Origin of the sequence: Actinomadura atramentaria DSM 43919, from assembly GCF_000381885.1 — a bacterium.
Lineage (GTDB): Bacteria > Actinomycetota > Actinomycetes > Streptosporangiales > Streptosporangiaceae > Spirillospora > Spirillospora atramentaria.
In genome coordinates, this window is the sequence record NZ_KB907208.1 from 228,758 (window position 1) to 285,861 (window position 57,104).

Consider the following 57,104-nt stretch of genomic DNA (forward strand, 5'->3'; position numbering starts at 1 on the left):
CGCTGTGGTTCTGCTTGGACGCGCCCGTCGTCACGCCCGCCGCGCTGGGCGTCGTCCCGGCGTCACGGGCGGCGCGGGCGGCGTGGCGGCGCTGGGTCTCGTCGCCTTCCATCTTCTTGCGGACCATGAGTCCCCCTCTGGCTCGGGTCGCCGCCGCCCTACCCGGGCGGCCGCCCGCCCATGCGGCGGGCCGGGCGGGCGGCGGCGCGCCGGGCTCAGCGGGTCCGCGCGACCTCGGCGGCGACGGCACGGTAGGCGGGGACGTCCTCGGCGGTGTCGAGGTTGAGGAAGGTGCTCTTGACGACGACCACGTTGTACTTGCGGGACACGTAGATGTCCTGGCCGCCGAGCCCGTCGGCGTAGAACGCGTCGTCGCCGTCGAGCCACCAGCTCAGCCCGTACGTCGGCGTGTTCCCGGCCGGGGTCGCCGACAGCGTCACCCAGTCGTGCGGGACGACCTGGACGCCGCCGACCGAACCGCCGTCCAGCATCAGCTTCCCGAACCGCGCGAAGTCGCGGTCGCGCGCGTAGTAGCAGCAGTAGCCGAGCGCGTTGCCGTGCGAGTCGTTGCCGACGAAGGCCGTGGACGCCATTCCGCCGGGGTTCCACAGCTTCTGCTGGACGTACTTGTAGTACGGCATGCCCGTCGCGCGCGCGAGGATCAGCGCGAGGACGGCGGTGTTCATGCTGGTGTAGTTGAACGTCGTGCCCTGCTCGACGGCCTTGGTCCGGCCGGACGCCCAGTCGCGCGTCGTGGTGAGGCCGAGGCTGACCAGGACGTGCATCGGGATGTCGTCGATGGCCTCCGTCCAGGCGATGCCGGACGCCATCCGCAGCAGGTTCCGCACGGTGATGTCCCCGTACGCGGACTTGGCCAGCTCGGGAATGTACTGGCCGACGGTGTCGTCGATCGAGTGGATCTTGCCCTCGCCGATCGCGATGCCGATCGCGACGGACGTGAACGACTTGGCCATCGACCAGGACTGGAACAGCGAGTCCTGCGAGTAGCCGGGCGCGTACCACTCCTTGACGATCTTGTCGCCGTCCAGGACGACGAAGCCCTGCGTCGTGCGGTTGAGGAAGTCGTCCAGCGTCCGCGTCTGCCCGTTGTAGGTGTAGCTGACGTTCAGCGGGCGGGGCGCGGCGGTGAGCGCGACCGGGTGCGGGGACGGGTCGAGCCGGTCGAAATTCGGCAGCGGGAGCGTGTCCAGGACCGACACGGGCCCCGGGTCGGCGGTCGGCGCGGGCGCGGCGACGGCGGCGGACCCGCCGAGCGGGGCCGCGAACAGGACGGCGGCGGCGAGCGCGGCGGACAGGGGGCGGCGAAGCATGGGCGGCTCCTGGGGGGCGGGGCGCCGGGATAGGGCGGAAGGACGCTAACCCCGGCGTGACCTGCCTCACAAGACCCGCGAGTGACAAACGGGGGCCCGCGAACATGCGGCCAACGCCGGTTCCAAACCGCCTTGGCCCCAGCGCGAGTGCGTCAGGTCGCGAAGCGATGCCGTGTTCGCCGAGTCCCGGTCAGGCCCGAGCCGTCAGGCGAGGGCCGTGGGCCGGGACTTCGACGACACCCCCTAGATGACGTCCGGGGCGCGTCGGGAGCCGTGCGGAGCGGCGGTGAGGTCGCGCAGCGCCGTCCACGCCTCGGCGAGGAGCCCGACGCCGCGCGTGATCTGCGGGACGGGCGCGGTGAACGGGACGCGCAGGAACCGTTCGCACGACCCGTCGATGGTGAACCGCGCGCCCGCGTTGATCGCGAGACCGCGCGCCTGGGCGGCGGCGGCGAGGACCGATCCGGCGGGGGCGTCGAGGCCGACCCACAGGCCGACGCCGCCGTCCGCGTCGGGGACGTCCCAGTCGGGGAAGCGGGCGCGGAGCGCGGCGGTGAGCACGTCGCGGCGTTCGCGCAGTTCGGCGGTGCGGACGGCGAGCAGCGCGGGCAGCTCGTCGAGCGCGGCGGCGGCGATGCGCTGTTCGAGGGCGGGCGTGCCGAGGTCGGTGGCGGCGCGGGCGGCGACGACGCGGGCGAGGAGGCCGGGGTCGGCGCGAATCCAGCCGATGCGCAGGCCGCCCCAGACGCTCTTGCCGAGGGAGCCGACCGTCACGACGCCGGGGCGCGTGGCGAACGGGCCGTCGCCGGGCGGCCGTCCGAGGTCGAGGTCGGCGGTGGTCTCGTCCACGACGAGCGTCGTCCCGGCGCGGCGCGCGGCGGCGTGGACGCGGTCGCGGTCGGCCGGGGGCATCGACGCGCCCGTGGGGTTGTGGAAGTCGGGGATCAGGTACGCGGCGGTCGGCGCGGTGCGCGCCAGGACGTCGCGGAGCCGCCCGACGTCCCAGCCGTCGCGGGTGACGGGCGTGCCGACGAGCCGCGCGCCCGCCGCGCCGAACGCCTCGTAGCCGTACGGGTAGGTGGGGATCTCGACCAGGACGCGGTCGCCGCGCCGCACCAGCGTCCGCGCGCACAGGCCGAGCGCGTGCTGCGCGCCGAGCGTGACGACGATCTGCTCGGGCGTCGTCGGCAGGCCGCGCGCGGTGTAGCGGTCGGCGATGCGGGCGCGCAGGCCGGGGTCGCCGACGAGGTCGAAGCCGGGCGCGGCGAGCGCGGCGGGCAGGTCGTCGAGGGCGCGCCGGACGATCGCGTCGAGGCCGGGGACGGCGGGCGGCATCGCGCGCGCGAAGTCCACGACGGACGAGGCGGCGGCCTCGGCGGCGGGCAGCGCCGCCGCGCTCCCGGACCCGCGCACGCTCACCAGGTGCCCGGACTCGCGCAGCGCCCGGTACGCGGCGGCGACCGTCGTGCGGCTGCGGCCGAGCGCGGCGGCGAGTTCGCGTTCGGCGGGGAGCCGGGTCCGCGCGGGGACGCGGCCGTCCGCGATGAGCAGCCGGACGCGTTCGGCGAGCGCGACGTAGACGGCGCGCCCGTCCTCCCATTCCCCGAGCAGGGCCCGCAGCGCGGCGGCCCCGATCCGCGGCTCGCTCACGGACGTTCCCAGGCGGGTTCGTCCGTGCCCCACGGCCGGGCGGGGACGTACTCGGCGGGCGCGCCGGGGAAGTCGAGTGCGGGCGGCGCGCAGGTCACGCGCCCGGCCGGGCCGTCCTGCGTGACGGTGGGCAGCGGTTCCGCGTCGGGCGCCGGGCCGGTGCGGGGCGCGGCGAGCAGTTCGGCGGCGACGCGGGCCAGCGCGACGGACGCCCGGTACGTCCCGCCCTCCGCCGCGCGGCGGCGCAGGAGGGTGAGCACGGCCGCGGCGAGCAGGTACCCGGCGGAGTGGTCGAGGGCCTGGGCGGGGAGCGCGCCGGGCTCGGCGTCGTCGCCTTCGATGAGCGCGATGCCGGTGGCCGCCTGCACGACGCTGTCGAAGCCGCGCCGGCCCGCCCACGGGCCGACGCCGTCCCACGCGCTGATCCTCCCGACGATCAGGCCGGGATACCGGACGGCGAGGTCGTCGTCGGCGAGGCCGAACCGGTCGAGCGAGCCGGGGCGGTAGCCGGTGAGGACGACGTCGGCGCGGGCCAGGAGCCCGTGCAGCTCGGCGCGGCCTGCTCCGGACGCCAGGTCGAGCGTCGCGGAGCGCTTGCCCTGGCCGGTGTCGAGGTGCTGCCAGGGGAGTTCGGGCGGGTGCGGCGGGTCGATGCGCAGGACGTCCGCCCCCGCGAACGCGAGAACGCGCCCCGCCACGGGCCCCGCGATGACGCGGGTGAGGTCGAGCACCCGAACCCCCGCGAGCGGAAGCGTTCGCGCCGGCGGGCCGCCGGGCGGGCACGGCGCGCTCGCCAGCGGCGGCGCGCTCGCGAGCGGTGGCGCATCCGTGAGCGGCGGCGTGTCCGTGAGCGGCGGCGCGCTCGTCACCGGCGGAGCGTCCGCCTGGATTGGTCCCCCGGGTAGGGGGCGCGGGGGTGCGTCGCCGATGCGGCGGACGTCCACGAGCGGGCGGTCCGCGAGGGCGGCGGCCTGCGGATGGGCGCGCCACTCCGCCTCGTCGCGGACGGCCAGGACGATCGCGCCCGCGACGGCGGCGCGTTCCTCCAGCTCCCGCGCGGAGCAGCGGCCCAGCGCGGCGCGGACCTCGCCCGGCCGCACGCCCGCCGCCAGCCCGAGCAGCGACCGCAGCCGCCGCGCGTGGTGCGGGTAGTTGGCGTGCGTGCGGACCCAGCCGTCGGCGGTGCGCCAGAACCCCGACAGCGGCGACCACGCCTCGGCGGCGCGGCCGTCGAGCCGGAACAGCCGGTCCCCGTGGAACGACGCCGCGACGCGCACGGGCGACGGCGCGACCACCCCGCCGCCCCCCAACTCGGCCACGGCCAGCGAAGCCAACGCGACGCTGTCATACGCCAGCTCGCCCACCGGCAACCGCGACGGCAACGGCACGGGCCGGGACGGCGGAGCGATCCGCGCGAGCACCGCCGGATCACCCCCGACCGCCTCCCAAGCCCGCCGAGCAAACCACCCGACCCCACCCACCGAGCCCGCCGAGCCGACCGCAACCGCCGCAACCGGCGCGCCTGCCGCGTCCGCCGTGCCCGCCGCAACCGGCGCGCTCGCCGCGTCTGCCGGGCGCGGCGCATTCGGCGCATCCGAAGTGTCGTGTGGTTCCCGCGTGTCGCGAGGTCGGGAGATCACGGCGCAACCCCCAGGTCGAACGTCCACCCGCGCGTGTCCGGAGTGCGGCCGAACTGGATGGCCGTCAGTTCCTCGCGCAGGCGGCGGGTCACCGGGCCGGGGCCGGGTGTGCGCAGGTCGAGCCCGTCGCGGCCGCGCAGGCGTTCGACGGGCGCGACGACCGCCGCCGTCCCGGTCGCGAAGACCTCGCGCAGCCGCCCGGAGGCCGCCCCGGACGCCCATTCCCGCAAGCTGAAAGGCCGTTCCTCCACGGCGTGCCCGGCGGAGCGCGCGAGCGCCAGGATGCTGTCCCGCGTCACCCCCGCGAGGATCGTCCCGTCGAGCGGCGGCGTGACGAGCGTGCCGTCGTCGAGGACGAAGAACAGGTTCATCGTGCCCGCTTCCTCCACGAACGTCCCGGTTCCGGCGTCGAGGAAGAGTACCTGCGCGCACCCGTTCTCCCGCGCCTCCCGCTGCCCCGCCAGCGACGACGCGTAGTTCCCGCCGCACTTGGCGGCCCCCGTCCCGCCGCGTCCGGTGCGCGAGTGCCCGTCCGCGAGCCACAGCGACACGGCCTCGCCCGCGCCCAGATAGCCGCCGGTCGGGCACGCGATCACCGCGTACGTCACGCGCGCGGCCGAGCGCAGCCCGAGGAACGGCTCGGCGGCGAACATGAACGGCCGCACGTACAGCGCGCGCTCCGGCCCGTCCGGCACCCAGCGGGCGTCCGCGCGGACGAGGTCCCGCACCGACGCGACGAACAGCTCGGACGGCAGCGCGGGCAGATCCAACCGGGCGGCGGACGCGGCGAACCGCCGCGCGTTCGCGTCGATCCGGAACGCGCGCACCGACCCGTCCGTGTGCCGGTAGACCTTCAGCCCCTCGAAGATCTCCTGCGCGTAGTGCAGAACGGCGGCGGCCGGGTCGAGCGCGAGCGGCTGGTACGCGACGACGCGCGCGTTGTGCCAGCCCGCATCGGCCGTCCAGTCCGCCAGTGCCATGTGGTCGGTGAACCGCGTCCCGAACGCGGCGGAATCGCGCGCGGCCGCGAGCTCGGCGGGCGAAGCGGCGCGCGAACTCGGCTCGAAGCGGAACGCGGGCGCGGCCTCGGGAAGCGTCGCGTTGAGCGCCATGTGGCCTCCTCGGTTCGGTGACGTGGACCCATTCCACGCCCACCGGGGGCCGGTTGTCGGCGGCCAATGCGCGGCAAGTGGACTGCACTGTCCGAGGCGGCGGCTACGTTCCCGGGCCATGAACGACAAGGAGACGTACGCGCCGCTCAGCCTCTTCGAGTACGACCACCGCCCGGGCTCGTACTGCCTGATGCTGACGGACGCGCAGATGGGCGGCGCGTCCGGTGTCTTCGCCGAGCACGGCCTGGAGGAGAGCGGCTACGGCTGGGCGGGCGTGGCCCGCGCCGTCCTGGCGCGCGATCCCGGGCTGGAGAACCGCCTCGGCCTCGATCCAGAGGCGGGCATGTTCGTCGCCTACGGGGACGATCTGGACGCGCTCCGCACGCTGGCCGCGAGCCTGCACGAAGCCATCCACGACCACGCGAAACTGAGCGAACTCATCAAAGCGGGCGATCCCGAATGGTTCGACTGACCGCCCGCGGTCGCGGGAGCCGGAACTCCCGCGACCGCGTGAAGTCAGGTCACCAGCGGTACCAGCGTCCGCGCCGCCCGCCCGCGCCGGTGCCGCGCGCGACGAAGCCGAGCAGCCACAGCACGAGCGCGATCACCGCGAGAATCCAGAGCAGCTTGAACGCGAAACCCGCGCCGGCCAGGACGATCACCAGGAGCAGAGCGAGAATCATCAACCAGGGCATGTCGTCCCTCCTTTCGCAGCCGGTCTCCCCAACCCCCTGATCTTCATGCAGAAAACCTTCTGACCTGCACGTTCGTCGCTCCACCGGGGGTCGGGGCCCGGAAACGGAACCCGTCTGGGACGGTGGTCGCATGGCGGAGCCGGCGGTGTTCGAGGCGCAGCGCGACCGGCTCTGGCGCATCGCCTACCGGATGACGGGTTCGGTGATGGACGCCGACGACGCCGTCCAGGAGACCTGGCTGCGCTGGCTGGCCGTCCCCGACGGCGCCGCCGACGACCCGCGCGCCTACCTGACGGCGGTCGTGAGCCGCGTCTGCCACGACCAGTTCCGCGCGGCGAAGGCCCGCCGCGAGACGTATCCGGGCCCGTGGCTGCCCGAACCGGTCGTCACCGAGCCCGGCCCGGAGGAGCGCGCCGAGCTGGACGACTCGGTCGGCCTGGCGCTGCTGGCCGCGCTGGAGCGGCTGACGCCCGCCGAACGGCTCGCGCTGGTGCTGCACGACGTGTTCGCGGTCCCGTACGAGCGCGTCGCGGACGTCCTGGAGCGTTCCCCGGACGCCGCCCGGCAGGCCGCCGCCCGCGCGCGCCGCCGCGTCCGGGTGGCGGCGCCGCGCCGCTCGCCGGACCGCGCCGCGCACCGCGCCGCCGTGGACGCGTTCCTGGCGGCCGTGGCGGACGGTGATCTGGACGCGCTCGTCCGCGTCCTGCACCCGGACGTCGTGTGGCGCTCGGACGGCGGCGGCCGGGTCGGCGCGGCGCGCGTCCCCGTCGCGGGCGCGGCGGCCGTCGCGCGGCTGGCGGCCGGTATCGCGCGCCGGTTCCGGCCGGGCGCGATGTCGCTGGAGATCCGCGACGTGAACGGCGTCCCCGGCCTGGTCGTCACGGAGGACGGCCGAACGGTGCTGGTCTTGGCGTTCGCTGTGGCCGACGACGGCCGGGTCGTCGCGCTCGACGCCGTCGTGAACCCCGAGAAGCTGGCGCACGTCCGCGTGTGACGCGGATCATGCTCACAGCCGCCCGCCGCGTCCCGTCTCCAGTACATGACGAACAACGAGCACCGAATCATCGTGGTGGGCGCGGGCTACGCCGGGCTCACGGCCGCCCTGCGCCTGGCCCCCGGCAACGCCGTGACGCTGATCGCGCCCGGCCGTGTCTTCACCGAGCGCGTCCGGCTGCACGAGCTGGCGGCGGGTTCGCGCGCGTCGGCGGCGCATCCGCTCGCGCGGTTCCTGGCGGGGACGGGCGTCCGGCACGTCGCGGCGCGCGCCGTCGCGCTGGACCCCGAGGCCCGCGAGGTCACCACCGACACCGGTGAGACGTTCGGCTACGACCGTCTCGTCTACGCGGCCGGGAGCCGCACCGCCGCCCCAGACGACCCCCGAGTCCGCACCGTCGAGCAGGCGTCGGACGTCCGGACGCGCCCCGGCACGGTCGCCGTCGTCGGCGGCGGCCTGACCGGCGTCGAACTCGCCGCCGAACTCGCCGAAACAAGGCCGGGCGTCACCCTGATCACCGAAGGCGAACTCGCCCCGGATCTGTCTTCGCAGGCCCGCGCCTACCTCCGCGCCGCGCTGACCCGGCTCGGCGTCGCCGTCACCGAGGGCCGCCGCGTCGCCCCCGCCGACGTGGACGCCGACACGCTCGTCTGGGCCGCCGCGATGACCCCCAACACCGAACCCGCCGTCGCCGCCGGACTCGCCGCCGACGCCAACGGCCGCCTGCGCGTGGACGCCGCGCTCCGCTCGGTCTCCCACCCGGACGTCGTCGTCGCGGGCGACGCGGCCGCGGGCCTCCGCATGGCCTGCGCGACGGCGATCCCGACCGGCTCGCGCGCGGCCTCCACCGTCCGCGCGGAACTGCGCGGGGACGCGCCGGACCCGCTCCGCTTCCGCTACTACGCCAAGTGCGTGAGCCTCGGCCGCTCGGACGGCCTCCTCCAGTTCCTCGACGCCGACGACGCCCCCCGCGACCGCGTATGGACCGGCCGCCGCGCCGCGTGGACGAAGGAGCAGATCGTCCTGTCCACCACCCGCATGATCCGCCTGGCGCGCCGCGCGCCGCGCCTGTCCGGCCGACTTCCCGGACTCGGCTGACGTTTCCGGTCACGTTCGCGCGCCCGCCGTCGTCATCCCGGTGAAGACGACGAACGAAGGAGACGGACATGGAAGCCCGCATGAAGAACCCCGCCACGCTGCTCCCCGGCGTGCTCGGCGGCGTGCAGAGCATCAGCAAGGCGATCGAGAAGGCCGGTCCGTCCGGCGAGCTGCTGGAGCTGGTGCATCTGCGCGCGAGCCAGATCAACGGGTGCGCCGCCTGCATCTACGGGGGCGTGGCGCACGCGAAGAAGGCCGGGGAGACCGACGAGCGGCTGCACGCCGTCGTCGCGTGGCGCGAGGCCCCGTTCTTCACCGACGCCGAGCGCGCCGCGCTGGCGCTGACCGAGGCGGCGACCCGCATCGCGGACCGCACCGGCCAGGCCGTCCCGGACGACGTGTGGGACGAGGCCGCCGACCATTTCGACGAGAGGGAACTCGCCGCGATCATCCTCATGGTCGCGATGACGAACTTCTTCAACCGCATCAACGCGACCGTCCAGGAACCGGCGGGCCAGACCTGGTGAACCCCGTGCGGCCCCGCCGTCCGCCCGCCCTAGCATGGCGCGGGTGGACGGGACGGGGCCGTACTTCGCCGTGGGCGACGGCTACGCGCTCTACCGGGGCGCGGTCGGGGCGGGCGGCGCGCACCGGCACGCCGCGTTCCAGGTGGCCGTCGCCGTGGACGGCGAGGTCGCGATGGACGACGCGTCCGGCGTCCGCCATCGCGGCGCGGCGCTGGTCGTGCCGCCGATGGTCGAGCACCGGCTGCTCCCCTCGCGGGACCTGCGGACGTTCTTCATCGAACCGCACTGCCGGTTCGCGGACGGGCTGCGGACGTTCGGCGGGAGCGGGCTCGTCGTCGCGCCCGGCCTGCGCGGGCTGCGGGAGGCGGACGTCCGCCCCGGCGGCGCGCGCCCGTCCCGCGACCTCGACGGACGGCTGCTCGCCGCGATGCGCACCCTGCTGGACGAGCCCATGCCCCTGCCCGACGTCGCCGCGCGCGTCGGCCTCTCGCCGCAGCGCCTCCGCGCCCTCGCGCGCGCCGAACTGGGCATGCCGCTCGCGCGCTGGCGGATCTGGCGGCGGCTCGCGCGGTCCGCCGAGGCGCTGCGCGCGGGGGACGCGCTCGCCGTCGCCGCCCACGCGGGCGGTTTCGCGGACCAGGCGCATTTCACGCGCGAGATGCGCCGGATGATGGGGATGACGCCCGCCGAGGCCGTCCGCGCGCTGCGCCCGTCAGCCGCGCCGGGCCGTGTAGACGGAGATGGAGCCGTTGACGGTTGAGACGGTCTCGGCCTCCCGGACCTGACGGAATCCGACGTCGGACATGAGGCCGGGGAGTTTCCCGTCCGCGTTGAACTGCGTGTCGTCCTTGCCGTCCGCCAGTTGGACGAGGCGGAACGCCAGCCGCATCGCCTTCGTGCGCTGCTCCCCGAAATCGGCGATGACGAGCCGCCCGCCGGGTTTCAGGACGTCCAGCATCGAACCGAGAATGGCGCGCTTCATCGCCACCGGGCACTGATGCAGCACAAGACTCGACACGACGACGTCCACGGACCCGCTTTCGGTGACACTCGTCAGCGCATCCCCCATCCCGACCCGCCACTCCACCGCGTCGGCTCCTGTTTTCCGCCGAGCCGCCGCCAGTACTTTCGCATCGGGATCGACGCCGATGATTCGCGCCTCCGGCTCGACGCGCCGCAGCAACAGCGCCAGCGACCCGGTCCCGCACCCGACGTCGAGCACGACGTCCCCGCCGCGCACGGCCGCGTGCATGGCGACGGAACCGCGCCACACCCGCTCCCGCGTCAACGCGATCAGGGAGTCATAGACACGCGGCAGCGCGAACCGCCCCAACGCCGGAGTGAAACTCTGCTCGCTCATGACACGAAGTCTCACCGGCGCCCCGAACACCGTCTTGAACGAACCGCTCACTGCGCCGGAACCCTCGTAGGGCCGATGAAGACCACAGGGCAACGCCACCAAGGCGCTCGGCCGGAAGGTCGTTGCGAACCCTCGTAGGGCGGATGAGGACACGACGCCGTGTTCGTCAGCGCTCCGGAGGTGACGTGTTGCGAACCCTCGTAGGGCGGATGAGGACCCCAGGGTAAAGGTGCTGGTCGGGTTGGGGCTAGAGGGTTGGGCCGGGGATGGTTCTGCAATGAACCTTCGGTTGTGCCGGAACCCCCGGAGGTTCGCTGAAAGAACGGAAGTGTTCGCGTGTGGATGGGTTAGAGGTCGAGGGTGTTGGACTTGATGCGGGTGGCCAGGTCTTGGGCGGCGCGGGGGGTCAGGTGGAGGTGGGGGCCGGTCGGGTTCTTGCTGTCGCGGATGCCGACGGTGGTGGTCAGGGCCGCTAGCTCGACGCATTCGCTGCCGGATTGATCGCTGTGGGTGCTCTTGCGCCAGCAAGCTAGTTCGACGCAGTTGCTGCCTGCGGCGTCGCTGTAGCGGCTCTTTCGCCACTGAGTCATTGATGCTCCCCAGTTGGACTGTTGGTCGTCTGGTCCAGCGTCGGGTGGTTGGGGGTCGGGGGCAAGGAAGAGTTTTGTTGCCCTCGTACGCGAAAGGCCCTCCCGGGGTGAGAGGGCCTTGAGTGTTCTTGGCGGGGTGGGTCAGAGATCCAGCGTGCCGGACTTGATCCCGGCGGCCAGTGTCGTGGCCGCCGTGCGGGTGAGATGGAGAGCCGGGCCGTGCGGGTTCTTGCTGTCGCGTACGCCCACGGTGGTGGCCAGGTCGGCCAACTCCACGCACTCGCCGCCTGCGCTGTCGCTGTAGCTGCTCTTGCGCCACGTCGACCGCAGAGTGTCCTTCACAGATCCTCCATCGCTTCTCTGATCAGAGCTTTCGAGTCGGTCTCGATCAGGGCCACGTTGCTGATCCTGTCCCAGGTCCGACGAAGCTGCTTGACCTTGGAGTCTACTGACACGACGTGGCCGTTCTCCTCCGTACCTTCGATGAAGGCGATGTCCGGCTTGTCGTCACGGCTGAACAGCGTGAAGCCGGTCGAAGGGTAGACCGGCGCGTGATGCGGCATGACCCGAACAATGATGTTGGACTCGTCCATCAGAGCGAGGACGTGGGACAACTGGGCCTTGGTGATCTCGGAACTCCCGACGACCTTGCGCACCGCCATCTCGGCGAGCACGATGACCAGCCACGGCGGGTTGTCGCGCTTCAGGATGGTCTGGCGGGCCATCCTTCCCGCCGTCATTTTCTCGACCTCTTCGGTCGGCTGGCTCGTCTCGAAGATCGCGCGAGCGTACTCCTCGGTCTGCAGGATTCCGCTGATGAGGTCGGGGGAGTAGACGCGAGACTCGTCCGCGCCCGCCTCCAGCTCCGCGTACGGCTGGAAGAAGACCGGGATGCCCGCCTTGGCCGCGAGGGGCTGGAGGCGCTGGAACCAGTCGCCCGTCCCGTAGCGCTTGTCGAAGACGGCGGCGAGTTCGGGGGTGGGGGCCTGGTGGCCCAGTTCGATCTTGCTGATGAGGTCGGGGCTGTAGTTCACGGCCGCCGCGAGCTGGGCCTGCGAGATGCGCTCACCGTCGCGGTACTCGCGCAGCTTGTAGCCAAGAAGCGTGGCCGGTGACTCGGTCGGGTCGAGATCTTTCCGGTTGACCATGATCCCCTCCTTCGGCGTTCGACTTGGTCATGGCGTGTTCGGTGTCGAGTTTAATGGTGATCTTGAAGAATGGTGCGGGAACGGCAAAGAAGATTACGGAAGGAGCGTAGATGGACTGCGATTCCGAACAAAACGCCCGAACTGGCCCGCCGTCCGCGCCGCCGAGCAATCAGCGCCGCACATTCCTCGACGCGCTGAGCCTCACGCTCCGTGAGCACAACCCCGGCACCCACTGCGAGGTGTCGCGCTTCAAGGCCCAGCTCCCGCCGCTGCTCCGCGTCTCCTGGCGGGGCGCGTCCCTCGACGTCGGCTGCGACCTCGGCCGCAACGGCTGGATGTTCGTGCGCGGCTTCGACCCGCGCGCCGTCCTCGGCCCGGTCGGCTCGCTGACCGGCGTCGCCCGCACGGTCGCGGAAATCCTCGGAATCCCGCAGTCCCCGCCGCGCTGACCCGCCCGCCCGGCCGCCCGGCGGCACTTCCGCCTCCGGGCCGCCGGGCCGCCCGCCCGCGCCTTCTTCCCGCTTCCCGCCGTGCCCTTCCCGTCCTCGCCCGAAATGGAATTCTCAGTGAACCGGAAAAACCCGAACCCCGCCTTCACCCGCGCGCCCCTGACCCCCGGCATCCCCTGGGTCTCCCACGCCGCATCATCCGGCATCCCCTGGGTCTCCCGCGCCGCGTCGTCCGGCATCTCCCGGATCTCCCGCGCCACGTCCTCCGGCATCTCCCGCGTCTCCCGCGCCGCGTCGTCCGGCATCTCCTGGGTCTCCCGCGCCGCGTCGTCCGGCATCCCCCGGGTCTCGTCACTCATCGCGACCCCTGGCGTCTCCTGGGTCTCCGCGCTCATCGAGTCCCCCGGCACCGCAGCACGCACGACACCCACCCCGCGCCGCACTCCCGACCCGACACCCCGCGTCCGCGACGGCTACTGGCTCAACACCTCGTCCGCCCCCAACCACCCCCGCCCCCCCGGCGATCACCCACGCCGAGCCCGCCCCCACCCCGCAGAACAACACCCGCACGAAAGCCACGCCGCCCGACCGAAACAGCCCCCGCGCCGGAACCACGCCGCCCGACCGAAACAGCGCCCGCACGGGCGTCGCGCCCGCCGGGCGGAACAGCCCCCGCGCGGAAGCCGCGCCGAGCTGGCCGAACGGCGCCCGCGCGGGCGCCACGCCGGCCGGGCGGCACGGCGCCCGCGCGGCAGTGGCGTCGGCCGGGCGGGACGCCGGTCGTGCGGGCGTCGCGTCCGGCGGCCCGGGCAGCGCTCGCGCGGAAGCCGCGTCGGGCGGGCGGAACAGCGCCCGCGCGGAAGCCGCGCCGGGCCAGCCGAACGGCGGTCGTGCGGGCGTTGCGTCGACCGGGCGGGACGGCGCCCGCGCGGCAGTGGTGTCGGCCGGGCGGGACAGCACTCGCGCGGAAGCCGCGTCGGGCGGGCGCGACAGCGGTCGTGCGGGTGCCGTGCCGTGCGGGCCGGACAGCGCCCATGCGGGGGCGACGTCGGTCGGGCAGGACAGCGCTCGCGCGGAAGCCGCGTCGGTCGGGCGGGGCAGCGCTCGGGCGGAAGCGGCGTCGGGTGGGCGGGACGGCGGTCGTGCGGGGGTCGCGCTGGGCGGGTGGGACGGCGGTCGTGTGGGCGTCGCGTCGGGCGGCGCCTGCGCCGAAGTCGGATCGGGCGGGGCGGGGAGTGCGGGCGCTGATCGCTTGGGTGCGCGGGCTGGGGGTGAGCCCGGCGGTTTCGCGGAGAAGGCGCGCGCGGGTGTCAGTGCGCCGGGCGCGGGGGAGGGCGCGGGCGTCGGTTCCGGCGCGGGGGCGGTGCGGCAGGGGAACGCGCGCTCCGAGGTCGCCACTGCGGCGGGGTTGGGCTGCGCGGAGGGCGGCGTCCTGCCGCCGGGCGGGGGCGCGGTCGACGCGGACGCGCCCGTTCCGCCGGGGCCGTGGCGGTTCGGCGCGCCGAGCGGGGAGGCGTTCGCGTGCGACGCGTCCGTCCTGATCGTCAAGGCCGACGCCGAGGCCGTCTCGGGCGCGCGCACGTTCGTCGCCCGCTGGCTCACCGACCACGGCTACCCGGCGGCAGTCCGCGACGACGCCCTCGTCGTCGCCGCCGAACTCCTCAGCAACGCCTACCTGCACACCGCCGGACCCGACATCCTCGTGCGCGTCTTCGGCTGCGCCGCCGGTCCCGTCATCGAGATCTGGGACACCGCCGACGACCTCCCCGAACCCGCCCGCCCCGACGACACCGCCGAATCCGGCCGCGGCCTCACCATCGTCGCCGCCCTCGCCCGAGCCTGGGGCACCGCCCGCCACCCCACCACCGGCAAAGCCGTCTGGGCCCTCATCACCCACGACCCCTCGAAGGCTGGATGAGGACACGAGTGCGCGGACGCCGACGGCGGCACCCTCGGGTTGCGAACCCTCGCAGGGTGGATGAGGACCCCAGAGTAAAGGCGCTGGTCGCGGTGGTCCAGGCGTGGCTGCTTCCGCTTGTTTTTGCAGTGGACCTCCGGTCGTGCTGAAAACCCCGGAGGTTCGCTGCAAAGACAACGCTGTTCATCGGCTGGACTGGGCGGGCGTGGGGTGTGCTCATCCAGTCCAGCATGCCGCCGCGCGGAGCGTGGGTAAGTGCTCAACCCGGCGGCCCGGCTCGGCAGGCCGAATTCAGATCGTGATGACCACCTTTCCGAACGCCTCGCCGGAGGCGTAGTAGCGGAACGCCTCGGGGGCGTCGTCGAAACGGAACGTGCGGTCGATGAGCGGGTGCAGGGAATTCGCCTCGATCGCCTTGTTCATCGCGCGGAAGTGGGCCCGGTGGCCGACCGCGATGGGGCGTATCGTCGCGCCCGCCGCGAAGAGCAGGCGCGGGTCCAGCGGATGGGCCGTTCCGGAGATGAAGCCGACGCACGCTACATGGCCCGCCACGCGGACGGCCGCCAAGGACTGGTCCAGCACGCCCGCGACGTCGATGACGCGGTCCGCGCCGCCGTCCGTCAGGGCCTTCACGCGGGCGGGCCAGTCCGGTTCGGCGCGGTAGTCGATCACCTCGTCCGCACCGAGGTCCGCCAGCCGCGCGGCCTTCGCCGGGCTGCTCGTCGTCGCGATGACCCGCGCGCCGTGCGCCTTGGCGAACTGCAGCGCGAACAGCGACACCCCGCCCGACCCCTGCACGACGACCGTCTGCCCGGCCTGCAACCCGTCCCCGCCCGTCAGGGCGTTCCATGCGGTGACCGCCGCGCACGGCAGCGTCGCGGCCTCCTCGTACGACAGGTGCGCGGGGACGGGCACGAGCCCCCGCTCGTCCACGACGGCGAGTTCGGTGAGCAGCCCGTCGAGCGACCCGCCGAGCTGCGGCAGGTGCTCGACGCCGAACGGCCCGTCCTGCCAGCTCGGGAACATCGTCGCGGCGACGCGCGCCCCGACCAGCGACGGGTCGACGCCGGCCCCGACCGCGACGACGTCCCCGGCCCCGTCCGACACGGGCACGACGTCCGGCTTCACCGGCAGCACGTAGTCCCCGCGCAGCACCATCAGCTCCCGGTAGTTGAGCGAGACCGCCCGCACGGCCAGCAAGACCTGCCCCGGGCCGGGCTCCGGCGTGGCGTGCTCCCGGAGCGCCAGGCCCTCGATGCCCGCCCCGCTGTCGACGTGGTAACTGCGCATGCGGCGTCCTCCATAGATAGACCATTCGATCTACCGCAAGGTATAGAACGGTCGATCTACCGTCAACCCGCAGCAGCGGGCCGGACGCGACGACGGAGATCAAATCCAGCTGTCGAACCAGATCCGCGCGTGCCACGAGTCGTACGGGATCACCTTCGCCGCCAGCACCGGGTACAGGTACGCGAAGTCCACCAGCACCACCAGGACGAACGCCCCGAGCGCCGCCGCGCCCAGCAGGCGGCGCGGCGACGGCACCAGCGCCGCCGCGTCCTTCGGGGACCGCATCGGCGCGGGCCCCGGCGACGGCCCCATGAGGTAGCCGAACGCCAGCACGATCGCCAGGCACATGAACGGGATCATCGGCGTCGCGTAGAACAGGAACATCGTCCGGTGCCGGAACGCCGACGGGAACCACGTCAGCCACCCGGCCGCGTACCCGAGCAGGATCGCGCCCGCCCGCCAGTCGCGCCGGACGATCCACAGCACCGCGACGGCGACGAGCGCCGCGATGGCGCCCCACCACAGCGCGGGCGTCCCGATCCCCAGGATCTCCCGGGAGCACCGCGACGCCCCGCAACTGTTCGGCTCGGTGTAGTAGAACGCGACCGGGCGGCGCAGCACCGGCCAGTCCCACGGCCACGACTGGTACGGGTGCTTGGCCTCCAGCCCGTTGTGGAAGTCCAGCATGTCGTGGTGGTATTTCCACAGGTCCGGCAGCGCCTCGAACGGCCGCAGCAGGACGTTGGACGACACCTGCCCGCGCCCCCACCCGCCGGGCTTGAAGATCCACCCCCACCACGTCGCCAGGTACGTCACGACGCCGAGGACGACGAGCTGGAAGAACGCCGGAATCGCGTCCAGCACCAAAGCCCCGGCCAGCGGCGAGCGGACGCCCGCCGCGCGCCGCGCCCCGAAGTCCCACGCGAGGACCATCAGCCCGAACGCCGCGATGTAGAAGACCGCCGTCCACTTCGTCCCGAGGCCGAGCCCGAGGCAGACCCCGGCCGCGATCCGCCACAGGTGCGGGACGTACGGGCCGAGCGGCGCGACGTCGCCGCCCTCGACCTTCGCGGCGAGCAGGCGGCGGGAACGGTCCCGGTCGAGGACGAGGAAGCCGAACCCGGCGAGTATCCAGAACATGACGAACACGTCGAGCAGCGCCGCGCGGGACGTGACGAACGCGAGCCCGTCCACCGCGAGCAGCAGCCCGGCGGCGCAGCCGAGCATCGTCGAGCCGGTCATCCGGCGGGCGACCCGGCACAGGATCAGGACCGACAGCGTTCCGGCCAGCGCGGGCATGAAACGCCAGCCGAACGGCGTCGCGCCGAACAACTGCTCGCCGATGGCGATCATCCACTTGCCGAACGGCGGGTGCGCGACGAACGCCGGGCCGTCCGCCCAGATGTTGGCGTGCGGGTCCGCGATGAGGAGCTTGTCGGCGTCCTTGGCGGTGTTGTGCTCCCAGCCGAACTTCAGCAGGGACAGCGCGTCCTTGGCGTAGTACGTCTCGTCGAACACGACGGCCTTGGGCTGCCCGAGCCGGTCGAAACGCAGGAAACCGGCGAGCAGCGTGACGAGCAGCGGCCCGATCCAGCCCGCGGCGCGGTCCCGCAGGACCGGCGGGGCGACCCAGTCCCGCAGGGAGCGGGCCGGGCCGGGGACGCGGGGCGGAGCCGGGGCGTAGTCCGTCGTGGCCATTCCGACATCGTAGGGCCGGGCCGGGGCGGACGACCGGCGCGGGACAATGGCCGCATGACGGGGAACCTGCACGCGGGCGCGCTGCTGCTCGCCGCCGCGCCCATCGGACGGCCCGAGGACGCCTCGCCGCGGCTGCGCGAGGCGCTGTCGGCCGCGCCCGTGGTCGCGGCGGAGGACACCCGGCGGCTGCGGCGGCTGGCGGGCGACCTCGGCGTCGCGGTGACGGGCCGGATCGTGTCCTACTACGACCAGAACGAGGCGTCCCGGGCGACCGAACTCCTGGCGGAACTGCTCGCCGGTCGCGACGTCCTGGTCATCACCGACGCCGGAATGCCCGGCGTGTCCGATCCGGGCTACCGGCTCGTCCGCGAGGCCGTCGCGCACGACGTCCGGGTCACGGTCCTGCCGGGCCCGTCAGCGGTCACGACGGCCCTCGTCGTCTCCGGCCTGCCCACCGACCGGTTCTGCTTCGAGGGTTTCCCACCGCGCAAGGCGGGGGAGCGGTCGCGCCGGTTCGCCGCGCTGGCCGACGAGCCGCGCACGATGGTGTTCTTCGAGGCCCCCCACCGGCTCGCGGCGACGCTGGAGGCGCTGGCCGAGGCGTTCGGCGCGGACCGTCCGGCGGCGGTGTGCCGGGAGCTGACCAAGACCTACGAGGAGATCCGGCGCGCTCCGCTCGGCGCGCTGGCGGAGTGGGCGGCGGACGGCGTGCGCGGGGAGATCACGCTCGTCGTCGGGGGAGCGCCCGAACCGGCGGGCCTGTCGGACCCGGCGGACCTCGCGGCGGCCGTCGCGGACCGGGTCGCGGCCGGGACGCCCCGCAAGGAGGCCATCACCGCCGTCGCCAAGGAGAACGGCGTTCCGAAGCGCGTGGTGTACGACGCCGTGGTCGCCGCGAAATAAACAGGACTTTTCGGGCATGTCCCGAGATCGTCCGGCAATGAGACCCGCGAGGGGGGTGGACGACCATGAAGGACACATGGACGAGCCACGAGACCTGGGTCTACGAATGCCAGAACTGCGGCCGCCGCTGGGACGAGCAGTACGACGTCGTCCACGGCGACGACCACCACGGCCACGAGGCGACCGTGTACCAGCGCGGCGGCCAGCCCGCCGTCCCGCCCTGGGTCGAGCACCGGTGCCCGAACTGCCGGAGCGAGAACATCTACACCGCGCCCTACCGGCGCAATCCGGCCGTGCCGCGCTCGCGCCACGGCGGCGACCTGGAACTGGTGTTCAAACTCCGGCGGTTGCACGCTTGGTGACGCTCTCGGCGTCCCGCGCGCCGCGCCGCTGGCGTGCCGCCCCGCCCGGCGGGGACAGCCGCCGCAGCCGCGAGCGGACGGCCGGAGCGAACGACATCCCGGCGGCGAGGCAGGCCAGCGGCACCGTCGGCAGGACGTACCGGTAGTCGAACTCGGCCGTCGCGGCGGGCGCGAGCAGCAGCCCGACCGCGAGCGTCCACGGCAGCAGCGCGACGCCGCCGATCCGCCGCCACATGACGAGCATCCCGGCGAGCCCGATCAGAAGGATCGCGCCGACCATCGAACCGCGCAGGTAGAACACGTGCTGGTAGCCGCGCATGAACCCGGCGAACGGCTCGACGACCTTCGTGCGGGCGCTGCCGTGCTCGTAGGCGATGGCCTCGTCCGCCGCGGTGTGGTCGCTGTCCATCCGCCAGTTCGGCAGCGTCCCCGAGCGCGAGCCGAACTCGTACTGCGCGTACGTCGCCGGATCTGGGAACACCGTGCGCTTCCACTGGAAGACGCGGAAGAAGTCGTGCGCGACGACCTTCAGGTAGTCGCCGGGCTGCGCGAGGATCGCGCGCTTGGCGAAGTCGTTGGCGGTCGCGTTCTGGTCGGCGTTGAACCGCGGCCCGAGGTAGCGGTTCAGCGGCGAGGCGGCGTTCCAGATGCCGTCCTGCGAGTTCGGCAGCCGGTTCTCCGGCTCGGTGCAGAGCGGCATCTCCTCGACCGGCAGGTCCTTGATCTTGTGGCAGTCGGCGAACTTGTACGTCCGCGAGTACAGGAAGATGCCGTTCGACTCGGTGATCGCGAACTTGCCGCTGTCCAGCTTGTACCAGCCCATGTACGCGACGACGGGCAGCGCGCACGCCACCACCGTCGCGAGCAGGACGCGCCAGTTCACCCGGCGGATCAGCATGTAGACCAGGACGCCGAGCAGCACCGGCGCGCCCACCGAGCGCGTCAGCCAGGACAGCCCGATCAGCAGCCCGACCGCCGCGCCGAGCCGCCACGTCGTCTCCGGCCGCCACAGCAGCAGCGTCACCGCCGTGACGACGAGGAACGTGAACTGCACGTCCGACAGGATCAGGTGTTCGAGCTGGATCTGGTACGCGTCCAGCAGCACCGGCACCGTCGCCAGCGTCGCGCCCCACTTCGGCAGCCGGAACCGCCGCCGCAGCACCGCGTACACCATGACGCCCATCGCCAGGCCCATCAGGTGCTGCACACCGGTGACCAGCGCGAAACTGTGGAACGGCTTCAGCACCAGCAGCAGGAACGAATAACCGTCCGGGCGCAGCGGATGCGGGTACGGGCGCGTCGCGACGTGCAGGTAGTCGAAGCTGTCGTTGAAGTACATCGCCGGCGTGTAGCCGATCATCGCGACGCCGCGCAGCAGCGCGGCGACGGCCAGCACGGCGGCGAACAGCGGATGGCGGCGGGCCGTCGCCCACAGCCCGGCGGTGCGGTCGCGCACGACTGACGCCTTCCCGGCGCCGGTGGCCGGACGGGACGTCGCGCCCCGGTCCTCGCCGTCGTCGGCGGTGCCCTTTCCGGTGAGCGTCACTGGCGCGCCAACCTTTCCGGGCGGTCGTGCCCGTATGCTTGTCCCCCAAGCCTGCCGCCCGCGGCCCGCTGCGGCCCGGTCAACAGGTTGCAAATACGCAACACGATACGGACCCCTCTGGCGGAAGTGACGCGCAAGGTCCCTTCCGGGCGGGCATCATGATTGCGTGATCCTCGCCCGCCGGGGCGCGGTCCCCGTCCGCCGAAGGGGGCGGACGGCGAGACAACGAGAGTAGTCGACAGTACCGCAGAGGGTCACCAGCGGTAGCGAAGGAGATCGCGTGGAACTCTCCGTAGTGATGCCATGTCTGAACGAGGCGGAGACGGTCGCGACGTGCGTCGCCAAGACCGTCGCCTTCTTCGAGCGGGAGGGCATCGACGGCGAGGTGGTCATCGCCGACAACGGCAGCACCGACGGCAGCCAGCGGCTCGCCCGCGAGGCCGGGGCGCGCGTCGTCCCGGTCGCCGACAAGGGGTACGGCAACGCGCTCATGGGCGGCATCCGCGCGGCGCGCGGCAAGTACGTCGCGATGGGGGACGCCGACGACTCCTACGACTTCGCCACTCTGGGACCGTTCCTGGAGGACCTGCGCGACGGGGCCGACCTCGTCATGGGCAACCGGTTCGAGGGCGGGATCGCGCCCGGCGCGATGCCGCCGCTGCACCGCTACCTCGGCAACCCGGTCCTGAGCTTCTTCGGGCGGCTGTTCTTCCGCAGCCGCATCGGCGACTTCCACTGCGGGCTGCGGGCGTTCAACAAGGCGTCCATCATGCGGCTCGGGCTGCAGACCGGCGGCATGGAGTTCGCCAGCGAGATGGTCGTCAAGGCGACGCTCGCCAAGTACGACATCCGCGAGCGGCCGACGACGCTGTCGCCGGACGGCCGGTCCCGCCCGCCGCACCTCAACACCTGGCGCGACGGCTGGCGCCACCTGCGGTTCCTCATGCTCTACAGCCCGCGCTGGCTGTTCCTGATCCCCGGGCTGCTGTTCATGACGCTCGGGCTCGTCGCGGGCGTCGCGCTGTCGGCGGGGCCGGTGCGGATCGGGAACGTCGCGTTCGACGTCGACACGCTCGTCGGCGCGGGCGCGGCGATGGTGATCGGGTTCCAGGCGGTGCTGTTCGCGCTGCTCACCAAGGTGTACGCGATGGAGGAGGGGTTCCTCCCCGACGACACCAGGGTCCGCACGCTGATGCGGTGGTGGAGCCTGGAGCGCGGCCTGGTGTTCGGCGCGCTGCTCGCGGTCGCCGGGCTCGCCGGGCTGGCGGCGTCGGTGATGCACTGGCGCGTCCACAGCTTCGGCGAGCTGGACCCGCGGCACTCGCTGCGCATCGTCGTCCCGGCGGCGACGGCGCTGGTGATGAGCCTCCAGCTCCTGTTCGCGTCGCTGTTCGTCAGCATCCTCGGCATCCGCCGCCACCAGCCGCTCGCGGCGGACCCGGCGGCGGAGGCGGCCGACGTGGTGGACGAGGCCGTCGAACGCGTCGCCGCCGAGCAGGCCGTCGTGGAGCCCCCGGCGGAGCCCGCCGGGACGGCCGACGCCGCGCGCGACTGAGCCGCGACTGAGCACCGCGAGGGACGCCCCGCCGACCGCGCCGCCCGGCGCGGGCGGCGCACGGGGCGTCCTTTCGCGTGCCCGGCCGGGCACACCCCCTGTTTTCGGCCGGGTCGGCACGTCTCGTAACGTAGTGGACACGATGTGTCCGTCTCGCCGAGAGATTCCTGACCGTTCCGCCCGGTTCGTCGGACGGTCGGCCGGAGTGTGCCAGGCTGGCGCGGTCATGTGCCCGACGCGCCCGCCGCTCCCGCGGCCCCCGATCCCCCGTCCGGCCCCGGCCCTTCCGGCACGGCGCGCGGGCCGCCCCGACCGCCCCCCGGTGATCCTCCCGTGACGCTCTCGTCCTCGCCCTCCGCCCCCGCGACGACCGCGCGGGAGGCCCCGCCGCGCCGCGCCGCGCCCCGGCTGCGCGCCGCGCTCGCGCCGCGCGCGCTCGTCCGCAGCCTGCCCGTCGCGCTCGTCCTCGGCTGGGCGCTGCAGGTCGCCCTGCGGCTCTGGTTCTCGCGCGGCCAGGCCGTGCCCGTCGCCAACCCCGACGAGCTGGGCTACATGTTCTCCGCGCGCGTCCTCACCGGCGGGCCGGGCGCGGACCTGTCGTACGGGACCGTCTACCGGGGCGGGTACCCGCTGCTGCTCGCGCCCGCGTACTGGCTCGCGGAGCGGCCCACGGCCGTGTACGAGATCGCGCTGGTCGCCAACGCGCTCGTCAGCGCGCTGATGATGCCGCTCGGGTACCTGCTGCTGCGCCGCCTCGGGCTCACCCGCCGCCGCGCGTACCTGTTCGGGCACGTCATGGCGGTGCTCCCGGCCGTGCTGTTCTTCTCCGAGTTCGCGCTGACCGACGCGGTGCTGCCGGTCGTCACGCTCGGCTGGCTGCTGTGCGCGCACTCGTGGCTGACCGGGCCGGCCGGGCGGTGGCGGTCGCCCGCGCTCGCGGCGGGCGCGTCGGCGCTCGCCGCGTACGCCTACGTCTGCCACACGCGCGGCGTGCTGCTCCTCGCGGCGCAGTGCGGGCTGCTGCTGCTCGCGGCCGTCCTGCGCTGGCGGCGGTGGTACGTCCAGGCGGCGGGGGTCGCGGCGCTCGGCGCGGTGGCGGCCGGGGGGCTGTCGATGAACGGGCGGCTGCTGCCCGTCCTGTACCCGCACGGCGACAACAACCTCGGGCACAACCTCGTCACGCGACTCACCAGCCCGGACGGGTGGGGGTGGACGCTCGGGCTCGCCACCGGGCAGCTCTGGTGCCAGCTCGCGATCACCGGCGGCGTCGCGGGGATCGGGCTGCTCGTCCTCGGACGCGTCGCGCTCGGCCGGGACACGCCGGGGCCGCTGCGCGCGGTCGTGCTGGCGCTGCTCGGCGTCAGCGCGGGCATCGCGCTCGCGACGTCGGCGGCGCTGCCCGACGAGCACCGCATCGGGAACTACGTGTACGCGCGCTACCTTGCGCTCGTCCTGCCGATCCTGTTCGCGGTCGGGATCGCGACCGTGCTGCGCGCGCCGCGCCGGACGCTCGTGCGGCCCGTCGCGGGCGCGGCGGCGCTGCTCGCGGCGACGGCCCTCGTCGTGGACCGGTTCGCCGGGTCGCGGCTGTCGACCTACGACTACAACCCCTACGACTTCCCCGAGACGTCGCTGATGACGTGGAACTGGCACGAGTTCCGGCTGTGGCCCGCGACCGTCGCGGGGCTGGTGCTGCTCGGGCTCGTGTACCTCGCGTCCCGGCCGCCGCGCTCCGCGCCGCTGCTCCTCGGCGCGCTGTTCACCGCGCTCAGCCTCGCCGTCGTCACGACCGGGCTCGACCGGATCTCCGCGCCGCTGAACCGGCACTTCCTCGCCGTCAGCGACGTGTCCGACCTCGTGCCGCGCGGAGCGCGCCCCGCCGTCGCCGTGGACTGGGCGATCCCGTGGAACCTGCGGCTGCCGCTCAGCTACCAGGTCTGGTGGACGGGCCTGACGGGGTACAGCGCGGCGAACTCCGCGCCCCCGGCGGGCACGGGGCTGGCGTTCGCGGCGTGGGACGGCGAGCAGGACCCGGTGACGACGTGGCACGGCGGCGCGCCCGCCGGTTGGCGCGTCGCGGACGCCCGGCACGGCGCGGACGGCGAGGGGCCGGGCTGGGTGGCCTGGGTGCCGGAGCGCTAACGCGCGGCGGGCGGGTTCCAGAGTTCCAGGACGCCGTCCGACGAGTGCCAGCGCAGCGTCCAGCCCTCCTTGGCGGAGGGCCGCCAGCCGCCGAGGCTCTGGCCCTCCATGCCGCGCCAGTGCGTGTAGAGCGCGGGCGCGGTCGGCGGGGCGGGCGTGGGCGCGGGGAAGTACTGGTCGTAGTCCTGGACGCGGCCGTGCCACACCGGGTCGCCCCACGGCGTGCGCGTGTAGAACGTCAGCGTCTGCGCGAGGCGGCGGTCGGCGGTGAGGACGGGCAGGTCCGTCCGGCCCGTGAGGTACGTCCGCAGCTCGGCCCACGCGGTGTCGCGCGGCAGGCTCGGGACGGCGCGGACGGCCGCGACGACGTACACCGCGCTCAGCGCCACCGCGACGGCCGCCGCGACGGGCCGCAGCCGCCACCGCGCGACCGCGTCCGCCGGGACGCGGCGGGCGAGCAGGATCAGCGTGCCGCAGCCCCCGGCGAGCAGCGCCGGGAAGATCCCGAACCAGTACCGCAGCAGCCAGGCGCGCAGCGAGATGCTGTTCGGGTCGAGGACGCCCGCGAACAGCGTCAGCGGGATCGCGAGCGTGAAGAACCACACCAGGCACAGCGCGAGCCGCCGGTCGCGGGTGACGACCCAGCCGACGACCGTCAGCGCCAGCGCGCCGACGAACACGGTGCCGAGAGCGTTCCAGTCGTGCATCGCGCGCCAGAACGACTCGGCGGCGAGCGGCCGCGTCACGTAGTCGCGGGACTGGCCGCCGTGCTCGGCCGCCGACAGGATTCCGGCGAGCGGGTCGCCCCACACCAGCGTGTTGTGGACGAAGTCGAACACCAGGATCACGGCCATCGGAATCCCGACCGTGATGTTGCGCCGCCACGGGATGCGCAGCAGCGCCAGGTACGCGGGGATCATCAGGAACAGGAACGCCAGGAACTCGCGGATCAGGAACGACGAGCCGAGGCACGTCCCGGCGAGGAGCAGCATCCGCGTCTGGGCGCGTCCCGTCCGCCGACTCGCGACGACGAGCCCCGCCATCCCGATCGCGAACAGCCCCGCGCCGGGCATGTCGGGCAGCATCACGCCCATCGACCAGGTGATCTCGTGCCCGAACGGGTTCGTCAGCGTGAAGAACGGGTGGACGATCAGCAGCAGCGCCGACGCGACGCCCGCGACGTCCCCGAACATGGACCGCACCAGCAGGTACACGCCGACGAAGAACAGGCAGCTCCCGCCGAACGCGACCGTGTAGTACGCGACCTGCCCCGGCCCCAGGACCTCCTGCGCGAGCCGCGCGGGCAGCAGCAGCCCGATCCGGGTGACCTGGTGGGGGACGTCGGAGAACGGCCACCTGTCCAGCGGGACGTCCGGCCAGTCGCGCGCCCCGAGCCACACGTAGTACGGGTCGAAGTACAGCGGCGGTGTCTTCACCGCCCACTGGGCGGCGAGCGCGCACACCGCGACGAGCCCCGACAGGGCGGCGATCCGCCGCCCGTGCCGCCCCCCGCCCTCGGTGCGGTCCCCGGACTCCGAGCGCGGCGCGGTCTGGATCATCCCCGGTCGTCACCTCCGCGTTGCGGGACGGCTTTCGTCCGCCAGGTCAGGCTATCGAGGCGGGCGCGGCAATCCGTGCGGAGCCCGGCGCGCCGCCCTCTAACCTTGTCTACATGTCGAGCCGCCACATCCTGACCGCGCCCGCCTGGCCGTACGCCAACGGGCCGCGCCACATCGGCCACGTCTCCGGGTTCGCCCTGCCGAGCGACATGTTCGCCCGGTACCAGCGCATGGCGGGCAACCAGGTCCTCATGGTCAGCGGCACCGACGAGCACGGCACGCCCATCCAGGTCCAGGCCGACTCCGAGGGCGTGACCGCCCGCGAGCTCGCCGACCGGTACCACGACGTCATCACCGCCGACCTGCACGGCCTCGGCATGTCGTACGACCTGTTCACCCGCACGACGACGCGCAACCACTACGCGGTCGTGCAGGAGGTGTTCAAGGGCCTGTACGACAACGGCTACATCTTCCCCAAGACGACGATGGGCGCGATCTCGCCGTCCACCGGGCGCACCCTGCCGGACCGGTACATCGAGGGCACCTGCCCGATCTGCGGGTACGACGGCGCGCGCGGCGACCAGTGCGACAACTGCGGCAACCAGCTCGACCCGATCGACCTGATCAACCCCGTCAGCCGGATCAACGGGGAGACGCCGAAGTTCGTGGAGACCGAGCACTTCATGCTCGACCTGCCCGCGTTCACCGACGTCCTCGGCCGGTACCTGAACGGCAAGCAGGGCCAGTGGCGGCCGAACGTGCTGAAGTTCGCCGTCAACCTGCTGGACGACCTGCAGCCCCGCGCGATCAGCCGCGACCTGGACTGGGGCGTCCCGATCCCGCTGGACGGCTGGCGCGACAACCCCGCCAAGAAGCTGTACGTCTGGTTCGACGCGGTCGTCGGGTACTTCTCGGCGTCGGTGGAGTGGGCGCGGCGCAGCGGCGACCCGGAGGCGTGGCGCGCCTGGTGGCAGGACCCGGACGCGCTGTCCTACTACTTCATGGGCAAGGACAACATCGTCTTCCACGCGGAGATCTGGCCCGCGATGCTCTACGGCTACAGCGGCGCGGGCGACAGGGGCGGCAAGCCCGGGTCGCTGGGCGCGCTGAACGTGCCGACGGAGGTCGTGTCGTCGGAGTTCCTGACGATGGAGGGCCGCAAGTTCTCGTCGTCGCGGCAGGTCGTCATCTACGTGAAGGACTTCATCGCCCGCTACGACGTGGACGCGCTGCGCTACTACATCGCGGTGGCGGGGCCGGAGAACAACGACACCGACTTCACCTGGTCGGAGTTCGTCCGCCGCAACAACGACGAGCTGGTCGCGGCGTGGGGCAACCTCGTCAACCGGTCGGTGAACCTGGCGGCCAAGAACGTCGGGGCGATCCCGGCGGCGGGCGACCTCACCGACGCGGACCGGGCGCTGCTGGCGCGGAGCCGGTCGGCGTTCGACGCGGTGGGGGCGGAGCTGTCGCGGTCGCGGTTCCGGAACGGGATCACCGAGGCGCTGGACGTCGTCCGGGACGCCAACAGGTACCTGTCCGACCAGGCCCCGTGGAAGCTCAAGGACGACCCCGAGCGCGTCGAGTCGATCCTGCACGTCGCGCTCCAGGTCGTGGACGACGCCAAGTCGCTGCTCACGCCGTTCCTGCCGAACTCGTCCCAGCGCGTGTACGAGATGCTGGGCGGCGAGGGGACGTGGAGCGGGATGCCGCGCGTCGAGACGGTGTCGGAGGACGGCGGCCCGGACTACACGATCCTGACCGGGGACTACAAGACCGAGGCGAAGTGGGAGTCGGTGCCGATCCGGCCGGGCGTGCCGCTCGCCAAGCCGACGCCGCTGTTCACCAAGCTCGACACGTCCGTCGTGGATGAGGAGCTGGCCCGCCTCGAGGGAAACGCGTGAGCGACGAGCCGTTCCCGGCGCTGCCGGAGCCGCTGCCCGCGCCGGTGTTCGACAGCCACTGCCACCTCGACCTGGTGGGGCTGCCGGTCGAGGAGCAGCTCGCGTCGGCGCGGGCGGCGGGGATCGCGCGGATCGTCACGATCGGCGTGGACCTGGAGTCCTCGCGGCTGTGCGCGGAGACGGCCGCCGAGTTCGACGACGTGTACGCGGGCGTCGCGATCCACCCCAACGACACGACGGGCGTCACCGACGCCGTCCTGGACGAGATCGCGGCGCTGGCGGCCCTCCCGCACGTCCGCGCGGTCGGCGAGACCGGCCTGGACTACTACCGCGACTGGGCCGGCAAGGGCGACCAGCACCGCTCGTTCCGCGCGCACATCGACATCGCCAAGCGCACCGGCAAGGCGCTGGTGATCCACGACCGCGAGGCGCACGACGACGTCCTCTCGATCCTGGCGGACGAGGGCGCGCCGGAGCGGACGGTGTTCCACTGCTACTCGGGCGACGCGGACATGGCCCGCATTTGCGCCGACAACGGGTACTTCATGAGCTTCGCCGGGAATGTGACGTTCAAGAACGCCGAACCGCTCCGCGACGCCCTCCGCGCCGCCCCGCTGGACCTGCTGCTGGTCGAGACGGACGCGCCGTTCCTCACCCCGGTGCCCAATCGGGGGCGGCCGAACGCGTCCTACCTGATCCCGCACACGCTCCGGCTCATGGCCGAGGTCAAGGGCGTCGATCTGGCCGAACTGTGCGCCGCGATCGACGCCAACGGAGTCCGCGCCTTCGGCCCCTGGTGACGGCCGGAATTTCCGGATAAGTGGCAAGTAAGGGTGGATTGCCGCTAGGTTCTGGCGCTTGAACGGACGTCCCCCGGCGTCCGGCGCTCCTGGAGGAAATCCCACCGTGCGTCATTCGCGTGTGACTGCGGCTCTGTGCGCCCTGGTCACGATCACCGCCGCCGCCGGCTGCGGCGGCGGCGACCAGCCCAAGAAGTCCGCCGCGCAGGCCGCGCCCGCGCAGGACGCACCGCGCGCCACCCAGCCCGTGGCGCGCAAGGTCGTCCTCGTCGTGGACCGCAGGAAGAAGACGGTCTCGGTCACCGGGACGACCGTGCGCGAGGTCCTGGACGAGGCGGGCGTCAAACTCGGCAGGTACGACCTCGTCGAACCCGCCGTGGACCAGCCCGCGCAGAACCGCGTCGAGGTCACGCGGCTGCTGTCCAAGCCGAAGCTGAAGGTCGTCCGGACGACGCTGCCCGTCGTCAAGAAGAAGGACTCCAAGCTGCCGCCCTTCTCGCAGAAGGAACTGCGCAAGGCCAAGCCCGGCGTCACGATCGTCAAGACGGCCTTCGCGCGGCGCGGGAAGAAGAAGGTCGAGATCGTCCTCGCCCGGAAGGTGAAGAGCAAGCCCGTCGCGCAGATCCTCGCGATCGGGCCGCAGTCGGGCGGCAGCGGGTCGGCGTCTTCCCTCAACTGGGCGGCGCTCGCCAAGTGCGAGTCCGGCGGCAACCCCAAGGCCGTCAACCCGGCCGGGTACTACGGGCTGTACCAGTTCTCGCTCCCGTCGTGGTCGTCCGTCGGCGGGTCCGGCAAGCCCAGCGACGCCCCCGCCGCCGAGCAGACGTACCGCGCGCAGCTCCTCTACCAGCGCGTCAACGGCCGCTGGCAGGGGCAGTGGCCCAACTGCGGGAAGTACCTGTTCTCCTGACCTGCGAGACTGGAGCCGTGGGGGAATCACTGCTCGGCCCGGCCGACGTCCGCGAACTGGCCGGGGCGCTCGGCATCCGGCCGACCAAGACGCTCGGGCAGAACTTCGTCATCGACGGCAACACCGTGCGGCGCATCGTGCGCACCGCCGACCTCGCCGCCGACGACGTCGTCCTGGAGGTCGGGCCCGGCCTCGGGTCGCTCACCCTCGCGCTGCTGCCCGCCGCGCGGCGCGTCGTCGCCGTCGAGATCGACCCGGCGCTGGCCGCCGCGCTGCCGGTGACCGTCCGCGCCCGCGCGCCCGAGCTGGCCGACCGGCTGGAGGTCGTCCTCGGCGACGCGCTGCGGATCACCGAACTGCCCGGGCCGCCGCCGACCGCGCTCGTCGCGAACCTGCCCTACAACGTCGCCGTGCCCGTCGTGCTGAGCCTGCTCGCCCGGTTCCCGACGCTGCGGCGCGCGCTCGTCATGGTGCAGGCCGAGGTCGCCGACCGGATGACCGCCGGGCCCGGCGGACGCGTCTACGGGGTGCCGTCGGTGAAGCTCGCCTGGTACGGGGACGCGCGGCGGGCCGGGCCCGTCGGACGCGCCGTGTTCTGGCCCGTCCCCAACGTCGACTCCGGCCTCGTCGCGTTCACCCGCGCCGACCCGCCGGAGACCGCCGCCACCCGCGACGAGGTGTTCGCCGTCGTGGACGCGGCGTTCGCGCAGCGCCGCAAGACGCTGCGCGCCGCCCTGGCGCCCTGGGCCGGGTCGCCCGCCGCCGCCGAGCGCGCCCTGCGCGCCGCGGGCGTCGACCCGACGGCGCGGGGGGAGGCCCTGGACGTGGCCTCCTTCGCGCGGATCGCCCAGTATCGTCTCGGTGGCGCACCGGACCGGAACGAGGCGGAGGACCATGCTGAAGGGGTGGGCGAACGGGCGTTCGCGCGGAACCGGGACGGTCGCGCTCGCGGCGGCCCTGGCCGGGACTCTCGCGGCGGCCGGGTGCGGTGACGGCGCCGACGCCGAACCGCGCATCACGACCACCACCCGCGCCGGGATCGCTCCCGAGCCGCCCACCAAAGGCGCGTACTTCGGCGTCTGGGCACCGCCGCCCGGCACGGGCGACGGCGACGCGCCGTCCGCGCCGCCCGCGTCCGCCGGGCCGCTCGCGCCCGGCCGCGACGGCGACGCGCCCGGCATGGCCGGCGTCGCCGCGCTGGAACGGGGCCTCGGCCGCCAGGTCGACATCGTGCAGCGGTACTACGGGTGGAAGACGTCCTTCCCGTCCGCGAAGGACCGCGCCGTCACCGCGACGTCCCGGCTGCTCATGCTCAACTGGAAGAGCGGCGACACCAAGGAGATCGCCGCCGGACGGGACGACGCGCTGATCCGCGAACGCGCCCGTGCGATCAAGGCGCTCGGCAAGCCCGTCTTCCTGCGCTGGCAGCGCGACATGGACGTGCCGTCCGCCGCCGACCGCGTCCACGACGCCGCGTCCTACGTCGCCGCGTGGAAGCACGTCCGGGCGGTGTTCTCCGCCGAGGGCGTCGCGAACGTCGCGTGGGTGTGGTGCCCGACCGCGAGCGGGTTCGGCAGCCGCAACGCGCCGTCCTACTACCCCGGCGACGACCAGGTCGACTGGGTCTGCGCCGACGCCGAGACGCCCGCCGGGGACACCTACACCGACCTGTCGGAGATCACCAAGCTGTTCTTCGACTGGGCCAAGGACCGGCCCAAACCCGTCATGATCGGGGAGTTCGGGGTGCCCGCGTCGTACGGGGCGCGGCGGGCCGAGTGGTTCCGGCGCGCGGCGCAGACGTTGCAGAACCCGCAGGTGAAGGCCGTCCTGTACTACGACTCCGACGAGCGTGCCGAGGAGCCGCGCGACGACCGGCGCAAGTTCGCCGTCGACGGCGACGCCAGCGCGGTCTCGGCCCTGCGCGAACTGGCGACCCTGCCTTACTTCAACCCACGCAACGTCCCGGTCACCCAGGGCGAATAGCGAAAGGCGCTCACCTGGCGGCTCGCGCCATTGGCGTTACGCCATAGGCTTGCGCGGGTGACCGTTGTGATCGTCCGTGCGCCCGCCAAGGTGAACCTCCGGCTCGGGGTCGGGCCGTTGCGGGACGACGGGTACCACGACCTCGTCAACGTGTTCCACGCCGTGTCGCTGTTCGACGAGGTCGTCGTCGAGCCCGCCGACCGGCTCGCGGTCGAGGTCGAGCGGATGCCGGGCGCGCGGGTGGACGTCGGGCAGGTGCCGTGCGACGACCGCAACCTCGCCGTGCGGGCCGCGCGGCTCGTCGCGGCGCGGCTCGGGGTCGAGCCGGCGGTCGCGCTGCGCATCCGGAAGGCGATCCCCGTCGCGGGCGGCATGGCCGGGGGCAGCGCCGACGCCGCCGCCGCGCTGCTGGCCTGCGCGCGGCTGTGGGACGACCCGGCCACCCCGATCCTGGACCGCGCCGCACTGCTCGGCCTCGCCGCCGAGATCGGCAGCGACGTGCCGTTCGCGCTCGTCGGCGGCACCGCCGTGGGCCTCGGCCGGGGCGAGCGGCTGACCGCCGTCGCCGCGAACGGCCCGTTCCACTGGGTGTTCGCGACCGCCGACGGCGGCCTGTCCACGCCCGCCGTCTACGCCGAGTGCGACCGGCTGCGCGCGGCGGGCGCGGTCGACGCCGTCTGGCCGCACGACGCGGGCGACCTGTACGCCGCGCTGGAGTCCGGCGACGCCGACGTCCTCGGCGCGGCGCTCGGCAACGACCTGGAGGCCGCCGCGCTGTCGCTGCGTCCCGCGCTCGGCGCGACCCTCGACGCCGGGAAGCGCGCCGGGGCGCTCGGCGCGCTGGTGTCCGGGTCCGGCCCGACGTGCGCGTTCCTGGCGGCCGACGCCGGGCACGCCGAGCGCGTCGCCGAGGCGCTGGCGGCCGAGGACACCGTCGCCGCCGCCGTCCCGGCCGCCGGGCCCGCGCCCGGCGCGGCCGTCGTCCGGCCCGCGGCCGACCGCTGAGGTGAGTTCGTCTGGAGGTCTACCGGTGACCGTTCTGATCCTGCTGTTCCTGTTCGTCGTGGTCGTCGGGATGGTGGGCGCCGTCGTGTTCGTCGTCCTGCTCGCCACGCGGCGGGACCGCAGCGGCCCGCCGCCCTACCGCCCGCCCGCGCAACCCCCGTATGGGCCTCAACACGGGCCGCCGTCCGGTCCGTCCGGCCCGCCCTCCGCGCCGCCCGGCCCGTCCGGGCCGCCCACCGGCTGAGCGCGGTTCGGTCCGGCGCACCGGTAGCCTGGACGCGTCGTGAATCTGATCAACGTGGAGAACGCCGGAAAGGCGTACGGGCCCAAGCCCCTGCTGGACGGCGTCTCGCTCGGGCTGGACGAGGGCGACCGGGTCGGCGTCGTCGGCCGCAACGGCGGCGGCAAGAGCACGCTCGTGCGCGTCCTGGCCCGCGCCGTCGAGCCCGACAGCGGCCGCGTCACGCACGCGCGCGGCCTGCGGTTCGGCTTCCTGACGCAGCGCGACGAGTTCCCCGAGGGCGCGACGGTCCGGTCCGTCGTCATCGGGGACCGCGCCGAGCACGAGTGGGCGGGCGACACCCGCGTCCGCGACGTCCTGGCCGGGCTGCTGCCCGGCGTCGACCTGGACGCCGCGCTGGCCGGGATGTCCGGCGGGGAGCGCCGCCGCGTCGCGCTCGCCCGGCTGCTGACCGTCGACTCCGACCTGCTGATCCTCGACGAGCCCACCAACCACCTCGACATCGAGGCGATCGACTGGCTGGCCGGGCACCTGAAGGCCCGCCGCACCGCGCTGCTCGTCGTCACCCACGACCGCTGGTTCCTCGACGAGGTCACCGACCGCACCTGGGAGGTCGTGGACGGCCGCGTCGAGCGCTACGAGGGCGGCTATTCGGCGTTCGTGCTGGCCAAGGCCGAGCGGTCGCGGATCGCCGCCGCCACCGAGACCAAGCGGCAGAACCTGCTGCGCAAGGAGCTGGCGTGGCTGCGGCGCGGCCCGCAGGCCCGCAGCTCCAAGCCCAAGTTCCGGGTGGACGCCGCGCAGGCCCTCATCGCGGACGAGCCGCCGCCCCGCGACCAGGTCGAGCTGACCCGGTTCGCGACGGCGCGGCTCGGCAAGACGGTGTTCGAGCTGGAGGACGTCGGCGTCCGGGTCGGCGGCCGCACGCTGTTCGACCGGCTGACCTGGCGGCTCGGGCCGGGCGACCGGATCGGCCTCGTCGGCGTCAACGGCAGCGGCAAGAGCACGCTGCTGCGGCTGCTGGACGGCGCCGTCACGCCGGACGCGGGCCGGGTCGTGCGCGGCAAGACCGTCCAGCTCGCGCACCTGTCGCAGAACCTCGAAGAGCTGGACCCGGAGCGCCGCGTGCTGGAGTCGGTGGAGGAGATCCGCCGCCGCATCACCGTCGGCAAGCGCGAGTGGACCGCCAGCCAGCTCCTGGAGCGCCTGGGCTTCCCCGGGGACCGGCAGTGGACGCCGGTCGGGGACCTGTCCGGCGGGGAGCGCCGCCGCCTCCAGGTGCTGCGGCTGCTGATGGGGGAGCCGAACGTCCTGCTGCTGGACGAGCCCACCAACGACCTCGACATCGAGACGCTGACCGAGCTGGAGGACCTGCTCGACGGCTGGCCCGGCACGCTCGTCGTCGTCAGCCACGACCGGTACTTCCTGGAGCGCATCACCGACCACGTCGTCGCGCTGCTCGGCGACGGCCGCGTCGCGATGCTGCCCGGCGGCGTGGACGAGTACCTGGCGCGCCGCGCCGGGGCGGCCCGTCCCGCCGAGCAGGCCCCGGCCGCGCCCGCCAAGCCCAAGGGCGGGCAGGACTGGAAGGCCCGCAAGGAGCTGGACCGCCTCGAACGCCGCCTCGACAAGCTCACCAGGCAGCAGCGGGAGCTGCACGAGCAGCTCGCCGCGCACGCCACCGACTACGCGCGGCTCCAGGAGCTGGACGCGCGGCTGAAGGAGCTGCAGTCCGAGGCCGCCGAGGTCGAGGAAGAGTGGCTGATGCTGGCGGAGGACGTCGGCTAGCGGTTCCCGTCGAGGTCGTCGAACGGGATCAGCAGCGTCCGCAGCAGTCCGGCGAGGGTCTCGCGCTCGTCGCCGGTGAGCGCGTCGAGGATGGCGTGCTCGCGGTGCAGCAGGTCGGCGAACGCGGCGTCGACGCGGGTCAGCCCCGCGCCGGTGAGCCGGACCAGCACGCCGCGCTTGTCGGCCGGGTCGGGGTGCCGCTGCACCATCCCCGCCGCGGCGAGCCGGTCGATGCGGTTGGTCATCGTCCCGGACGTGACGAGCGTCGCCCGCAGCAGCCGCCCCGGGCTGAGCTGGTAGGGCTCGCCCGCGCGGCGCAGCGCGGTGAGGACGTCGAACTCCCAGGACTCCAGCTCGTGCTCGGCGAACACGGCGCGGCGGGCACGGTCCAGATGGCGGGCGAGCCGCGAGACGCGGCTGAGGACGGACAGCGGCTGCACGTCGAGATCCGGGCGCTCGGTCCGCCACGCCTCGACCAGCCGGTCCACCTCGTCCTGCATGCGGACACCCTACCTTTCTCGATATCGAGACGTCTTTCTTGACATCAAGATATGGGCGGGGCATGCTGTGTCTTGATGTCGAGACAAGCCGAGGCCGTGTGGGACCCCGCGCAGTACGGGGCCTACTCCGCCGAGCGCGGCCGGCCCTTCGCCGACCTGCTCGGCCGCGTCGCGCTCGACGCCCCCCGCCGGATCGCCGACCTCGGCTGCGGCTCCGGCGAGCTCACCGCCGTCCTCGCCGCCCGCTGGCCCGACGCGGAGATCGAGGCGATCGACTCCTCGCCCGAGATGATCGACGCCGCCCGTCCACAGGACCGGGTCCGCTTCGCCGTGGGCGACGTCCGCGACTGGACGCCCGCCGAACCGCCCGACCTGATCGTGTCCAACGCCGTCCTGCAGTGGGTGCCCGAGCACACCGGGCTGCTGCCGCGCTGGGCCGCCGCGCTCGCGCCCGGCGGCGTCCTCGCCTTCCAGGTGCCCGGCAACTTCGACGCGCCCAGCCACGCGCTGCTGCGCGAAGTCGCCGCCGAACCGCGCTGGCGGGACCGGCTCGCCGGGACCGTCCGGCCCGACCCCGTCCTCGACGCCGCCGGATACCTCGGGCTCCTCGCCCGGCACGGCTGCGCCGTCGACGCGTGGGAGACCACCTACCTGCAGGTGCTGCACGGCGCGGACCCCGTCCTGGAATGGATGAAGGGGACCGCGCTGCGGCCCGTCCTGACCGCCCTCGACCCCGCCGACGCCCGCGCGTTCCTCGACGAACTCGCCGCCCGGCTCCGCGCCGCCTACCCGGCGACGCCGCACGGCACGGTCTTCCCGTTCCGGCGGATCTTCGTCGTCGCGCGCCGCGCGGGCCCCTAGGACCGGACGCCGCCACCGGGAGGGCGACATGACTCGTTCCCCTGCGGTGTGCTGCCCTTCCGGCGGCGGCGTCCCGACAGACCCGGTCTCGCGACCCGAGCCCGGCGACCCCGATCGGCGGCCGCCCGGACGAACTCCGGGCGGCCGCCGGCACGCCGGGTCAGGCGTCCCCGGCGCCGCGGTCGTCGCGCTGGCGGCTCCGCGACCGCCCCGCGCGCTCGGCGGCCTTCTCCTCGGCCCGCCGCTCCTTCTCCGCCCGCTTCTCCGCGCGCCGCTCCAGCCGCTCCAGCTCCTTGCGGCGGCGGCGCGGATCGAGCGTCGGGCGCGGCTCCAGCCCCGACAGGCCGTTCCACGCGAGGTTCACGACGTGCGCCGCGACCTCCTCGCGCTTGGGCCTGCGGACGTCCAGCCACCACTGGCCCGTCAGCGCGACCATCCCGACCAGCATCTGCGCGTACATCGGCGCGTACTTGTCGTCGTAGTCGTGCCGGTCCAGCTCCTGCGCCATCAGGTGCTCGACCTCGCCGGCGATCTCGCTGAGCAGGCTCGCGTAGCTGCCGGTGCCCGTCCCGCCGTGGGAGTCGCGGACGAGGATGCGGAACCCGTCCGGGCTCTCCTCGATGTACTCCAGCAGGGCGAGCGCGGCCCCCTCCAGCTTGCGCCGGTAGTGGATCGCCGACGTCAGGCCGTCGGTGACGAGCCGCAGCAGCTTCTCGAACTCGCGGTCCACGACGACCGCGTACAGTCCCTCCTTGCCGCCGAAGTGCTCGTACACCACCGGCTTGGAGACGCCCGCGGCCGACGCGATCTCCTCGACCGACGTGCCGTCCAGGCCGCGCTCGGCGAAGAGCGTGCGGCCGATGTCGAGGAGCTGCTCGCGGCGTTCTTTGCCGGTCATCCGCTTGCGGCGGGACCGGGGGGCGGGTTCTGTCACAGGGACAATTGTGACGCTCAAGCGGGGCGCTTCGTGCGTTTCGCCGCGAGCCGCCGCTCGTCCGGCCAGCGCACGTCGCGCGCCCATCCCGCCTTCTCGAACCCGCGGATGACGCCCGCGGAGATGTCGATCTGGCCCTTCAGCACGCCGTGCCGCGCGCACGTCGGGTCGGAGTGGTGGAGGTTGTGCCACGACTCGCCGAGCGACGGGATCGCCAGCCACCACACGTTGCGGGACTTGTCGCGGACCTCGAAGTCCTCCTTGCCGAAGGTGTGGCAGATCGAGTTGATCGACCACGTGACGTGGTGGACGAGCGTGATGCGCACGAGCCCGGCCCAGAACAGCCCGGTCAGCGCGCCCTGCCACGACCAGGTGATGAGGCCGCCGAGCAGCGCCGGGGTCAGCAGCGACACCGCGACCAGGCCCGGGAACCAGCGGTGGATGAACGTGATGTCGCGGTCGTCGAGGAGGTCCTTGGCGAAGCGCCGCTTGGACGTGCGGTTCGGGTTGAACAGCCACCCGTAGTGCGCCCAGGCCAGGCCCTTGGCGAGCGCCTTCCAGTCGTCCCCGAACCGCCACGGCGAGTGCGGGTCCATCTCCTTGTCGGAGTGCTTGTGGTGGCGGCGGTGGTCCGCGACCCAGGTGATCACCGGGCCCTCCATCGCCAGGCTCCCCGCGACGGCGAGGGCGATCTTCAGCGGCCGGTTCGCCTTGAACGACCCGTGCGTGAAGTACCGGTGGTAGCCGACCGTGATCCCCGCCGCCGAGATGAAGTAGAGAACCGCCGTGAGCGCGACGTCGGTCCAGCCGAGGAAGTGTCCCCACGCCAGCGGCACCGCCGCGATCAGCGCGAGGAAGGGGACTCCGGTGAAGACCGCGATGAGGATTTTCTCCGCCGCGCCACGCGGCTCGGGGTCGAGCTCCGGGCGCGCCGCCGGGCGCGGAGCGTCGACAGCGGGGGCTGTAGTCATGCGTCACCAACTCCTGTTCTTCGGGTGCGTTACCTACGCCACCGTAACCTACGGTGCCGTAAGTTGCACAGGCCCACTCGGAAAAGGTGCGTACCCGAACGCGGACGTATCAGACGCGTTCTGGGCGTTCCCCGACTTCAGAGAAGCGAGACCATGCGGCGTCGTCGCCGCACACCTCGGCCCGTCCGCCGCCCCCACCGCTGGGAGATCCGGCGTGGAACCGCTGCCCGACTGGCCCGGCGACCCCGATCGGTGACGGCTCGGACGCGTTCTGTCACACCCCCGCCGTACGGTGCGGGACATGGCCGACCACACCCCCCGGCGCGCCAACGCCAAGGACGACCTGCGCGCCCGTGCCCGCGACCTCCGCGCCGCCGGAGCCAGCTACAACGAGATCGCCGCCGCCCTCGGCGTCTCCAAAAGCTCCTGCTCCCTCTGGCTGCGCGACATGCCCCGCCCCATCACCGCCGCCGAACAGACCCGCCGCAGCGTCGCCGCCCGCGCCCCCGGCCGCGCGGCGCACCGGGCGGCGACCGACACCGGGCGCCGCACCGCCAAACTCGCCGCCGCCCGCGAGATCGGCGATCTCACCGACCGCGACGTCCTCCTGGCGGGCGCGATCGTCTACTGGTGCGAAGGGGCCAAGGCCCGGACGGGCGCGACCCGCGTCAGCCTCACCAACACCGACCCGGCGCTGATCGGCCTCTTCCTCCGCTTCCTCCACGTCGCGGGCGTCGAACGGGACCGCGTCTCCTTCCGCCTGGAGATCCACGAAACCGCCGACGCCGAGGACGCCGAACGCTTCTGGCGCGAGACCACCGGCCCGACCGCCCGCTTCACCCGCCCCCTGATCAAGAAGACCCGCGAGACGACGAACCGCCGCAACACCGGTCCGGGCTATCACGGCTGCCTGAACGTCCAGGTCGCGCGGAGCGACGAGCTGTACTGCCGGATCGCGGGCTGGGCGCTCGGGGTGATGCTCGCCGGGCGGGACGGACCGGCGGATCTCGCGGACGTGGCGGACGCGTTCGCGCGGCATGGTCGTGTCGGCGGTCGCAGGATCGCCGAGGACGCGGCGGACCGCGCCCGGTTCGAGGAACGGAGCCGCCGCGCCCGCGCGCTGCGCGATGAGGGCCGGTCGTGGGCGCAGATCCGTGACGAACTCGGGGTCAGCCCGTCCACGGTGGGGCGCGCGCTGGCCGACGCGGGGCCGCCGCTCGCCTACATCCGCGCGTGGGAGGAGATGGACCGGCGCGCCGAGCAGGCGATCGAGCTCTGCGCGCGCGGACACACGGCGCGGGAGGCGGCGGAGCGGGTCGGCGTCTCGGTGGCGACCGTCCGCAGGTGGGTGAGCTCGGGCCGCCGGAGCTACGCGGAGGTGCGGGAACGGATCAGAGCGGGCCGGGACGCCTACGAGGCGGCCGCGCGCGCCGGACGGGCGGCGGTCCGGGCCGGGATCTGCGCGGCGGCCGCGCGGGAGGTCGGCCGGCTGACCGAGCGGGAGGTCCTGCTGCTCGGCTCGCTCGCCTACTGGTGCGAAGGAGGCAAGGACAAGAGTTACCGCGTGCAGGAGCACGTGGACTTCATCAACTCCGACCCGCACCTGCTGCGCTTCTTCCTGGAGTTCCTGCGGACGGCCGGGGTCGGCCGCGCCGCCGTCACCTACCGGGTGGCGATCCACGAATCGGGGGATCTCGCGGGTTCGACGGAGTTCTGGGCCGCGCTGGCGGGAGTCGAGGCCGGCGACTTCATGAAGCCGGTCCTGAAAAGGCACGCACCGAAGATCAGGTACGAGGCGGAGGAACGGCGGTATCGCGGATGCCTTCGCATCGGGGTCGGGCGGAGCGCCGACCTCTACCGCCGGATCGAGGGGTGGGCGCTCGGCGCGATGCTGGGTCCGGCGGCGGCGTCCGCGCGCTGGGCGGACGGGGCGGCGGAGCCCGATAACCCTTCGGAGCCGGAGAGCGGAGCCGGTATCGTATGACGGCGGTTGAAAGCCTGGGCGTTGGTTGAAGTGTCCAGGTCTGTCCCGGATCGTCTAATTAGGCAGGACAAGCGACTTTGGCTCGCTTTATGGGGGTTCGAGTCCCTCTCCGGGAGCCCATGCCCTAGGGCGTGTCTCAAAGTGCCTCAGCCACAGCGCGAGTGCGTTGACTGGGCGGTGAAGCGAGCCGGAGGCGAGCTTCGCCGCCCAGATCGCGAAGCGATGCCGCGCTCGCACAGGCCCGGTGAGGCCCGAGCCGCCAGGCGAGGGCCGTGGGCCGGGACTTGGAAACACGCCCTAGGCGCGCGCGGAAGCCCGGGCGGTCCGGCGCGGTGCCGCGTCCGGCCCGCCGGGGGCTTTGCCGCGGGTGCGGTGGGGTGGGGGGTTCCGGGTGGGCGGTATCCTGCACATGTCGGGTGAGCGTGGCCCCGCCGTGCCCTGTTGCCGCAGGTGAGCGTGGTTCGTCCCGTCCCCGCACCGATCCCGTCCGCGATGCCGAGGAGCCTCTTCGTGAGCGCGAGCCGCCCGGCCGCCGTCATCGTCCTCGCCGCAGGCGAGGGCACCCGGATGAAGTCCCGTACCTCCAAGGTGCTCCACGAGCTGGGCGGGCGCAGCATGCTCGGCCACGTGGTCGCCGCCGCCCGCGAGCTGGACCCGGCGCGGCTGGTCGTCGTCGTCGGGCACCGCCGCGAGCAGGTGGTCGAGCACCTGGGCGCGCACGCGCCCGAGGCCGAGCCCGTCGTGCAGGAGACGCAGGGCGGCACCGGGCACGCGGTGCGCGTCGCGCTGGAGCGGGTCGGGGAGCTGACCGGCACCGTCGTCGTCACCAACGGCGACCATCCGCTGCTGCGCGGCGCGACGCTCGCCGAACTGGTGCGCGTCCACGAGTCCGAGGGCAACGCCGCGACCGTCCTCACCACTCCGATGCCCGATCCGACCGGGTACGGGCGGGTCCTGCGGGACTCCGGCGGCGCGGTCACCGAGATCGTGGAGCACAAGGACGCGACGGACGAGCAGCGCGCCGTCACCGAGATCAACGTCGGGATGTACGCGTTCGACGCGGCGCGGCTGGCGGGCGCGCTCAAGCGCCTGACGACCGACAACGCGGGCGGCGAGGAGTACCTGACCGACGTCGTCGGCATCCTGCGCGGCGACGGGCTGCGCGTCGGGGCGTTCCTCGTGGAGGACTGGGTCGAGACGCAGGGCGTCAACGACCGCGTCCAGCTCGCGGAGGCGCGGCGTCGGTTGAACGACCGCGTCCTGGAGGGCCTGATGCGCGCCGGGGTGACGGTGGTGGACCCGCTGACGACGTGGGTGGACGTGCGGGTCACGGCGGAGCCGGACGCGGTCCTGCTGCCGAACACCCAGCTCCACGGCGCGACGCATCTGGCGGCGGGCGCGAGGGTCGGCCCGAACTGCACGCTGACCGACACCCGCGTCGGGGAGGACGCGGTGGTGGTGAACGCGGTGTGCGTCGGCGCGGAGGTCGGGCCGGGCGCGTCGGTCGGCCCGTTCGCGTACCTGCGGCCGGGCGCGCGGCTGGCGCGCGGCGCGAAGGCGGGCACGTACGTGGAGCTGAAGAACTCCGAGGTCGGCGAGGGCGCGAAGGTCCCGCACCTCACCTATGTGGGCGACGCGGAGATCGGGGCGGGCGCGAACGTCGGCGCGGGCACGATCTTCGCGAACTACGACGGGGTCGCCAAGCACCGGACGCGGGTGGGCGAGGCGGCGTTCGTCGGCAGCAACTCGGTCCTCATCGCGCCGGTCGAGATCGGCGACGGCGCGTACACGGCCGCGGGTTCCGCGGTCTCCCAGGACGTTCCGCCGGGGGCGATCGGCATCGCCCGCGGCCGGCAGCGAAATATCGAGGGGTGGGTCGGCCGCAGCCGCGCCGGCACGCCGTCCGCCGAGGCGGCCGAGCGGTCCCGCGCGCGGGATTCGGGCGGCGAGTGATCGCCGTGGGCCGGTGGAGGCGGCGCCCGTTCCCCGGGACGGGTGCAGTACGTCATATGAGGGGGAGTTGTCGCAGGTGAGTGGGATCAAGGCGAGTGGCCAGAAGCAGCTCATGCTCTTCACCGGCCGGGCCGACCCGGAGCTGGCGAAGGAGGTGGCCGCCAACCTTCAGATCGAGCTCACGCCGACTTCGGCTTACGACTTCGCGAACGGTGAGACGTTCGTCCGGTTCTTGGAGTCGGTGCGCGGCTCCGACGCGTTCGTGATCCAGAGCCACACGGCGCCGATCAACCAGTGGATCATGGAGCAGTTGATCATGGTGGACGCGCTGAAGCGCGCGTCGGCCAAGCGGATCACCGTGGTTGCCCCGTTCTTCGGGTACGCGCGGCAGGACAAGAAGCACCGGGGCCGCGAGCCGATCTCGGCGCGGCTGATGGCGGACCTGTTCAAGACGGCGGGCGCGCACCGGCTGATCACGGTGGACCTGCACACGGCGCAGATCCAGGGGTTCTTCGACGGCCCGGTGGACCACCTGTTCGCGCTGGACCTGCTGGCGGACCACTTCGAGCAGCGGCTGGACCTGTCGCGGGTGACGGTGGTCGCGCCGGACGCGGGCCGGGTGCGGGTGACGGAGCGGTGGAGCGACCGGCTCGGCGGCGTGCCGATGGCGATCATCCACAAGAAGCGGGACCCGGACGTCGCGAACGAGGTGAAGGTCTTCGACGTCGTCGGCGAGGTCGAGGGCCGGACGTGCGTGATCGTGGACGACATGATCGACACCGGCGGGACGATCGTGAAGGCGGCGGACGCGCTGTTCGAGAACGGCGCGGCGAAGGTCGTCGTGGCGGCGACGCACGGCGTGCTGTCGGGTCCGGCGGTGGACCGGTTGAAGAACTCGCGGATCTCGGAGGTCGTGCTGACGAACACGCTGCCGATCCCGGAGGAGAAGCAGTTCGACAAGCTGACCGTGCTGTCGATCGCGCCGCTGATCGCGCGGGCGATCAACGAGGTGTTCAGCGACGGTTCGGTGACGAGCCTGTTCGGCGGCCACAGCTGACGCGTCCGCGCTGGAAGCAGCCGGACTGCGGCTGGGCCGCTGCCGCCTCCCCGGCGGGACATTTCGGTTGAACCGCCGATGACGGACCCGGCGGGCGCTCGCGGAAGCGGGCGTCCCGCCGGGTCCGCCGCGTGCGAGGGGCCTTGGGGCGGGTGCGGTGGCGTGGGGGGCCGCGGTCATCGGTTAGACTTGCCGAATCCGCGTATGCCCCAGGTCGTTCAGTTCGGTCTCGCAACACGGGATTCGCACTCCCCGGGGAACGCAAAGAATCTTCGAGGCGCCAGACGCGTCGAGCATCGCCTGATTGGCTCTGTCCGCAGCGGACGTCCATGCCGGACGGCCGTGGATCGCAACAAGCAAGGAGTTTCCGCCGTGTCCGAGGTACGCATCGCCGCCGAGCCGCGCACCGAGTTCGGTAAGGGTGCCGCGCGGCGCACCCGCCGGGCCGGCAAGGTTCCCGCCGTCCTCTACGGTCATGGCACCGATCCGCAGCACATCTCGCTGCCGGGCCACGACCTGATGCTGGCGCTCAAGACGCCGAACGTGCTCCTCACGATCGAGGGCCTGCCGTCGGGGGCCGAGCTGGCCCTGCCGAAGGACGTGCAGCGCGACCCGATCAAGGGCTTCCTGGAGCACGTCGACCTGCTGCTGGTGAAGCGCGGCGAGAAGGTCACCGTGGAGATCCCGGTGAACGTCGTCGGCGACCTGGTGTCGGGCGCGCGCATCGAGCAGCCGGTGGTGCAGATCGCGGTCGAGGCCGAGGCGACGCACATCCCCGAGGCGCTGGAGGTCTCGGCGGAGGGCCTGGAGATCGACACGCAGATCCTCGCCAAGGACGTGAAGCTCCCGTCGGGCGTGCAGCTCACCGTGGACGGCGACACGCTGATCGCGCAGGTCGTGGACGCGACGCTGGTCTCGGACCCGGTCGCCGAGGAGGAGGCCGAGGTCACCGAGGACGGCGAGGCGCCGACCGCGGAGGGCGAGGCCGAGGCCGCCGCCGAGCAGGCCGCGGAGGCCGAGTCCGGGGAGTGACCCGGTGCCGCCCGGTTCGGGGCGGCGTGCCGTGTCGGGCGCTGCGGCGCCGTGACCGGCTTCGGACATCGCGCACGGCCCCCGCGGGTGGACTCCACCGGCGGGGGCCGTGCGTCGTGCTGCCCCGGGACCGTCCCGGGCGCGGACTCGGGAGTGTGGGCTGTGGTTGAGGCGCCGTGGCTGGTGGTGGGCCTGGGGAATCCGGGTCCGTCGTACGCGGGCAACCGGCACAACGCGGGGTTCATGGTGCTGGACGTGCTGGCGGGGCGCGTCGGGGGGCGGTTCAAGTCGCACCGGTCGCGCGCGGACGTGGTGGAGGAGCGGCTGGGCGCGGAGCGCGTGGTGCTCGCGAAGCCGCGGTCGTGGATGAACGAGTCCGGCGGGCCGGTGAAGGCGCTGCGGGACTTCTACAAGGCCCCGGTGGAGCGGCTGGTGGTGGTCCACGACGAGCTGGACGTCCCGTACGGCGCGATCCGGTTGAAGCAGGGCGGCGGCGACAACGGCCACAACGGGCTGCGGTCGATCACCCGGTCCGTGGGGGACCGCCAGTACCTGCGGGTCCGGTTCGGCGTGGGGCGGCCGCCGGGCCGGATGGACGCGGCGGCGTTCGTGCTCAAGGACTTCTCGACGGTGGAGCGGCGCGAGCTGGAGCTGAACGTGGAGCGGGCGGCGGACGCGGTGGAGGCGCTGACGGCGTCGGGGCTGGCGGCGGCGCAGAATCTGTTCCACGCGGGCTAGTGGGGCGTTCGCCCGAGTTAGTGAAGTCTGTCGCCTGTATGGCTGTAGGCAACATTCGTGAGATAAAGCACCCGTAAGATGCCTCACGGTCGATGAACTTACGCCGGGTGTGAACCGCCGACAGCGCTCGTGCGTCTTCGAGGTGAACTCGGTGGGGCGTGGGCGCAGATCAGGGGCTGGTGAGGCGTACATGGCGGTCGTCGACAAGGTCGAGCCGGAAGTGCGTCCCGCCGTCGCGCGGCCGCGTCGGCGGCGGGGGGACTGGATCGTCCGCTACCGGCGGACCGCTGTCCTGCTCGACTTCTTGGTGATGCTGTTCGCCGGGGCCCTCGCCTTCGTCGTCCGGTTCCCCGGTGTGCCGAACACACTCGAACTCCCCTACGTGGCGTTCAGCGTCGTGCTGCCGCTGGGGTGGGTCGCGTTCCTCGCGCTGTGCCGGGCGTACCAGCCGCGCTACATCGGCGTCGGGTACGAGGAGTTCCACCGGGTGCTGCGCGCGGGCTTCGCACTCACCGCGACCGTCGCGATCATGGCGTACGCGACCAAGACCGAGGTCGCGCGCGGCTATGTGGTGATGGCGCTGCCGCTCGGCGTGGCGCTCGACGTCGCGGTGCGGTACCGGCTGCGCAAGTGGCTGCACCGGCGGCGGTGGCAGGGCGACCACATGCGGCGGGTGGTCGCGGTCGGGCACCGCGCCGCCGTCGCGGACCTCATCCGGCTGCTGCGCGAGAAGGCGTACCACGGCATGGACATCGTCGCGGTGTGCCTGCCGCCGGGGGAGGGCGCGCGCGCCGGGGCGGTCGACGGCGTCCCGGTGCTCGGCGACTTCCGGGAGGCGGCGGCGGTCGTCGGGAGCGTCGGCGCGGACTCGGTCGCGGTGCTGGCGTGCCCGGAGATGGACGGCGTCGCGCTGCGGCGGCTGGCGTGGCAGATCGAGCGCGACGACGTCGAGCTGGTCGTGGCTCCGGCCCTGATGGACGTCACCGGACCGCGCATCTCGATCCGGCCGGTCGCGGGCCTGCCGCTACTGCACGTGGAGCACCCGGAGCTGGACGGCGGGCGCAAACTGCTCAAGGGCTTCGTGGACCGGGCGGGCGCGCTGGTCGGGCTGGCACTGCTGAGCCCGGTGCTGCTGGTGATCGCCGTCATGGTCAAGCTGACCAGCTCCGGCCCGGTCATGTTCCGGCAGACGCGGGTGGGCCGCGACGGGCGCGAGTTCACCGTGCTGAAGTTCCGGACGATGGTCGCCGACGCCGAGTCCCGCAAGCAGGAGCTCCTGGAGGCCAACGAACACGACGGCGTCCTGTTCAAGATCAGGTCCGACCCGCGCATCACGCGCGTCGGGCGGGTGCTGCGCCGCTATTCGCTGGACGAGTTGCCACAGCTCATCAACGTCGCGCGCGGCGACATGTCGCTCGTCGGCCCGCGCCCGCCGCTGCCCGAGGAGGTCGCCGAGTACGGCGGCGACGTGTACCGGCGGCTCGTGGTGAAGCCGGGGCTGACGGGTCTGTGGCAGGTCAGCGGCCGGTCGGACCTGAGCTGGGAGGAGTCGGTCCGGCTCGACCTGCGGTACGTCGACAACTGGACCCTCGCGCTGGACCTGCAGATCATGTGGAAGACCTGGTCGGCGGTCGTGCGTGGCTCCGGCGCGTACTGACCCCGCCCGGAACGTCCGGCTCACCCGTCGGCCACGGGTGCGGACCCGCAGTCCCGCGGCGCGCCCGCCGCGTGGACAATAGGACATCTCAGATCAGTCGAGTCGGGATGGACGGGACGGCATGGCAGAGCACACGGCGGCGGACGACCACGCGCGCGCGGCGGAGCTGGCCGCGGCGGCGGGCCGGCTGCTGCTGGGCGTCCGGGACGAGGCCGGGTTCGCCGACGCGCGGGTCCTGAAGGACACCGGCGACCTGCGGTCGCACGAGTACCTGATGGCGGCGCTGGCGGAGCGGTGTCCGGGCGACGCGGTGCTCTCGGAGGAGGGCCGGGCGTCGGCGGCGGGCAAGCGGTCGCGCGGCGACGCGGACCGTGCCCCGACCGGCAACACCGGCGACGCCGACCGGCTCGCGGCCGACCGCGTGTGGATCGTCGATCCGCTGGACGGGACGCGGGAGTTCTCCGAGGAGGGCCGCCCGGACTGGGCCGTCCACGTGGCGCTGTGGGCGAAGGGCGACCTGGCGGCGGGCGCGGTGGCGCTGCCCGCCCGGGACGTGACTCTGCACACAGTCGCCGGGGGCGCGGCGGTCAGCGGTCCGGGCGCGGAGCGGTCGCCGCTGCGGGTGCCCGACCCCGCGCCGGGCCGGTTGCGGATCGCGGTGAGCCGGACGCGTCCGCCGGAGTTCGTCCGCGCCCTCGCGGACGTTCTGGACGCCGAGGTCGAGCTGGTGCCCATCGGTTCGGCGGGCGCGAAGATCTCCGCGGTGCTGCTGGGCGAGGTGGACGCGTACGTCCACGCGGGCGGCCAGTACGAGTGGGACTCGGCCGCCCCGGCGGCGGTGGCGGTCGCCGCGGGCGCCCACGCGTCCCGTGTCGACGGGTCTCCGCTGGTCTACAACCGGCCCGACCCGATGTTGCCGGATATCCTGGTGTGCCACCCCTTGTCGGCATCGATGCTGCTGACCGGCATACGGGACGTGCGCGACGCCCTGCCGGCCGAGCGGCCGCGTTGACCCCGACGCGAGTCCTCCGACCGGCGGGCGGCCCGACCGGTGCATCTGCCAGAAAGCGTGGAGAGATCCGAGACCATGCAGCGCTCTGACTATCTGCTGTCCCAGCTGGACGTCCTCGAAGCCGAATCCATCCAGATCATCCGCGAGGTCGCCGCGGAGTTCGAGCGGCCCGTGCTGCTGTTCTCCGGCGGCAAGGACAGCATCGTGATGCTGCGCCTCGCCCAGAAGGCGTTCTGGCCCGCGCCGGTCCCGTTCCCCGTCATGCACGTCGACACCGGCCACAACTTCCCCGAGGTGATCGAGTACCGGGACCGGCGGGTCGCGGAGGTCGGCGTCCGGCTGGTGGTGGCGTCCGTGCAGGAGTCCATCGACGCGGGCCGCGTCGTGGAGGAGACGGGCCGCCGCGCGAGCCGCAACCGGCTGCAGACCACGACGCTGCTGGACGCGATCGAGGAGCACCGCTTCGACGCGGCGTTCGGCGGCGCGCGCCGCGACGAGGAGAAGGCCCGCGCCAAGGAGCGCGTGGTGTCGTTCCGCGACGAGTTCGGCCAGTGGGACCCGAAGAACCAGCGGCCCGAGCTGTGGAACCTCTACAACACGCGTATCCGGCAGGGCGAGCACGTCCGGGTGTTCCCGCTGTCGAACTGGACCGAGCTGGACATCTGGGATTACGTGCGGCGCGAGGAGCTGGAGCTGCCCTCGATCTACTTCGCGCACTCCCGCCGCGTGTTCGAGCGCGACGGGATGCTGCTCGCCGACATCTCCTACGCCAACCGCGGCGACGACGAGCCCGCCTTCGAGGCGACCGTCCGGTACCGCACGGTCGGCGACGCGTCCTGCACGGGCGCGGTGAAGTCGGCGGCGGCGACGCTGGACGAGGTGATCGAGGAGATCGCGGCCACGCGGATCACCGAGCGCGGGCAGACCCGCGCCGACGACCGCGCCAGCGAGGCCGCGATGGAGGACCGCAAGAAGGAGGGCTACTTCTGATGGAGGCCACTGCGCCGTCCCCTGCCGCCGCGTCCGGCAAGCAGATGGACATCCTGCGGTTCGCGACCGCCGGGAGCGTGGACGACGGGAAGTCCACGCTGATCGGCCGGCTGCTGTTCGACTCCAAATCGATCTTCGAGGACCAGCTCGAGTCGGTGGAGCGCACCAGCGCGGACCGGGGCGAGGAGTACACGAACCTGGCGCTGCTCACCGACGGCCTGCGGGCCGAGCGCGAGCAGGGCATCACGATCGACGTGGCGTACCGGTACTTCGCGACGCCGCGCCGCAAGTTCATCATCGCCGACACCCCCGGGCACATCCAGTACACCCGGAACATGGTGACGGGCGCGTCCACCGCCGACCTGGCGATCATCCTGGTGGACGCCCGCAAGGGCATCCTGGAGCAGTCGCGGCGGCACGCGTTCCTGACGACGCTGCTGAAGGTCCCGCACCTGGTCGTCGCGGTTAACAAGATGGACCTGGTCGGCTACGACCGCGAGGTCTACGAGCGCATCGTGGACGAGTTCACCGCGTTCGCCTCCAAGCTGGAGGTCACCGACCTGACGTTCGTGCCGCTGTCGGCGCTGCACGGCGACAACGTGGTGGAGCGGTCGGTGAACATGCCCTGGTACGAGGGGCCGTCGCTGCTGCACCACCTGGAGCACGTCCACATCGCGTCCGACCGCAACCTCATCGACGTGCGGTTCCCGGTGCAGTACGTGATCCGCCCGCACGCGTCCACCGACCCCGAACTGCACGACTACCGGGGCTACGCGGGGCAGGTCGCGGGCGGCGTGCTGAAGCCGGGCGACGAGGTCGTCCACCTGCCGTCCGGGCTGACGACGACGATCACGCACATCGACGGGCCGAACGGGCCGGTCGACGAGGCGTTCCCGCCGATGTCGGTGACGCTGCGGCTCGCCGACGAGATCGACATCTCGCGCGGCGACATGATCGCCCGGCCGAACAACCGGCCGGAGTCCGCGCAGGACCTCGACGCGATGGTCTGCTGGATGACGCCGGACCGCCCGCTGTCGCCGCGCATGAAGCTCGTGCTGAAGCACACGACGCGGACCGCCAAGGCGATGGTGAAGACGCTGAACTACCGCCTGGACGTCAACACGCTGCACCGCGACGAGTCCGCGCCGTCCCTCGGGCTGAACGAGATCGGCCGCGTCTCGCTGCGCGTCACCCAGCCGCTGTTCGTGGACGACTACGGCCGCAACCGCCTGACCGGCGGCTTCATCCTGATCGACGAGGCGACGAACAACACGGTCGGCGCGGGCATGATCCTCGGCGCGAAGTAGTCCGGCCCGTCGGGCGAGTTGGCTCCGGGTGGCCGTTATGCCGGTAAGGTTGGCCCCGCACCGGCACCGGCCACCCGTGGAGCCCCCATGATCCAGAACCTCCCCCCGGACCGCGCGGGCCGCGTCGGCCGGGCGAAGGCGTCCGCGCGATGAAGGCGCTGCTGCTGGCGGGCGGTTCCGGGTCGCGGCTCCGGCCGATCACGCACACCTCGGCGAAGCAACTCGTCCCGGTGGCGAACAAGCCGGTGATGTTCTACGGGCTGGAGGCGCTGCGCGACGCGGGCGTCCGCGAGGTCGGAATCATCGTCGGCGACACCGCCGCCGAGATCGAGGCGGCGGTGGGCGACGGCTCCGCGTTCGGCCTCGACGTCACCTACCTGCGCCAGGAGGCGCCGCTCGGGCTCGCGCACGCGGTGCTGATCGCCCGCGACTACCTCGGCGACGACGACTTCGTCATGTACCTCGGCGACAACTTCGTCGTCGGCGGCATCGCCGACCTCGTCGAGCGGTTCCGCGCGGAGCGGCCCCACGCGCAGATCATGCTGACCCGCGTGTCGGACCCGCGCGCGTTCGGCGTCGCCGAGCTGGACGCCGACGGCCGCGTCGTCGGGCTGGAGGAGAAGCCGAGCGAGCCCAAGAGCGACCTCGCGCTCGTCGGCGTGTACCTGTTCGGGCCCGCCGTCCACGACGCGGTGGCGCGGCTCAAGCCGTCCGCGCGCGGCGAGCTGGAGATCACCGACGCGATCCAGTGGCTGATCGACGACGGCCGCCGGGTGGAGTCCACGGTCATCACCGGTTACTGGAAGGACACCGGTAACGTCACCGACATGCTCGAAGTGAACCGGCTCGTGCTGGAGGGTGTGGAACCGCGCGTCCGCGGCGAGGTCGACGCGGCCAGCGAGCTGATCGGCCGGGTCGTGGTGGAGGGGGGCGCGTCGGTGGCGCGCTCGCGGATCGTCGGCCCCGCCGTCATCGGCGCGGGGACGCGCATCCGCGACTCCTACGTCGGCCCGTTCACCTCGGTCGACCGGGACTGCGCGATCGACCGCAGCGAGATCGAGTACTCGATCGTGCTGCGCGGCGCGTCCATCGACGGGGTCGGGCGCATCGAGTGCTCGCTCATCGGCCGGGAGGCGCGGGTGACGCCCGCGCCGCCGGTGCCGCGCGCGCACCGGCTCGTCCTCGGCGACCACAGCACCGTGCAGGTGAGCCGGTGAACCGCGTCCTGGTCACCGGCGGAGCCGGGTTCATCGGCTCGCAGTACGTGCGCGACCTCGTCGCCGAGGGGTCGGCGGAGGTCACCGTCCTCGACAAGCTCACCTACGCGGGGAACCTCGCCAACCTCGCGCCCGTCGAGGGCCGGTACCGGTTCGTGCGGGGCGACGTCTGCGACGCGGAGCTGGTCCGCGAGGCGGTGCGCGGGCACGACGTCGTGGTGAACTTCGCGGCCGAGTCGCACGTCGACCGGTCCATCGCGAGCGCCGGGGAGTTCGTCCGCACCAACGTGCAGGGCGTGCAGGTCCTCATGCAGGCGTGCCTGGACGCCGGGGTCGGCCGGGTCGTGCAGGTCTCCACCGACGAGGTGTACGGCAGCATCGAGCACGGCTCGTGGGACGAGGACACCCCGCTGGCCCCCAACTCCCCGTACTCGGCGGCCAAGGCGGGCGGCGACCTCGTCGCCCTGGCGTACTTCCGCACGCACGGGCTGCCCGTCTCGATCACCCGCTGCGGCAACAACTACGGGCCGTACCAGTTCCCCGAGAAGGTCATCCCGCTGTTCGTCACGAACCTCATGGACGGCACGACGGTCCCGCTGTACGGCGACGGCGGGAACGTGCGGGACTGGATCCACGTCACCGACCACTGCCGCGGCATCCGGCTCGTCGCCGAGCGCGGCGAGCCCGGCGCGGTCTACCACGTCGCGGGCACCGCCGAGCTGACGAACCTGCAGCTCACCGAGCGGCTGCTGGCCGCGTGCGGCGCGGGCTGGGACCGCGTCGAGCGCGTCACCGACCGCAAGGGCCACGACCGGCGGTACTCGCTGTCGGACGCGCGGCTGCGCGCCCTCGGCTACGCGCCGCGCGTGGCGTTCGAGGACGGCCTGGCCGACACCGTCCGCTGGTACGAGGAGAACCGGGCCTGGTGGGAACCGCTGCGCGCCGGGAGCGTCCGTTGATCTGGCTGGTCACCGGTGCGGGCGGGATGCTCGGGACCGAACTGTGCGTGCGGCTGCGGGAGCGCGGCGCGAAGGTCGTCGCGGTGACGCGCGCCGAACTCGACCTGCGCGACGCCGCCGCCACCGCCGCCGCCGTCCGCCGCCACGGCCCCGACGTCGTGGTGAACTGCGCCGCGTGGACGGCCGTGGACGCCGCCGAGGCCGCCGAGGACGCGGCGCTCGCGGTCAACGGCACCGCCGTCGCGGCCCTCGCCGCCGTCTGCGCCGACACCGGCGCGACGCTCGTCCAGCCCTCCACCGACTACGTGTTCGCCGGGACGGCCGATGAGCCGTACCGGGAGGACGCCCCGACCGCGCCGGTCAACGCCTACGGGCGCACCAAGCTCGCGGGCGAGCGGGCCGTCCTGGCGACCGGGCGCGGCCACGTCGTGCGCACCGCGTGGCTGTACGGCGCGCACGGGCCGAACTTCGTCCGGACCATCGCGGGCCTCGCCGCGACCCGGCCGACCGTGGACGTCGTCGACGACCAGGTCGGCCAGCCCACCTGGACCGGCGACCTCGCCGACCGGATCATCGACCTCGCCGGATCGTCCGCTCCCCCCGGGATCTATCACGGCACCAACGCGGGTCGGGCCACCTGGTTCGACCTGGCCCGCGAAGTCTTCGCGCTCCTCGGTGCGGACCCCGGCAGGGTCCGCCCCGTCACCTCGGACGGCTTCGTCCGCCCCGCCCCCCGCCCCGCCTACAGCGTGCTCGGCCATGACGGCTGGGCCGCTACCGGTCTGCCCCCGATGCGGGACTGGCGTGCCGCCCTGCACGCCGCCTGGCCGGTGCTCGGCGTGCCTTGAGCACCGCCGCGGGGCGGCGCGCGTCCGACGGGTCAGCGGGCGCCGAGTTCGGCCCGGTACCGTTCGCAGGCCGCGTGGTCGGGCAGGAGCCCGGCGGCGCGGGCATCGGCGAGCGACGGCGCGGCCGCGTCCTTCGCCGACAGGACCGGCGCGACGTCGGCGGCCCACTCGATGCCGAGCGCGGGGTCGAGCGGGTCGATGCCGTGCTCGCGGCCCGGCGCGTACGGCGCGGAGCACAGGTAGACGACGGTGGCGTCGTCGGTCAGCGCCTGGAAGGCGTGGCCGAGGCCCTCCGCGAGGTAGACGCAGTCGCGGTTGTCCTCGTCGAGCCGGGCGACGGCGTGCTCGCCGAACGTCGGCGAGCCGACGCGCAGGTCGACGGCCACGTCGAGGATCGCGCCGCGCACGCAGCTCACGTACTTGGCCTGGCCGGGCGGGACGTCGGCGAAGTGGACGCCGCGCACGACGCCCCGGGCCGACACCGAGCAGTTGGCCTGCGCGAGGCCGAACCGGTGCCCGATCCGCTCCCGCAGGGCGTCGCCCTGGAACCACTCGTGGAAGGACCCCCGGTTATCGCCGTGGACACGGGGAGAGAACAGGAACGCGCCGTCGACGCTGAGCGGGATCACGAGCGCAAGAATGCCACAAGCCGCGTCGCGGGACGTCTTCGGCGATTCCCGGCCGGTGCCCGCCGCGGCCGGGCCGCGTGCGCGGCGGCGGCCGCCGCGCTGCTCGCCGTCGCGGCCGGGGCGTCGCCCGCCCTGGCCGCGCCCGTGCGACCGCCCGTGCGACAGCCCGTGCCGTTGACCGCGCCGGGAGTCGCGCCGACGCCGGGCGGGACGAGCCCGCGGTCCACGCCGACCGCCCCGGGCACGCCCGCGCCGACGACGACGCCGTCGGTGGCCGCGTCGTTCCGGCCCGCCGACCCCCGCGTGCGGGGCCTGGCCGGGATCGCGCCGAGCGTCGGGCACGACGGCGTGTGGTGGGCCCTCGCCGGGACGGCGGGCGCGCCACGGCTGTACGCCCTCGGCCCGGATGGCCGCACCCGCGCCGTCTACGCGCTGTCCGGCGTCCCCGCCGGGGTCGCGCTGGACGCCCTGACCGCCGCCCGCGACGACGCGCGCGGCCCGCGCCTTTACCTGGCCGACCTCAGCCAGCCGCGCGGCACGATCGGGATGTACGAGGTCGTCGAGCCCACCGCGCTGAAGAGCGGCACGCTGCCCGTCCGCAAGCGCACGGTGCGGTACCCCGACGGCGCGCACGCCGCCGGGACGCTGCTGTCGGACCCGCGCGACGGGCGCGTCTACGTCCTGGCGCGGACGGCCCGCGCCACCGCCCTGTACGCGCTGCCGGGCGCGCTCGGCCCGCAGGTCAACGACCTCACCCGGATGCGCGTCCTGGCGTTCCGGGCGCTCGGCGCGGGAATGACCGCGCAGGGCCGCGTCGTGCTGCGCACGGCCGCCGACGTGCGGGTCCTGGCGAGCGTGCGCGGCGACGTCGAGCACGTGCTGCGGGTCCGGGTCCCGGCGGCGCACTTCGCTCTGGACGCGGCCGGGGAGCGCGCGGTCTTCGCGAGCGCGGGCGCGCGGCCGGTGTTCCGGTCCGTGGCGCTCCCCGCGGCCGCGGGCGGCGACGCGCCGGTCCGCCCCGACGGGGGCACCGGCCGGCCGGTGCCCGTCCCGGGCCGCCCGGCGCTGCCCGGCGGGCCGCTCGGCACCGCCGCGCTCGGCGGGCTCGCGCTGCTAGGCGCGCTGAGCCTGGGACTCGGGCTGCGGAACCGGCGGCGCGTCCGGCGGCGGCACTGACGGGACGACCGACGGGAGCGCGGCCGCCGCGTCGCGCCGCATCACCTCGGTCCAGGCGATGAGAATCATCAGCCAGATGCCCGACACGTTGGCGGGCGCGGCGAGTCCCTCGGTGGTGATGCCGTCCACGAGGAAGAACGCGAGGATGCCGAGCGCGGTGCCCGCGTCGGCGCGCAGGTCGATCCGCCGGACCAGCAGGAGCAGCACCACGGCGAGCGTCAGCAGCAGGGCGCTGAACACGACCGCGCCGACGACGCCGTCGTCGACCAGGACGTTGATGAAGGCGTTGTGGCCGCCGCCGAGGCCGATCTCCTCCAGGAACAGGCCGCGCGACGCCCCGAGGCCCCGGCCGAAGATCGGCTCCTCGCTGAACGCGTTGAGCGCGAGCGTCCACAGGTCCGTCCGGGAGTTGAGCGAGGCGAGCTGCTGCGCGCTCTCGCCGCGCGTCGCGAACGCCATGATCTTGTCGGAGAACGCCAGGACGCCCAGCGCGCTCACGGCCGCCCCGACGATGAGCACGTCGACCCGGCCGCGCGGCCCGCGCGCCGTGGCGAGCAGGACGGCGATCCCGGCGACCGCGCCCATCGCCGCGCCGCGCGTGCCCGTCATCACCAGCGCGCCCGACAGCACCGCGAGCGCCCCGACGTACACCAGCGGGTGCCACAGGCGGTCGCGCGGCGTCGTCCAGCGGACGAGGTACCCGACGACGAGCAGGATCGCGATGCCGAGGTACACGCCCGCGATGACCGGGTGGACGAACAGCCAGTTGAAGCGGTCCTGGGTGTGCTTGGTGCGCGGGAACGGGTGCGCGATCCCGATCCCCACGGAGATGACGACGATGACGATGAACGCGTGCGCGAGCCGCCGCAGGTCGGCGCGGGTGGCGCGGGTCGCGACGAAGTGCGCGACGGTCATCGTGATGAGGAGCTGCGCCCCGCGCACCGCGCCGAGGGCCTTGAACGGCGACCACAGCGACGACATCGCCAGGTACAGCGCGAACATCCAGCCCGCGAAGAGCAGGCCGGTGATGCGCCGCCGGGGGAGCCGGAAGCCGAACCGCCAGCCGAGGTACAGCAGCGCCGCGCCGTAGACCGCGATCTCGACCAGGACGGTGAGGTCGGCGCTGCCGCCGACGGCGTCGTCGATGTCGCGGCTGCGGAGCTTGTAGTCGCTGGCGAGCATGAGGGCGAGCGGCAGCACGTACGCCCACCAGCCCGCCGACGGCGCGGGGGGCCGGCGGCGCGGGAACACGCCGGAAACTTTCATGGTGGTCTCCTGGCTGGGGGCGGCCCGACCAGGATAGGCGCGGCGCGCCCCCCGCGCCGCCCGGTCCGGGCCGCGCGTCAGGACAGCCAGGCGCCGATCCGCCGGGTGCCCGCGGGCTTGCCGACGAGGCGGGCGACGTCCTCGGGCAGCGGCCGCGCGGCCTTGGCGTTCGCCTTCGCCCAGGCGTCCGGGCCGTCGTCCGGAGCGGCGGAGTCCTCGGCGCGGCCGGCGCGCTCCTGGCCGGTGCCGGAGCGGAAGGCGGCGAGCGTGTCGAACGACTCGGGCCGACCGGGCTTGGTCGGCCAGAGCACCGCGGCGGCGGGCCGGTTGACGCTGCGGCGGACGTACACGTTGCCGTCCAGCGCGAGGTCCATGTCGCCGCCGCCGCGCCGCCCCGTGGCGTCCTCGACGCACAGCAGGCACGGCGCGCCGTCGCGGGGGACGGCCAGCAGGTTGTCGCTCATGTCGACGCCGCCGAGCCGCCAGGTCATGTCCGGGTCGGGGTAGTCGCGGCGCGGGTCGCGGCCGGGAGTGGACGGGTCGTCCGGGCTGCGCGGGTCCTGGACCAGGTGGACGGTGCGCTGGTTCCCGACGAACGTGTTGTTCCAGATCTTCACGTTCGCCGTGTTGTTGACCTTCAGGCCGGTGCCGCCGTTGTCGCGCACGAGGTTGTTCGCGACGACCGCCGCCGCGCTCAGCTCCAGCGAGATCCCGTGGTCGGCGTTGCCCGCGATGCGGTCGCCGGTGATCGTGATGCCGTCCACCGACTCGTCGAGCCAGACGCCCTTGCCGAGGTTGTCGAGCATCGCGCCGTCGGTGACGCGGACGTCGCGGGACCGCGTGACCTTGATGCCGCCCGACACCGGCGAGTACTTGAAGTGCTCCAGATTGTTGCGGGTGGCGAGCACCCGGTCCAGGACGAGGTCGTCGGCCTGGTTGGCGTGGACGCCGAGGAGGCCGTTGCGCGTGGTGGTGAGGTGTTCGACGCGCGCGCCGGAGGACAGCACGCTGAGGCCGGTCGTCGCGCAGTCGGTGACGGCGACGTTCTCGATCCGCACGTCCTTCGCGGCAACCTTCACGGCGCCGAGCTGCGGCAGCGAGGTCGCGTAGCGCCGGACGCCGACGCCCCGCAGCACCGAGCCGTCGCTGCGGACGGTGACCGCCTCGTCGAGCGTGCTCGCCCGGACGTCCCGGCCGCGCGGGTCCGAGCCGAGGTAGAGGCGCTGCGCGGCCTCGTCCACGTAGAACGTTCCGCCGCGCACGCCGTCGCGGGAGCCGACCTGCCGCTGGGCGACGCCGTCGATCCACACCTGGTCGGGGTGGGCGGCCATCGGGTGCTTGGGGGACACGAAACTGAAGTCGGGGTCCGGGTCGGCCGGGGCGCCCTTGGTGTAGCTCGGGCTGTGGTCGAACCTGGCGGTCCAGCCGTCGCGGACCCACGCGCCGTCCTCGGCGCGCCAGTCGCCGACGGGCGAGCTGCCGTCGAGCCAGACCGCCTCGCCGGGGTAGGACTGGACGGTCAGCCGCTTGCCCGCGGGGAGCTCGACCGTCTCGTGGTACGTGCCGCCGCGCAGGACGATCGTCGCGCCGTCCGTCGCGGCGTCGACGGCGCGGTTGAGCGTGGCGACCGGCGCGTCGAGCGTGCCCTTGGCGTTGTCGTCGCCGCTGGGCGATACCACGACGGCGTCGCGCGGGACCTTGTAGTCGGTGGTGCCGATCTTCGCGGCGCCGACGCCGCGCGGGGCCGGGCGGCCGGACGCGGCGGTGAACGACGCGACCCCGCCGTCGGGGAGGTTCCAGGCGACGGCTCCCACT

At 73.5% G+C, this 57,104-nt stretch carries 53 protein-coding genes and 1 tRNA gene (2 of these 54 running past the window's edge); 34 read left to right on the forward strand and 20 right to left on the reverse strand.

Going from position 1 to position 57,104, the window contains the following annotated elements:
- From G339_RS0101035 to G339_RS0101055, 5 genes are all read right to left on the reverse strand, one after another.
- Positions 1-127, reverse strand: partial view of a hypothetical protein gene (locus G339_RS0101035; RefSeq protein WP_019629222.1) — the 5' end (the start) only. It extends 128 nt beyond the left edge of the window; the window shows 127 of its 255 coding nt (coding positions 1-127); it begins with the start codon at positions 125-127; its stop codon lies beyond the left edge, outside the window.
- Between the two features lie 88 nt (positions 128-215).
- Positions 216-1,331, reverse strand: a complete 1,116-nt coding sequence (locus G339_RS0101040; protein WP_019629223.1) for a serine hydrolase domain-containing protein — start codon at positions 1,329-1,331, stop codon at positions 216-218.
- A gap of 243 nt (positions 1,332-1,574) precedes the next feature.
- Positions 1,575-2,981 carry a MocR-like transcription factor YczR gene (yczR, locus tag G339_RS0101045; RefSeq protein WP_019629224.1) on the reverse strand — a complete coding sequence of 469 codons (1,407 nt, stop codon included), beginning with the start codon at positions 2,979-2,981 and terminating at the stop codon, positions 1,575-1,577.
- The gene (locus G339_RS0101050) at positions 2,978-4,300 is read right to left on the reverse strand and encodes a CoA transferase (protein WP_240489723.1); all 1,323 of its coding nucleotides are present in this window, start codon (positions 4,298-4,300) and stop codon (positions 2,978-2,980) included. The genes yczR and G339_RS0101050 overlap by 4 nt, the downstream gene beginning before the upstream one ends.
- A gap of 317 nt (positions 4,301-4,617) precedes the next feature.
- Positions 4,618-5,733: a branched-chain amino acid aminotransferase gene (locus G339_RS0101055; RefSeq protein ID WP_019629226.1), complete on the reverse strand. Its 1,116-nt coding sequence runs from the start codon at positions 5,731-5,733 to the stop codon at positions 4,618-4,620.
- Positions 5,734-5,851: 118 nt separating this feature from the next.
- Between G339_RS0101055 and G339_RS0101060 the strand changes: the two genes are divergently transcribed.
- Positions 5,852-6,205, forward strand: a complete 354-nt coding sequence (locus G339_RS0101060; RefSeq protein ID WP_019629227.1) for an immunity 51 family protein — start codon at positions 5,852-5,854, stop codon at positions 6,203-6,205.
- A 49-nt stretch (positions 6,206-6,254) separates the two neighbouring features.
- On the opposite strand, the gene G339_RS0101065 is transcribed toward G339_RS0101060, so the two are convergent.
- On the reverse strand, positions 6,255-6,428 hold the full coding sequence (locus G339_RS0101065) for a hypothetical protein (RefSeq protein WP_026341034.1): 174 nt from the start codon (positions 6,426-6,428) through the stop codon (positions 6,255-6,257).
- Between the two features lie 130 nt (positions 6,429-6,558).
- Here G339_RS0101065 and sigJ point away from each other — a divergent pair, with 130 nt between their 5' ends.
- The 4 genes from sigJ (at position 6,559) to G339_RS0101085 (ending at position 9,807) form a co-directional block, all read left to right on the forward strand.
- The gene (sigJ, locus tag G339_RS0101070) at positions 6,559-7,422 is read left to right on the forward strand and encodes an RNA polymerase sigma factor SigJ (protein ID WP_019629229.1); all 864 of its coding nucleotides are present in this window, start codon (positions 6,559-6,561) and stop codon (positions 7,420-7,422) included.
- A 45-nt stretch (positions 7,423-7,467) separates the two neighbouring features.
- Positions 7,468-8,520: an NAD(P)/FAD-dependent oxidoreductase gene (locus G339_RS0101075; protein WP_026341035.1), complete on the forward strand. Its 1,053-nt coding sequence runs from the start codon at positions 7,468-7,470 to the stop codon at positions 8,518-8,520.
- Positions 8,521-8,588: 68 nt separating this feature from the next.
- Positions 8,589-9,047, forward strand: coding sequence for a carboxymuconolactone decarboxylase family protein (locus G339_RS0101080; protein ID WP_019629231.1), 459 nt, complete (start codon positions 8,589-8,591; stop codon positions 9,045-9,047).
- A gap of 34 nt (positions 9,048-9,081) precedes the next feature.
- Entirely contained in the window at positions 9,082-9,807 is a 726-nt protein-coding gene (locus G339_RS0101085) for a helix-turn-helix domain-containing protein (RefSeq protein WP_019629232.1), read from the forward strand.
- On the opposite strand, the gene G339_RS0101090 is transcribed toward G339_RS0101085, so the two are convergent.
- The 4 genes from G339_RS0101090 to G339_RS0101105 form a co-directional block, all read right to left on the reverse strand.
- Positions 9,760-10,560 (reverse strand): methyltransferase domain-containing protein, encoded by an 801-nt coding sequence (locus G339_RS0101090; protein ID WP_205625463.1) that lies wholly within the window; start codon positions 10,558-10,560, stop codon positions 9,760-9,762. The genes G339_RS0101085 and G339_RS0101090 overlap by 48 nt on opposite strands.
- 194 nt (positions 10,561-10,754) lie before the next feature.
- Positions 10,755-10,997: a DUF397 domain-containing protein gene (locus G339_RS0101095; protein ID WP_019629234.1), complete on the reverse strand. Its 243-nt coding sequence runs from the start codon at positions 10,995-10,997 to the stop codon at positions 10,755-10,757.
- Between the two features lie 141 nt (positions 10,998-11,138).
- The gene (locus G339_RS0101100) at positions 11,139-11,339 is read right to left on the reverse strand and encodes a DUF397 domain-containing protein (RefSeq protein ID WP_019629235.1); all 201 of its coding nucleotides are present in this window, start codon (positions 11,337-11,339) and stop codon (positions 11,139-11,141) included.
- Complete coding sequence (locus tag G339_RS0101105) at positions 11,336-12,145, reverse strand: helix-turn-helix domain-containing protein (RefSeq protein WP_019629236.1); 810 nt, start codon at positions 12,143-12,145, stop codon at positions 11,336-11,338. Before G339_RS0101105 ends, G339_RS0101100 begins: the two co-directional genes overlap by 4 nt.
- Before the next feature lie 110 nt (positions 12,146-12,255).
- On the opposite strand from G339_RS0101105, the gene G339_RS37325 reads away from it, so the two are divergent.
- Both G339_RS37325 and G339_RS37330 read left to right on the forward strand, forming a co-directional pair.
- Positions 12,256-12,594: a hypothetical protein gene (locus G339_RS37325; RefSeq protein ID WP_084693062.1), complete on the forward strand. Its 339-nt coding sequence runs from the start codon at positions 12,256-12,258 to the stop codon at positions 12,592-12,594.
- A 1,363-nt stretch (positions 12,595-13,957) separates the two neighbouring features.
- The gene (locus G339_RS37330) at positions 13,958-14,512 is read left to right on the forward strand and encodes an ATP-binding protein (RefSeq protein WP_019629238.1); all 555 of its coding nucleotides are present in this window, start codon (positions 13,958-13,960) and stop codon (positions 14,510-14,512) included.
- Between the two features lie 291 nt (positions 14,513-14,803).
- On the opposite strand, the gene G339_RS0101120 is transcribed toward G339_RS37330, so the two are convergent.
- Together G339_RS0101120 and G339_RS0101125 are read right to left on the reverse strand one after the other, a co-directional pair.
- Positions 14,804-15,802 carry a zinc-dependent alcohol dehydrogenase family protein gene (locus G339_RS0101120; protein ID WP_019629239.1) on the reverse strand — a complete coding sequence of 333 codons (999 nt, stop codon included), beginning with the start codon at positions 15,800-15,802 and terminating at the stop codon, positions 14,804-14,806.
- 99 nt (positions 15,803-15,901) lie between these two features.
- Positions 15,902-17,500 (reverse strand): dolichyl-phosphate-mannose--protein mannosyltransferase, encoded by a 1,599-nt coding sequence (locus tag G339_RS0101125; RefSeq protein WP_019629240.1) that lies wholly within the window; start codon positions 17,498-17,500, stop codon positions 15,902-15,904.
- Between the two features lie 54 nt (positions 17,501-17,554).
- On the opposite strand from G339_RS0101125, the gene rsmI reads away from it, so the two are divergent.
- Positions 17,555-18,403, forward strand: a complete 849-nt coding sequence (rsmI, locus tag G339_RS0101130; protein WP_019629241.1) for a 16S rRNA (cytidine(1402)-2'-O)-methyltransferase — start codon at positions 17,555-17,557, stop codon at positions 18,401-18,403.
- A 65-nt stretch (positions 18,404-18,468) separates the two neighbouring features.
- Positions 18,469-18,765, forward strand: a complete 297-nt coding sequence (locus G339_RS32120; RefSeq protein WP_033322017.1) for a hypothetical protein — start codon at positions 18,469-18,471, stop codon at positions 18,763-18,765.
- Here the strand turns inward: G339_RS32120 and G339_RS0101140 are convergent.
- Positions 18,737-20,311, reverse strand: coding sequence for a hypothetical protein (locus G339_RS0101140; RefSeq protein WP_019629242.1), 1,575 nt, complete (start codon positions 20,309-20,311; stop codon positions 18,737-18,739). The two genes, G339_RS32120 and G339_RS0101140, sit on opposite strands and share 29 nt — an antisense overlap.
- A 280-nt stretch (positions 20,312-20,591) precedes the next feature.
- Between G339_RS0101140 and G339_RS32125 the strand changes: the two genes are divergently transcribed.
- Both G339_RS32125 and G339_RS0101150 read left to right on the forward strand, forming a co-directional pair.
- Positions 20,592-21,866, forward strand: coding sequence for a glycosyltransferase family 2 protein (locus G339_RS32125; RefSeq protein ID WP_205625464.1), 1,275 nt, complete (start codon positions 20,592-20,594; stop codon positions 21,864-21,866).
- Positions 21,867-22,199: 333 nt separating this feature from the next.
- Entirely contained in the window at positions 22,200-24,008 is a 1,809-nt protein-coding gene (locus tag G339_RS0101150; protein ID WP_019629244.1) for a hypothetical protein, read from the forward strand.
- Here the strand turns inward: G339_RS0101150 and G339_RS0101155 are convergent.
- Positions 24,005-25,567: a hypothetical protein gene (locus G339_RS0101155; RefSeq protein WP_019629245.1), complete on the reverse strand. Its 1,563-nt coding sequence runs from the start codon at positions 25,565-25,567 to the stop codon at positions 24,005-24,007. The genes G339_RS0101150 and G339_RS0101155 overlap by 4 nt on opposite strands.
- Before the next feature lie 113 nt (positions 25,568-25,680).
- On the opposite strand from G339_RS0101155, the gene metG reads away from it, so the two are divergent.
- The 8 genes from metG (at position 25,681) to G339_RS0101195 (ending at position 34,198) form a co-directional block, all read left to right on the forward strand.
- Positions 25,681-27,471, forward strand: a complete 1,791-nt coding sequence (metG, locus tag G339_RS0101160) for a methionine--tRNA ligase (protein WP_019629246.1) — start codon at positions 25,681-25,683, stop codon at positions 27,469-27,471.
- Entirely contained in the window at positions 27,468-28,271 is an 804-nt protein-coding gene (locus tag G339_RS0101165; protein WP_019629247.1) for a TatD family hydrolase, read from the forward strand. Before metG ends, G339_RS0101165 begins: the two co-directional genes overlap by 4 nt.
- Positions 28,272-28,392: 121 nt before the next feature.
- Positions 28,393-29,181: a resuscitation-promoting factor gene (locus G339_RS0101170; RefSeq protein WP_019629248.1), complete on the forward strand. Its 789-nt coding sequence runs from the start codon at positions 28,393-28,395 to the stop codon at positions 29,179-29,181.
- A gap of 17 nt (positions 29,182-29,198) precedes the next feature.
- Positions 29,199-30,173 carry a 16S rRNA (adenine(1518)-N(6)/adenine(1519)-N(6))-dimethyltransferase RsmA gene (gene rsmA / locus G339_RS32130; protein ID WP_019629249.1) on the forward strand — a complete coding sequence of 325 codons (975 nt, stop codon included), beginning with the start codon at positions 29,199-29,201 and terminating at the stop codon, positions 30,171-30,173.
- On the forward strand, positions 30,076-31,164 hold the full coding sequence (locus G339_RS32135) for a glycoside hydrolase family 26 protein (RefSeq protein ID WP_019629250.1): 1,089 nt from the start codon (positions 30,076-30,078) through the stop codon (positions 31,162-31,164). The genes rsmA and G339_RS32135 overlap by 98 nt, the downstream gene beginning before the upstream one ends.
- A gap of 66 nt (positions 31,165-31,230) precedes the next feature.
- Positions 31,231-32,169: a 4-(cytidine 5'-diphospho)-2-C-methyl-D-erythritol kinase gene (locus G339_RS0101185; RefSeq protein ID WP_019629251.1), complete on the forward strand. Its 939-nt coding sequence runs from the start codon at positions 31,231-31,233 to the stop codon at positions 32,167-32,169.
- A 25-nt stretch (positions 32,170-32,194) separates the two neighbouring features.
- Positions 32,195-32,413: a hypothetical protein gene (locus G339_RS32140; RefSeq protein ID WP_033322021.1), complete on the forward strand. Its 219-nt coding sequence runs from the start codon at positions 32,195-32,197 to the stop codon at positions 32,411-32,413.
- A gap of 39 nt (positions 32,414-32,452) precedes the next feature.
- Positions 32,453-34,198: an ABC-F family ATP-binding cassette domain-containing protein gene (locus G339_RS0101195; protein ID WP_019629252.1), complete on the forward strand. Its 1,746-nt coding sequence runs from the start codon at positions 32,453-32,455 to the stop codon at positions 34,196-34,198.
- Here G339_RS0101195 and G339_RS0101200 read toward each other — a convergent pair.
- Complete coding sequence (locus G339_RS0101200; protein ID WP_019629253.1) at positions 34,195-34,698, reverse strand: MarR family winged helix-turn-helix transcriptional regulator; 504 nt, start codon at positions 34,696-34,698, stop codon at positions 34,195-34,197. The two genes, G339_RS0101195 and G339_RS0101200, sit on opposite strands and share 4 nt — an antisense overlap.
- 75 nt (positions 34,699-34,773) lie before the next feature.
- Between G339_RS0101200 and G339_RS0101205 the strand changes: the two genes are divergently transcribed.
- On the forward strand, positions 34,774-35,559 hold the full coding sequence (locus G339_RS0101205) for a trans-aconitate 2-methyltransferase (protein ID WP_033322023.1): 786 nt from the start codon (positions 34,774-34,776) through the stop codon (positions 35,557-35,559).
- Positions 35,560-35,719: 160 nt separating this feature from the next.
- On the opposite strand, the gene G339_RS32145 is transcribed toward G339_RS0101205, so the two are convergent.
- Together G339_RS32145 and G339_RS0101215 are read right to left on the reverse strand one after the other, a co-directional pair.
- Positions 35,720-36,493 (reverse strand): TetR/AcrR family transcriptional regulator, encoded by a 774-nt coding sequence (locus G339_RS32145; protein ID WP_240489724.1) that lies wholly within the window; start codon positions 36,491-36,493, stop codon positions 35,720-35,722.
- Positions 36,494-36,510: 17 nt separating this feature from the next.
- Positions 36,511-37,464, reverse strand: coding sequence for an acyl-CoA desaturase (locus G339_RS0101215; RefSeq protein ID WP_019629256.1), 954 nt, complete (start codon positions 37,462-37,464; stop codon positions 36,511-36,513).
- 301 nt (positions 37,465-37,765) lie between these two features.
- On the opposite strand from G339_RS0101215, the gene G339_RS36285 reads away from it, so the two are divergent.
- The 13 genes from G339_RS36285 to rfbD all read left to right on the forward strand — a co-directional run bounded on the left by G339_RS36285 (position 37,766) and on the right by rfbD (position 52,218).
- Positions 37,766-39,448 (forward strand): helix-turn-helix domain-containing protein, encoded by a 1,683-nt coding sequence (locus G339_RS36285; RefSeq protein ID WP_019629257.1) that lies wholly within the window; start codon positions 37,766-37,768, stop codon positions 39,446-39,448.
- A gap of 43 nt (positions 39,449-39,491) precedes the next feature.
- Positions 39,492-39,564 (forward strand) — tRNA-Gln (locus tag G339_RS0101235).
- Positions 39,565-39,958: 394 nt separating this feature from the next.
- Positions 39,959-41,401: a bifunctional UDP-N-acetylglucosamine diphosphorylase/glucosamine-1-phosphate N-acetyltransferase GlmU gene (glmU, locus tag G339_RS0101240; protein ID WP_019629258.1), complete on the forward strand. Its 1,443-nt coding sequence runs from the start codon at positions 39,959-39,961 to the stop codon at positions 41,399-41,401.
- A gap of 76 nt (positions 41,402-41,477) precedes the next feature.
- Positions 41,478-42,458, forward strand: a complete 981-nt coding sequence (locus G339_RS0101245; RefSeq protein ID WP_026341037.1) for a ribose-phosphate diphosphokinase — start codon at positions 41,478-41,480, stop codon at positions 42,456-42,458.
- Positions 42,459-42,830: 372 nt separating this feature from the next.
- Positions 42,831-43,490: a 50S ribosomal protein L25/general stress protein Ctc gene (locus tag G339_RS0101250; protein ID WP_019629260.1), complete on the forward strand. Its 660-nt coding sequence runs from the start codon at positions 42,831-42,833 to the stop codon at positions 43,488-43,490.
- Between the two features lie 162 nt (positions 43,491-43,652).
- The gene (gene pth / locus G339_RS0101255) at positions 43,653-44,228 is read left to right on the forward strand and encodes an aminoacyl-tRNA hydrolase (RefSeq protein ID WP_157407231.1); all 576 of its coding nucleotides are present in this window, start codon (positions 43,653-43,655) and stop codon (positions 44,226-44,228) included.
- 190 nt (positions 44,229-44,418) lie between these two features.
- The gene (locus tag G339_RS0101260) at positions 44,419-45,885 is read left to right on the forward strand and encodes a sugar transferase (protein WP_019629262.1); all 1,467 of its coding nucleotides are present in this window, start codon (positions 44,419-44,421) and stop codon (positions 45,883-45,885) included.
- A 121-nt stretch (positions 45,886-46,006) separates the two neighbouring features.
- On the forward strand, positions 46,007-46,897 hold the full coding sequence (locus G339_RS0101265) for a 3'(2'),5'-bisphosphate nucleotidase CysQ (RefSeq protein WP_019629263.1): 891 nt from the start codon (positions 46,007-46,009) through the stop codon (positions 46,895-46,897).
- A gap of 75 nt (positions 46,898-46,972) precedes the next feature.
- A complete protein-coding gene (gene cysD, locus G339_RS0101270) occupies positions 46,973-47,887 on the forward strand; it encodes a sulfate adenylyltransferase subunit CysD (protein ID WP_019629264.1) in 915 nt (304 codons plus the stop codon).
- Between the two features lie 44 nt (positions 47,888-47,931).
- On the forward strand, positions 47,932-49,194 hold the full coding sequence (locus tag G339_RS0101275) for a sulfate adenylyltransferase subunit 1 (RefSeq protein WP_026341039.1): 1,263 nt from the start codon (positions 47,932-47,934) through the stop codon (positions 49,192-49,194).
- Between the two features lie 149 nt (positions 49,195-49,343).
- Positions 49,344-50,411, forward strand: coding sequence for a glucose-1-phosphate thymidylyltransferase (locus G339_RS0101280; protein ID WP_019629266.1), 1,068 nt, complete (start codon positions 49,344-49,346; stop codon positions 50,409-50,411).
- Complete coding sequence (rfbB, locus tag G339_RS0101285; protein ID WP_019629267.1) at positions 50,408-51,370, forward strand: dTDP-glucose 4,6-dehydratase; 963 nt, start codon at positions 50,408-50,410, stop codon at positions 51,368-51,370. The genes G339_RS0101280 and rfbB overlap by 4 nt, the downstream gene beginning before the upstream one ends.
- Positions 51,367-52,218 (forward strand): dTDP-4-dehydrorhamnose reductase, encoded by an 852-nt coding sequence (gene rfbD / locus G339_RS0101290; RefSeq protein WP_026341040.1) that lies wholly within the window; start codon positions 51,367-51,369, stop codon positions 52,216-52,218. Before rfbB ends, rfbD begins: the two co-directional genes overlap by 4 nt.
- 32 nt (positions 52,219-52,250) lie before the next feature.
- On the opposite strand, the gene rfbC is transcribed toward rfbD, so the two are convergent.
- Positions 52,251-52,847, reverse strand: coding sequence for a dTDP-4-dehydrorhamnose 3,5-epimerase (rfbC, locus tag G339_RS0101295; RefSeq protein ID WP_019629269.1), 597 nt, complete (start codon positions 52,845-52,847; stop codon positions 52,251-52,253).
- A 174-nt stretch (positions 52,848-53,021) separates the two neighbouring features.
- On the opposite strand from rfbC, the gene G339_RS0101300 reads away from it, so the two are divergent.
- On the forward strand, positions 53,022-54,023 hold the full coding sequence (locus G339_RS0101300; protein ID WP_019629270.1) for a hypothetical protein: 1,002 nt from the start codon (positions 53,022-53,024) through the stop codon (positions 54,021-54,023).
- Here G339_RS0101300 and G339_RS32160 read toward each other — a convergent pair.
- Both G339_RS32160 and G339_RS32165 read right to left on the reverse strand, forming a co-directional pair.
- Positions 53,961-55,289: an O-antigen ligase family protein gene (locus G339_RS32160; RefSeq protein ID WP_084693063.1), complete on the reverse strand. Its 1,329-nt coding sequence runs from the start codon at positions 55,287-55,289 to the stop codon at positions 53,961-53,963. The two genes, G339_RS0101300 and G339_RS32160, sit on opposite strands and share 63 nt — an antisense overlap.
- 77 nt (positions 55,290-55,366) lie before the next feature.
- Positions 55,367-57,104: the 3' portion of a right-handed parallel beta-helix repeat-containing protein gene (locus G339_RS32165; RefSeq protein ID WP_019629272.1), read on the reverse strand. Its footprint extends 62 nt past the window's final position; 1,738 of the gene's 1,800 nt are visible here — the last part of the coding sequence; its start codon lies off the right edge, out of view — the gene reads right to left on this strand; the stop codon is at positions 55,367-55,369.

Bases quoted from the DNA above. Each gene is read 5' to 3' on its own strand.
- G339_RS0101040 (WP_019629223.1), bottom strand. From the start codon at position 1,331: ATGCTTCGCCGCCCCCTGTCCGCCGCGCTCGCCGCCGCCGTCCTGTTC.
- G339_RS0101055 (WP_019629226.1), bottom strand. From the start codon at position 5,733: ATGGCGCTCAACGCGACGCTTCCCGAGGCCGCGCCCGCGTTCCGCTTC.
- G339_RS0101060 (WP_019629227.1), top strand. From the start codon at position 5,852: ATGAACGACAAGGAGACGTACGCGCCGCTCAGCCTCTTCGAGTACGAC.
- G339_RS0101065 (WP_026341034.1), bottom strand. From the start codon at position 6,428: ATGCCCTGGTTGATGATTCTCGCTCTGCTCCTGGTGATCGTCCTGGCC.
- sigJ (WP_019629229.1), top strand. From the start codon at position 6,559: ATGGCGGAGCCGGCGGTGTTCGAGGCGCAGCGCGACCGGCTCTGGCGC.
- G339_RS0101075 (WP_026341035.1), top strand. From the start codon at position 7,468: ATGACGAACAACGAGCACCGAATCATCGTGGTGGGCGCGGGCTACGCC.
- G339_RS0101080 (WP_019629231.1), top strand. From the start codon at position 8,589: ATGGAAGCCCGCATGAAGAACCCCGCCACGCTGCTCCCCGGCGTGCTC.
- G339_RS0101085 (WP_019629232.1), top strand. From the start codon at position 9,082: ATGGCGCGGGTGGACGGGACGGGGCCGTACTTCGCCGTGGGCGACGGC.
- G339_RS0101095 (WP_019629234.1), bottom strand. From the start codon at position 10,997: ATGACTCAGTGGCGAAAGAGCCGCTACAGCGACGCCGCAGGCAGCAAC.
- G339_RS0101105 (WP_019629236.1), bottom strand. From the start codon at position 12,145: ATGGTCAACCGGAAAGATCTCGACCCGACCGAGTCACCGGCCACGCTT.
- G339_RS37325 (WP_084693062.1), top strand. From the start codon at position 12,256: ATGGACTGCGATTCCGAACAAAACGCCCGAACTGGCCCGCCGTCCGCG.
- G339_RS0101120 (WP_019629239.1), bottom strand. From the start codon at position 15,802: ATGCGCAGTTACCACGTCGACAGCGGGGCGGGCATCGAGGGCCTGGCG.
- G339_RS0101125 (WP_019629240.1), bottom strand. From the start codon at position 17,500: ATGGCCACGACGGACTACGCCCCGGCTCCGCCCCGCGTCCCCGGCCCG.
- rsmI (WP_019629241.1), top strand. From the start codon at position 17,555: ATGACGGGGAACCTGCACGCGGGCGCGCTGCTGCTCGCCGCCGCGCCC.
- G339_RS32120 (WP_033322017.1), top strand. From the start codon at position 18,469: ATGAAGGACACATGGACGAGCCACGAGACCTGGGTCTACGAATGCCAG.
- G339_RS0101155 (WP_019629245.1), bottom strand. From the start codon at position 25,567: ATGATCCAGACCGCGCCGCGCTCGGAGTCCGGGGACCGCACCGAGGGC.
- metG (WP_019629246.1), top strand. From the start codon at position 25,681: ATGTCGAGCCGCCACATCCTGACCGCGCCCGCCTGGCCGTACGCCAAC.
- G339_RS32135 (WP_019629250.1), top strand. From the start codon at position 30,076: ATGCTGAAGGGGTGGGCGAACGGGCGTTCGCGCGGAACCGGGACGGTC.
- G339_RS0101200 (WP_019629253.1), bottom strand. From the start codon at position 34,698: ATGCAGGACGAGGTGGACCGGCTGGTCGAGGCGTGGCGGACCGAGCGC.
- G339_RS0101205 (WP_033322023.1), top strand. From the start codon at position 34,774: ATGTCGAGACAAGCCGAGGCCGTGTGGGACCCCGCGCAGTACGGGGCC.
- G339_RS0101215 (WP_019629256.1), bottom strand. From the start codon at position 37,464: ATGACTACAGCCCCCGCTGTCGACGCTCCGCGCCCGGCGGCGCGCCCG.
- G339_RS36285 (WP_019629257.1), top strand. From the start codon at position 37,766: ATGGCCGACCACACCCCCCGGCGCGCCAACGCCAAGGACGACCTGCGC.
- G339_RS0101260 (WP_019629262.1), top strand. From the start codon at position 44,419: ATGGCGGTCGTCGACAAGGTCGAGCCGGAAGTGCGTCCCGCCGTCGCG.
- G339_RS0101265 (WP_019629263.1), top strand. From the start codon at position 46,007: ATGGCAGAGCACACGGCGGCGGACGACCACGCGCGCGCGGCGGAGCTG.
- cysD (WP_019629264.1), top strand. From the start codon at position 46,973: ATGCAGCGCTCTGACTATCTGCTGTCCCAGCTGGACGTCCTCGAAGCC.
- G339_RS0101275 (WP_026341039.1), top strand. From the start codon at position 47,932: ATGGACATCCTGCGGTTCGCGACCGCCGGGAGCGTGGACGACGGGAAG.
- G339_RS0101280 (WP_019629266.1), top strand. From the start codon at position 49,344: ATGAAGGCGCTGCTGCTGGCGGGCGGTTCCGGGTCGCGGCTCCGGCCG.
- G339_RS32160 (WP_084693063.1), bottom strand. From the start codon at position 55,289: ATGAAAGTTTCCGGCGTGTTCCCGCGCCGCCGGCCCCCCGCGCCGTCG.